The organism is Staphylococcus sp. FSL W8-0774, from assembly GCF_038006785.1.
GTDB lineage: Bacteria > Bacillota > Bacilli > Staphylococcales > Staphylococcaceae > Staphylococcus > Staphylococcus pasteuri.
The window spans coordinates 288358-346028 of sequence record NZ_JBBOVW010000001.1 but is presented as its reverse complement, the minus strand read 5'-3'; the positions used below and the strand labels follow the sequence as shown (position 1 = coordinate 346028).

Annotated in this window: 53 protein-coding genes and 2 pseudogenes (1 of these 55 running past the window's edge); 17 read left to right on the top strand and 38 right to left on the bottom strand. The window is 31.7% G+C overall.

From position 1 onward, the window contains the following. Positions 1-46 precede the first annotated feature (46 nt). A pseudogene (locus NSQ15_RS01525) lies at positions 47-992 on the top strand (LLM class oxidoreductase). Positions 993-1004: 12 nt separating this feature from the next. Beyond that, positions 1005-1241 (top strand): DUF896 domain-containing protein, encoded by a 237-nt coding sequence (locus NSQ15_RS01520; protein WP_017636600.1) that lies wholly within the window; start codon positions 1005-1007, stop codon positions 1239-1241. Positions 1242-1294: 53 nt separating this feature from the next. On the opposite strand, the gene NSQ15_RS01515 is transcribed toward NSQ15_RS01520, so the two are convergent. Genes NSQ15_RS01515 through NSQ15_RS01505 form a run of 3 tightly spaced genes read right to left on the bottom strand, consistent with a single transcriptional unit; the run spans position 1295 to position 2857 of the window. Continuing rightward, entirely contained in the window at positions 1295-1672 is a 378-nt protein-coding gene (locus NSQ15_RS01515; protein WP_119622981.1) for a VOC family protein, read from the bottom strand. Between the two features lie 49 nt (positions 1673-1721). Continuing rightward, complete coding sequence (locus NSQ15_RS01510) at positions 1722-2537, bottom strand: NmrA/HSCARG family protein (RefSeq protein ID WP_154835415.1); 816 nt, start codon at positions 2535-2537, stop codon at positions 1722-1724. A 17-nt stretch (positions 2538-2554) separates the two neighbouring features. Then, a complete protein-coding gene (locus NSQ15_RS01505; RefSeq protein ID WP_017636603.1) occupies positions 2555-2857 on the bottom strand; it encodes a DUF2316 family protein in 303 nt (100 codons plus the stop codon). 126 nt (positions 2858-2983) lie between these two features. Between NSQ15_RS01505 and NSQ15_RS01500 the strand changes: the two genes are divergently transcribed. The 4 genes from NSQ15_RS01500 (at position 2984) to NSQ15_RS01485 (ending at position 6196) form a co-directional block, all read left to right on the top strand. Continuing rightward, the gene (locus NSQ15_RS01500; RefSeq protein WP_017636604.1) at positions 2984-3547 is read left to right on the top strand and encodes a TetR/AcrR family transcriptional regulator; all 564 of its coding nucleotides are present in this window, start codon (positions 2984-2986) and stop codon (positions 3545-3547) included. Continuing rightward, positions 3540-4244 (top strand): SDR family NAD(P)-dependent oxidoreductase, encoded by a 705-nt coding sequence (locus tag NSQ15_RS01495; RefSeq protein WP_108000306.1) that lies wholly within the window; start codon positions 3540-3542, stop codon positions 4242-4244. Before NSQ15_RS01500 ends, NSQ15_RS01495 begins: the two co-directional genes overlap by 8 nt. Before the next feature lie 74 nt (positions 4245-4318). Then, a complete protein-coding gene (locus NSQ15_RS01490) occupies positions 4319-5320 on the top strand; it encodes an amidohydrolase family protein (RefSeq protein ID WP_340746886.1) in 1002 nt (333 codons plus the stop codon). Between the two features lie 42 nt (positions 5321-5362). Further along, on the top strand, positions 5363-6196 hold the full coding sequence (locus NSQ15_RS01485) for an alpha/beta hydrolase (RefSeq protein WP_046466979.1): 834 nt from the start codon (positions 5363-5365) through the stop codon (positions 6194-6196). Positions 6197-6312: 116 nt separating this feature from the next. Here the strand turns inward: NSQ15_RS01485 and NSQ15_RS01480 are convergent, their stop codons facing one another. Beyond that, positions 6313-7170: a fructosamine kinase family protein gene (locus NSQ15_RS01480; protein WP_108000309.1), complete on the bottom strand. Its 858-nt coding sequence runs from the start codon at positions 7168-7170 to the stop codon at positions 6313-6315. A 237-nt stretch (positions 7171-7407) separates the two neighbouring features. Between NSQ15_RS01480 and NSQ15_RS01475 the strand changes: the two genes are divergently transcribed. Together NSQ15_RS01475 and NSQ15_RS01470 are read left to right on the top strand one after the other, a co-directional pair. Continuing rightward, on the top strand, positions 7408-8475 hold the full coding sequence (locus NSQ15_RS01475; RefSeq protein WP_108000310.1) for a quinone-dependent dihydroorotate dehydrogenase: 1068 nt from the start codon (positions 7408-7410) through the stop codon (positions 8473-8475). Between the two features lie 119 nt (positions 8476-8594). Further along, on the top strand, positions 8595-8903 hold the full coding sequence (locus tag NSQ15_RS01470) for a hypothetical protein (protein ID WP_375371830.1): 309 nt from the start codon (positions 8595-8597) through the stop codon (positions 8901-8903). 52 nt (positions 8904-8955) lie between these two features. Here the strand turns inward: NSQ15_RS01470 and NSQ15_RS01465 are convergent, their stop codons facing one another. After that, on the bottom strand, positions 8956-9642 hold the full coding sequence (locus NSQ15_RS01465) for an epoxyqueuosine reductase QueH (protein WP_390321687.1): 687 nt from the start codon (positions 9640-9642) through the stop codon (positions 8956-8958). Between the two features lie 146 nt (positions 9643-9788). Continuing rightward, positions 9789-10289 (bottom strand): DUF3278 domain-containing protein, encoded by a 501-nt coding sequence (locus NSQ15_RS01460; RefSeq protein ID WP_017636612.1) that lies wholly within the window; start codon positions 10287-10289, stop codon positions 9789-9791. 163 nt (positions 10290-10452) lie between these two features. Here NSQ15_RS01460 and NSQ15_RS01455 point away from each other — a divergent pair, with 163 nt between their 5' ends. Next, complete coding sequence (locus NSQ15_RS01455; protein ID WP_017636613.1) at positions 10453-10902, top strand: VOC family protein; 450 nt, start codon at positions 10453-10455, stop codon at positions 10900-10902. Positions 10903-11405: 503 nt separating this feature from the next. Here NSQ15_RS01455 and NSQ15_RS01450 read toward each other — a convergent pair. Next, the gene (locus tag NSQ15_RS01450) at positions 11406-11993 is read right to left on the bottom strand and encodes a TetR/AcrR family transcriptional regulator (protein WP_340746885.1); all 588 of its coding nucleotides are present in this window, start codon (positions 11991-11993) and stop codon (positions 11406-11408) included. 146 nt (positions 11994-12139) lie between these two features. On the opposite strand from NSQ15_RS01450, the gene NSQ15_RS01445 reads away from it, so the two are divergent. Further along, complete coding sequence (locus tag NSQ15_RS01445; RefSeq protein WP_154835423.1) at positions 12140-13822, top strand: CocE/NonD family hydrolase; 1683 nt, start codon at positions 12140-12142, stop codon at positions 13820-13822. 74 nt (positions 13823-13896) lie between these two features. Here NSQ15_RS01445 and NSQ15_RS01440 read toward each other — a convergent pair whose 3' ends face one another. The 7 genes from NSQ15_RS01440 to panB form a co-directional block, all read right to left on the bottom strand. Beyond that, positions 13897-15252: a zinc ribbon domain-containing protein gene (locus NSQ15_RS01440; RefSeq protein ID WP_154874017.1), complete on the bottom strand. Its 1356-nt coding sequence runs from the start codon at positions 15250-15252 to the stop codon at positions 13897-13899. Then, positions 15252-16337 (bottom strand): zinc ribbon domain-containing protein, encoded by a 1086-nt coding sequence (locus NSQ15_RS01435; protein ID WP_154835425.1) that lies wholly within the window; start codon positions 16335-16337, stop codon positions 15252-15254. The genes NSQ15_RS01440 and NSQ15_RS01435 overlap by 1 nt, the downstream gene beginning before the upstream one ends. A gap of 344 nt (positions 16338-16681) precedes the next feature. Then, positions 16682-17695, bottom strand: coding sequence for a TcaA second domain-containing protein (locus tag NSQ15_RS01430; protein WP_340746884.1), 1014 nt, complete (start codon positions 17693-17695; stop codon positions 16682-16684). Positions 17696-17753: 58 nt separating this feature from the next. Then, entirely contained in the window at positions 17754-18695 is a 942-nt protein-coding gene (locus tag NSQ15_RS01425) for a zinc ribbon domain-containing protein (protein WP_124760367.1), read from the bottom strand. A 160-nt stretch (positions 18696-18855) separates the two neighbouring features. Continuing rightward, the gene (gene panD, locus NSQ15_RS01420) at positions 18856-19239 is read right to left on the bottom strand and encodes an aspartate 1-decarboxylase (protein WP_070453069.1); all 384 of its coding nucleotides are present in this window, start codon (positions 19237-19239) and stop codon (positions 18856-18858) included. A 1-nt stretch (position 19240) separates the two neighbouring features. Further along, complete coding sequence (panC, locus tag NSQ15_RS01415; protein WP_117239229.1) at positions 19241-20092, bottom strand: pantoate--beta-alanine ligase; 852 nt, start codon at positions 20090-20092, stop codon at positions 19241-19243. After that, positions 20085-20903, bottom strand: coding sequence for a 3-methyl-2-oxobutanoate hydroxymethyltransferase (gene panB / locus NSQ15_RS01410; RefSeq protein WP_117239228.1), 819 nt, complete (start codon positions 20901-20903; stop codon positions 20085-20087). The genes panC and panB overlap by 8 nt, the downstream gene beginning before the upstream one ends. Positions 20904-20979: 76 nt before the next feature. Here panB and NSQ15_RS01405 point away from each other — a divergent pair, with 76 nt between their 5' ends. Then, positions 20980-21858 (top strand): oxidoreductase, encoded by an 879-nt coding sequence (locus NSQ15_RS01405; RefSeq protein ID WP_037555593.1) that lies wholly within the window; start codon positions 20980-20982, stop codon positions 21856-21858. 63 nt (positions 21859-21921) lie between these two features. Here the strand turns inward: NSQ15_RS01405 and budA are convergent, their stop codons facing one another. The 5 genes from budA to NSQ15_RS01380 form a co-directional block, all read right to left on the bottom strand. After that, positions 21922-22626: an acetolactate decarboxylase gene (budA, locus tag NSQ15_RS01400; protein WP_154874011.1), complete on the bottom strand. Its 705-nt coding sequence runs from the start codon at positions 22624-22626 to the stop codon at positions 21922-21924. A 34-nt stretch (positions 22627-22660) separates the two neighbouring features. Then, a complete protein-coding gene (gene alsS, locus NSQ15_RS01395) occupies positions 22661-24325 on the bottom strand; it encodes an acetolactate synthase AlsS (protein WP_070453060.1) in 1665 nt (554 codons plus the stop codon). Between the two features lie 110 nt (positions 24326-24435). Then, positions 24436-25389 carry an L-lactate dehydrogenase gene (locus tag NSQ15_RS01390; RefSeq protein ID WP_017636626.1) on the bottom strand — a complete coding sequence of 318 codons (954 nt, stop codon included), beginning with the start codon at positions 25387-25389 and terminating at the stop codon, positions 24436-24438. 346 nt (positions 25390-25735) lie between these two features. Continuing rightward, entirely contained in the window at positions 25736-26617 is an 882-nt protein-coding gene (cidR, locus tag NSQ15_RS01385) for a cidABC operon transcriptional activator CidR (RefSeq protein ID WP_017636627.1), read from the bottom strand. 31 nt (positions 26618-26648) lie between these two features. Beyond that, on the bottom strand, positions 26649-27335 hold the full coding sequence (locus NSQ15_RS01380; protein WP_017636628.1) for a YoaK family protein: 687 nt from the start codon (positions 27333-27335) through the stop codon (positions 26649-26651). A 332-nt stretch (positions 27336-27667) separates the two neighbouring features. On the opposite strand from NSQ15_RS01380, the gene NSQ15_RS01375 reads away from it, so the two are divergent. Further along, positions 27668-29122 carry an APC family permease gene (locus NSQ15_RS01375; protein ID WP_070453056.1) on the top strand — a complete coding sequence of 485 codons (1455 nt, stop codon included), beginning with the start codon at positions 27668-27670 and terminating at the stop codon, positions 29120-29122. A gap of 73 nt (positions 29123-29195) precedes the next feature. Here the strand turns inward: NSQ15_RS01375 and NSQ15_RS01370 are convergent. Then, positions 29196-30533, bottom strand: a pseudogene (locus NSQ15_RS01370) (aspartate aminotransferase family protein). A 263-nt stretch (positions 30534-30796) separates the two neighbouring features. Here NSQ15_RS01370 and NSQ15_RS01365 point away from each other — a divergent pair. After that, complete coding sequence (locus tag NSQ15_RS01365) at positions 30797-31228, top strand: hypothetical protein (RefSeq protein ID WP_072291833.1); 432 nt, start codon at positions 30797-30799, stop codon at positions 31226-31228. A gap of 57 nt (positions 31229-31285) precedes the next feature. Here NSQ15_RS01365 and NSQ15_RS01360 read toward each other — a convergent pair whose 3' ends face one another. After that, positions 31286-32218 carry a hypothetical protein gene (locus NSQ15_RS01360; protein WP_017636631.1) on the bottom strand — a complete coding sequence of 311 codons (933 nt, stop codon included), beginning with the start codon at positions 32216-32218 and terminating at the stop codon, positions 31286-31288. 304 nt (positions 32219-32522) lie between these two features. Here NSQ15_RS01360 and NSQ15_RS01355 point away from each other — a divergent pair, with 304 nt between their 5' ends. Together NSQ15_RS01355 and NSQ15_RS01350 are read left to right on the top strand one after the other, a co-directional pair. Continuing rightward, positions 32523-33080 (top strand): cell surface protein, encoded by a 558-nt coding sequence (locus tag NSQ15_RS01355; protein ID WP_124760365.1) that lies wholly within the window; start codon positions 32523-32525, stop codon positions 33078-33080. 214 nt (positions 33081-33294) lie between these two features. Beyond that, positions 33295-34656 carry an FAD-dependent oxidoreductase gene (locus NSQ15_RS01350; protein ID WP_029055944.1) on the top strand — a complete coding sequence of 454 codons (1362 nt, stop codon included), beginning with the start codon at positions 33295-33297 and terminating at the stop codon, positions 34654-34656. A 64-nt stretch (positions 34657-34720) separates the two neighbouring features. Here the strand turns inward: NSQ15_RS01350 and NSQ15_RS01345 are convergent, their stop codons facing one another. Together NSQ15_RS01345 and NSQ15_RS01340 are read right to left on the bottom strand one after the other, a co-directional pair. Next, positions 34721-35938 (bottom strand): putative glycoside hydrolase, encoded by a 1218-nt coding sequence (locus NSQ15_RS01345; RefSeq protein ID WP_029055943.1) that lies wholly within the window; start codon positions 35936-35938, stop codon positions 34721-34723. Between the two features lie 157 nt (positions 35939-36095). Next, complete coding sequence (locus NSQ15_RS01340) at positions 36096-36554, bottom strand: topology modulation protein (RefSeq protein WP_029055942.1); 459 nt, start codon at positions 36552-36554, stop codon at positions 36096-36098. 155 nt (positions 36555-36709) lie between these two features. Here NSQ15_RS01340 and NSQ15_RS01335 point away from each other — a divergent pair, with 155 nt between their 5' ends. After that, positions 36710-37600, top strand: a complete 891-nt coding sequence (locus NSQ15_RS01335; RefSeq protein ID WP_017636636.1) for a fructose bisphosphate aldolase — start codon at positions 36710-36712, stop codon at positions 37598-37600. A gap of 58 nt (positions 37601-37658) precedes the next feature. Here the strand turns inward: NSQ15_RS01335 and NSQ15_RS01330 are convergent, their stop codons facing one another. The 14 genes from NSQ15_RS01330 to betB all read right to left on the bottom strand — a co-directional run bounded on the left by NSQ15_RS01330 (position 37659) and on the right by betB (position 56288). After that, complete coding sequence (locus NSQ15_RS01330; RefSeq protein ID WP_154874007.1) at positions 37659-38237, bottom strand: PadR family transcriptional regulator; 579 nt, start codon at positions 38235-38237, stop codon at positions 37659-37661. A 114-nt stretch (positions 38238-38351) separates the two neighbouring features. After that, entirely contained in the window at positions 38352-40196 is a 1845-nt protein-coding gene (locus NSQ15_RS01325) for a subtype A tannase (protein WP_340746883.1), read from the bottom strand. Positions 40197-40329: 133 nt separating this feature from the next. Next, complete coding sequence (locus NSQ15_RS01320) at positions 40330-41211, bottom strand: LysR family transcriptional regulator (protein WP_124760359.1); 882 nt, start codon at positions 41209-41211, stop codon at positions 40330-40332. A gap of 164 nt (positions 41212-41375) precedes the next feature. After that, positions 41376-41699 (bottom strand): YciI family protein, encoded by a 324-nt coding sequence (locus NSQ15_RS01315; protein ID WP_070453035.1) that lies wholly within the window; start codon positions 41697-41699, stop codon positions 41376-41378. Positions 41700-41730: 31 nt separating this feature from the next. Then, positions 41731-43170, bottom strand: a complete 1440-nt coding sequence (locus tag NSQ15_RS01310; RefSeq protein ID WP_124760357.1) for a 6-phospho-beta-glucosidase — start codon at positions 43168-43170, stop codon at positions 41731-41733. A gap of 127 nt (positions 43171-43297) precedes the next feature. Further along, on the bottom strand, positions 43298-44791 hold the full coding sequence (gene lqo / locus NSQ15_RS01305) for an L-lactate dehydrogenase (quinone) (protein ID WP_017636644.1): 1494 nt from the start codon (positions 44789-44791) through the stop codon (positions 43298-43300). Positions 44792-45047: 256 nt separating this feature from the next. Further along, complete coding sequence (locus NSQ15_RS01300; RefSeq protein WP_249663708.1) at positions 45048-45893, bottom strand: pyruvate, water dikinase regulatory protein; 846 nt, start codon at positions 45891-45893, stop codon at positions 45048-45050. Beyond that, positions 45874-48504, bottom strand: coding sequence for a pyruvate, phosphate dikinase (gene ppdK, locus NSQ15_RS01295; protein WP_340746882.1), 2631 nt, complete (start codon positions 48502-48504; stop codon positions 45874-45876). Before ppdK ends, NSQ15_RS01300 begins: the two co-directional genes overlap by 20 nt. Positions 48505-48745: 241 nt before the next feature. Continuing rightward, positions 48746-50335 carry an acyl-CoA synthetase MbcS gene (mbcS, locus tag NSQ15_RS01290; protein WP_070453027.1) on the bottom strand — a complete coding sequence of 530 codons (1590 nt, stop codon included), beginning with the start codon at positions 50333-50335 and terminating at the stop codon, positions 48746-48748. A gap of 173 nt (positions 50336-50508) precedes the next feature. Further along, positions 50509-50982, bottom strand: coding sequence for an antibiotic biosynthesis monooxygenase family protein (locus NSQ15_RS01285; protein WP_017636648.1), 474 nt, complete (start codon positions 50980-50982; stop codon positions 50509-50511). 31 nt (positions 50983-51013) lie between these two features. Beyond that, entirely contained in the window at positions 51014-51223 is a 210-nt protein-coding gene (locus NSQ15_RS01280) for a YozE family protein (RefSeq protein ID WP_017636649.1), read from the bottom strand. Between the two features lie 388 nt (positions 51224-51611). Then, on the bottom strand, positions 51612-52787 hold the full coding sequence (locus NSQ15_RS01275) for an amidohydrolase (protein ID WP_340746881.1): 1176 nt from the start codon (positions 52785-52787) through the stop codon (positions 51612-51614). 156 nt (positions 52788-52943) lie between these two features. Continuing rightward, on the bottom strand, positions 52944-54653 hold the full coding sequence (gene betA / locus NSQ15_RS01270) for a choline dehydrogenase (protein ID WP_017636651.1): 1710 nt from the start codon (positions 54651-54653) through the stop codon (positions 52944-52946). 144 nt (positions 54654-54797) lie between these two features. Beyond that, positions 54798-56288 (bottom strand): betaine-aldehyde dehydrogenase, encoded by a 1491-nt coding sequence (gene betB, locus NSQ15_RS01265; protein ID WP_124760353.1) that lies wholly within the window; start codon positions 56286-56288, stop codon positions 54798-54800. Positions 56289-56671: 383 nt separating this feature from the next. Here betB and cudC point away from each other — a divergent pair, with 383 nt between their 5' ends. Then, on the top strand, positions 56672-57229 hold the full coding sequence (gene cudC, locus NSQ15_RS01260) for a choline uptake/conversion transcriptional regulator CudC (protein WP_154873993.1): 558 nt from the start codon (positions 56672-56674) through the stop codon (positions 57227-57229). A 366-nt stretch (positions 57230-57595) separates the two neighbouring features. On the opposite strand, the gene NSQ15_RS01255 is transcribed toward cudC, so the two are convergent. Beyond that, positions 57596-57671 carry the 3' end of a BCCT family transporter gene (locus tag NSQ15_RS01255; RefSeq protein WP_017636654.1) on the bottom strand. 1547 nt of this gene lie beyond the right edge of the window, so 76 of the gene's 1623 nt are visible here — the last part of the coding sequence; its start codon lies off the right edge, out of view; the stop codon is at positions 57596-57598.

Here is a 57671-nt window from a genome sequence, read left to right as displayed (position 1 = left end):
TATAGATAATATGTGTTGTTAAACTGAAAAGATTGGAGGGTATGATATGACAACAATAGAGGATCACGAGGGATTTAAGCGGACATTCAAAGATAAGCATTTAACTTTAGGATTATCTATTCCGTTCGATCAGCCAAAACAGAAACAAATTAATATCGATGAACAAGTTGAATTAGCTCAATTAGCTGAAGAGTTGGATTACTCAAGCCTATTTGTAAGGGACAATCCGTTATATAGCAAATATTTAGGTAACGTAACCGAGAATTACGACCCATTTGTATTTTTAACTTACTTAGCTGCCCATACTTCCAAAATATCTCTTGGCACAGCAAGTATTGTTGCTACATTACGTCATCCCCTCCATTTAGCTAAGGCAGCTACATCTCTCGATATTTTATCCCACGAAAGACTATTATTAGGTATGGCTACAGGTGATCGATCGTTTGAATTTCCAGCTTTTAAAGTGAATGAAGATGAACTAGCAGAACGATATCGTACATCTATTAAATCACTACGACAGTTATGGCAATCAAATGCGCCTGACATTTCAAATGCTATGTTTGAACTAATTGAAGATTCTGGTTTACAGGTTTTACCTAAACATAAAGCTATTCCAATGTTTGGTACTGGATACTCAAAACAATCTATAGAATGGCTTAAACAAAATATGGATGGTTGGATTTTTTTATGCTCAACATTTTCAAGATCAAAAGCAACTGGTAGAACAATGGCATAAAGATAATGAAATTTTTAAACCTTTCATAAATATATTGTTCGTCGATTTATCTAGTAATCCTAATGAGACAGTCAAACCTATTAAAGGCGGCTATCGAACAGGTAGAAAAATGTTAATTGAAATTTTAAAAGCATACGAAACAATAGGTACAAACCATATAATATTACGATTTATCAATAAAGACAGACAACTAAAAGATATCATCAATGAAGTTGGAACGTATATAGTACCCTACTTTCCAACTCACCAAATTTAGGAGGAATTAATAATGGAAATTTTAAACAGAATAAATGAATTAGCAAATAAAGAAAAAGTACAAACATTGAGTGTAGAAGAAAAACAAGAACAACAAGCGCTTAGACAAGATTATTTAAAAATGATCAGAGGACAAGTGTTAAATACATTTTCAACTATGAAAGTCGTTGATCCACTTGGTCAAGATGTAACACCAGACAAAGTTTATGATTTGCGAAAAGAATATGGCAACATTCAAGAAAATGAATAACTAAATTTAAAAAGGCACTCAGTCTCCAAATGGAAACTAAGTGCCTTTGTTATTTAACAAACTAAAAAATTGAATTTATGGCCATCTGGATCAGCAAACATTGCACCATAATAACCTTGCTTAACACAAGGTTTTTCTAAAATAGTACCTCCTGCTGATTCGACGCTTTCGATAAGTTGGTCTACTTCTTCATTCGTATTAACACCTAACGAAATAATTGTTTCATTCGCATTAGAAGTTACCGTATCTTTAGTAACCGCTTCAAAGTGATTATTTTTAATTAAAATAACAATCGTATTGCCTATTTTAATCCCTACCATTTTATCTAACATCTCTGGGTTATGATTAATTTCAAAACCTAAAGCTCGGTAAAATGCTTCACTTCTATTCAAATCTTTCACATGCAAATTAAACCACATTGATTTAATCATAAATTCGGCTCCTTTAATTGGTTAATTTAAATCGCAACAATATTTCTACTTAAAATTGTACATGTTCAATCCACTGTGCTAGAGATAGTTTATCAGGGTTAATTTGATTCATTAATTCAAAATCAACCACATATCCTTTATCTTCTAACCAACTTCTTTCAGCTGTACCACTCACAAATTCACCTTTAATTTCTGTAGGTAGACCAGTGACAGTTGCAAATGTTTTAACCACTTCATTTAAAGTTAATTCATCTGACGCAATTTCGATGGCTTGATGATTATATTGTTCTGGTTTTTTAAATAAATTAGCTGCAACTTTCGCAATATCAAGTGAAGAAATCATTGCGAATTTAACTTCTGGATTGATAAACTCAGGTATTGTTATTTGTTGGTCTTCTTTCTTAGCAATTCTAAGGAAGTTATCCATAAAGAATGATGGTTTAATAATTGAAAAGTTTAATGATGATGTTTTCAGTTCATTTTCTATTTCAGCTAACGCTTCAAAATGGGGTCCTGTTCTATCTCTATTAACACCGCCTGCTGTACTATACACAACATACTCAATATGTTGTTTTTCAGCTAATTTAATAATCATTTTTCCTTGTCTTAATTCTTCCTCAATATCATCTTTAATGATTGGTTGAACACTATATAATCCATATTGTTCTTCCATTGCTTCTTCTAAGCTTTGTTGATTACTCAAATCACCTTCAAAAATTTCAAGTTGATCACTTTCAATAGAAGTTAATTTATCATTATGTTTATTACGAGTTAAAGCACGTACATGCCAACCATCAGTTAATAATTGTCTTACAACTGCATTACCTTGTTTACCTGTAGCTCCAATAACTAGAATACTTTTCATTTATTTTCTCTCCTTTATTACTGTTGTAAAAACCAATAATCTTCCTTCTCACCTTTTAAATAAGTGTATTCTTTAGGTGATTTACCCATATGCCATATATTTTCATTCATTAAATCTCTTATATCCCATACTAAATGAATAAATTGATGTAAATGATTTCCAAACAATTTGTTTGGTGCTTTCATCTGTAATACATGAGATACCTCATTAATTGAAATATTCATTTCATCTGCTATATTTTTCAAACTCAAAGTCGTTTCATCAAAATGCTCTTGTAATTCTCTAGCTGTAATTTGTCTTTGTTCTTTATTTAATGACATCTACATCACTCTTCCCTTTTATTAAAACATCTACATCTCTTTTATTTGTCTTTTTATATGATAGGCTTTATAATAAACGGATAGTTGTCCGTTTGTCAACAAACTTATTTTAAGAAGGTGATGTATTTGCGTAAAGACGCCCTAGAAAATCGACAGCGTATTGAGAAAAAAGCAATTGAACTCTTTAACCAACATGGCGTTCAAGAAGTAAGTATGAATCGTATCGCAAAAGACTTAAATATTGGAATGGGAACATTGTATCGTCATTTCAAAGATAAAAGTGCATTATGTGCAACTATCATTGCACATGACTTTACTGACATTATCAACGAAATGTATGAAGTTAAAAACAAGAACAGTGATAAACAACTGATTTTCAGTGATTCACTAGACATCTTTTTAACATTTAAATCTAATAATAGTGAGTTATTACATTGTATTGAAGACACAACAGATAAAAATGACTTTTACAATAGCGACATTTATTTACAATTATTTAAGTTTTATTATGAAGTTCTTGGCAATAATACAAGTACACCATGGACAACATTTAAAGTAGATATGTTACTTAAATCTTTATCTACCAATTCTTTTGAATTACAAAAAGAAAAGCGCGGTCTTTCAAACGAATCAATTAGAGACTATTTAATCAAACTATATATTACAGACGAGGTGGCAACAAATGGCTAAAATTACATTAATTACAGGTGGAAATAAAGGACTAGGCTTTGAAACAGCTAAATCACTTATCGACCAAGGTCATAAAGTATATATCGGTTCACGTGATGAATCCCGTGGACAAGAAGCAGCACAACAAATTGGCGCTCAACTTGTTCAATTAGATGTCACTGATGATACATCAGTTAAAAAAGCATTCGATTATATCAAAGAACAGGAAGGCCGTTTAGATGTATTAGTAAATAATGCAGGTATCTCTGGTCAATTTGCTAAACCTGCTGATATTACAGTTGAAGATATGAACAAAGTTTATCAAACAAATGTCTTTGGTATTGTCAGAATGATGAATACATTTGTACCATTATTAGAACAATCTGAACAACCAGTTGTCGTTAATGTCACAAGTGGTCTTGGTTCATTTGGTATGGTCACTAATCCAAATACTCAAGAATATCATGTTAATTCATTAGCATATTGTTCATCTAAATCTGCAGTAACTATGTTAACTGTTCAATATGCTAAAGGTTTACCAAATATGCAAATCAATGCTGCAGATCCTGGTTCTACTAATACTGACTTAGTTGGCGATTTTAGTAACAATGCTAAACCAGCAACAGAAGGTATTAAACCAATTGTAGAGTTAGCAACAATTGATGCGGATGGACCAACTGGCACATTTATTAATGCTGATGGCAAAATGCCTTGGTAAACTTTTGAAAGTTAGAACTAAAAACTTTATAACAAAAGATGTAAATAACATACATTCTATTGGAGGATTTTATAATGAAAAGTATTACTTTTGAAGAACACTATGTCATCGATGAGATTCAAAAAGAAACAATGAAAGCAGCATCTGCTGATCCTAATGGCGTACCAATGAAAACAATGCTTGAAGGTTTAGAACAAAAATCTGGCTTTACTGATGCGGATGAAATTAAATACCATGATAAACGTATCAAATTTATGGATGAACAAAATGTTCAAATGCAAGTTTTATCATATGGTAACGGCGCACCTTCTAACTTAGAAGGGCAAAGAGCTATCGATCTTTGTAAACAAGCTAATGATACATTAGTTGAATATGTTAAAGAATATCCAGACCGTTTTGTTGGTTTTGCTACATTACCTATTAACGAACCTGAAGCAGCTGTTGAAGAATTTAAACGTTGCATCAATGAATTAGGTTTCAAAGGTGCACTTATTATGGGACGCCCTAAAGACGGCTTCTTAGATCAAGACAAATATGATGGCATTTTTGCAACGGCTGAAGCTTTAAATGTACCAATTTACTTACATCCAGCACCTGTTAATAGCGATGTATATCAAGCATATTATAAAGGTAATTATCCAGAAGTAACTGCTGCAACATTTGCTTGTTTCGGTTATGGTTGGCATATTGATGTAGGTATCCATGCTATTCATCTTGTACTATCTGGTGTTTTCGATCGTTACCCTAACTTAAATATGATTATTGGACACTGGGGAGAATTCGTTCCATTCTTCTTAGAACGTATGGACGACACTTTATTTGCAGATCATTTACAACACCCAGTTAGTCATTATTTCAAAAATAACTTTTATGTAACACCAAGTGGTATGTTAACTAAACCTCAATTTGATTTAGTTAAAAAAGAAATGGGCATCGACCGTATCCTTTATGCTGCTGACTATCCATATATCGAACCTGAACGTTTAGGCGTATTTTTAGATGAATTAGGTTTAACTGACGAAGAAAAAGAGAAAGTAAGTTATACAAATGGAGCTAAGTTATTAGGATTAGAATAATATTCCAATAATCATTGTTAATAATAAATGGAGGTATTTTATATGAATACTATAGAACTAAAAGGTGCTAAATTACGCTATCATCAAATCGGACAAGGACCTGTATTAATTTTCATTCCAGGAGCTAATGGTACTGGTGATATCTTTATGCCACTTGCACAACAACTTAAAGATCATTTTACAGTTGTAGCAGTCGATCGTCGTGACTATGGTGAAAGTGAATTAACAGAGCCACTACCTGAATCAGCTGCTAACCCAGATGATGATTATCGTGTAAAACGTGATGCTAAAGATATTGCAGAACTTGCACAATCATTAAGTGATGAGCCAGTATATGTATTAGGTTCAAGCTCTGGTTCAATCGTTGCTATGCACGTATTAAAAGATTATCCAGAAATCGTTAAACAAATTGCTTTCCATGAACCACCTATCAACACATTCTTACCTGATAGTAAATATTGGAAAGACAAAAATGATGATATCGTAAACAAAGTATTAACTGAAGGTTTAGAAGTTGGTATGAAAGACTTTGCTGAATCATTAAAAATTGCACCTATTGATGCTAAAATGATGACTGCTCAACCTGAATCAGAAGAAGCTAAAAAAGAGCAATATCAACGTTCAATGTTCTGGGTAGAATACGAGATTCGTCAATATACACATTCTGATATTACTTTAGATGATTTCAAAAAACATGAAGATAAAATTACTTTATTAAATGGTACTGACTCTAAAGGTTCATTCCCACAAGATGTGAACTTCTATATCAATGAACAAATTGATTTACCAATTGTTGATATTCCAGGCGGCCACTTAGGTTATGTTCAAAAACCTGAGGGCTTTGCAGAAGTATTATTAAAAATGTGGAATAACTAAAATCATTTTTAAACTAAAGACAATATCTAGTTATAAAATGTTATGTTTTTATACGTAGCGTTGAATATATAGAGAAACACGCGTTGAGATTTACCTTCTCAACGCGTGTTTTTTCTTTATCCTAATATTGTTTCCATGGAGCGATTAACACTACCTTCATACATACCGCCAAATTTTAATAAATGAATCATAAGTAAATATAATCTATAAAACTCTAAACGCTCATATGCGCCTTTAGCTAATGGATAATGCTTTTCATATTCATCATAAAATTCTTGTGTAAACCCACCAAATACTGTCGTAATACCTAAATCAAATTCACGATCGCCATAAAATGGTGCTGGGTCAAATAAAGCTGGTTGACCATCCGTTAAGAACATATAATTGCCACCCCATAAATCACCGTGCAATAATGATGGCTTGCTTTGGTGATTGTCTAAGGCGTTGACCATTACTTCTCTGACCTGTTCATATACTTTATTATCTTCTTTATTCCATAATCCTTTGCGCAATAATTCATCTCTAATGTGATCCATACGTTGTTCTATAAATAATTCTTTCCATGAATTTGTCCATGTATTTTCAAATGAAATATCGCCACCTTCATGAGGTAATCGAAAACCAAATTGACCGTCTTCTTGTTGTTGGCTATGCATTTTAGCAACTAATTGACCTAATTCTCTTTGGCTTCCACCAGTACCTTCTTCTAAATAGCTTAATAATAAATAAGCATCGTCATTAATTTCCCCGCTTGCGATAACTTTCGGTGCAGTAATGCCAGCATTTTCAAATTCATTAAGACCTGCAATCTCCGCAGCATAAAAAGATTCATTTCTATTTCGTTGAACTAATAAGAAAAATGTGTCATCTTGCTGTGTAGTAACTTTGAATGCTTCGTTAACATCCCCACCACTTACAGGCGTAATATCTTTAATATAATCTAGAGGTAATTGTTCTTTCCAATCTATTGCCATTATCTCACCTTCCATTTATCTGTAATACTTCTTATATTTCCTAAATATATCACTTTTAATCTTTAAGTATGTCACCTATGTGAATGAATCATTATTTAGAAGTTCGACTATTTTTTAAATTTTTATAATTTAACTAGGAAATTTAATATGAAAGTGCTAGTCTATTAAAAGGAAAAGTTTCAAATATATTAAATTGAGGATAGTAAGCCTCAAATATAATGAACTAGGAGCGTTAATATGTATAAACTAATCAAACCATTATTATTCAAAATCGAACCTGAAAAAGCACACGGATTAACAATTGATGCACTAAAAATCGCACAAAAACAGTCATATGTATTACCTATTATGAAAAAATTATTCGACTATCAAAACCCAATTCTTTCACAAAATATCCATGGTATCACATTTGAAAATCCTATTGGACTTGCCGCTGGTTATGATAAATCTTGTGAAGTACCTAAAGCTTTAGAAAACCTTGGATTTGGTGCATTAGAATTAGGTGGTATCACGCCAAAACCACAACCTGGTAATCCTCAACCTCGTATGTATAGATTATTAGAAGACGATGCTTTAATTAACCGTATGGGCTTTAATAATATTGGAATGAATAAAGCACTTAGTAACTTACGACGTCATGCTTATCATACGCCAATCGGTCTTAACGTTGGTGTAAATAAAATGACTTCTTATGATAACCGTTACCAAGATTACATTAAAGTTATAGATACATTTAAAAATGACGTGGATTTCTTCACTGTGAATATTAGTTCTCCAAATACTGAGAACTTACAAAATTTTCATGACAAAGATGAATTTTCAATGTTATGTAGTGCTTTAGAAACATTCAAAGCACAAAATGAAATTAATGTACCTATATTCTTAAAACTTACTTCTGACATGGATGAAAATGGATTAAAATCACTCTTACCAACTATTAAAGAACATTTTGACGGTGTTATTCTTGCGAATACGACACGTCAACGTGATGGTTTAACATCAGCTAATCGTGTTGAAGATGGTGGGTTAAGTGGTCGTCCATTATTTGAACGTAACTTAAAATTAGTTAAATTAGCATACCAAGAAACTAATGGAGAATTACTAATTATTGGTACTGGTGGCATCTTTAGTTCTGAAGACGCAATTAAAATGATACGTAATGGAGCTTCATTACTACAAATTTATTCATCTCTTGTAATAGAAGGTCCAGGTCTAACTAAGAAAATAAATAAAGAAATCGCTCAGTATTTAAAACAAAATGATTATCAAAATATTAGTGATATTATTGGATTAGATGCAAAGTAGCGTACTAATAATTCAGTTAATAGTATAATATCTTTACTTTGTATAGGTCTTTTATATAGGATATAAATTAAAGTAATCATAGATAGTTATAAATTAAAACTTACTCAATGTTATGTGTCATGAATATGGGAGGCATTCTTAAAGTGCGAGAAGAAACAAAAGAAAAAGATATGAATCATTCAACGCAACAAGATAATATCGATAACAATAGCAAGGCTGAAAGTAACGAAGAAGATGAACGTAAAGGGCTACATGGTTATCGCAAAACAGATCTTGATTTAGAAATTGAACGCGAATTACAAGAAATGATGGAAAATGATGACAAAGAAGTAAAGAAAGAAAATAAACGCTTTAAACTATTCTCTTTCCTTGCTATGTTAGTTATCGCCATTATGGCAATTATACGTTTCATTCATAAAATGATTTAACTTTATTAGAATACCCAGAGTTAAGGCTCTCGCCTTTTAACTCTGGGTATTTTTAAAATTGTTGTAAAAATGCACTTGCATCTTTATTGATTTGTTTAAAGTCAATACCTTGTTTCATTGCTGCAAAGACACATCCACAATAACATTGTCTAAATATATTATAGTCATTACACATTTCTATAGAACGTTCATAACCTTTGTTTTTCTTGAAATCACTAGGTAGGTATTTAACGTTATATACATTTTGCACATCCATCCCTAATTGATTAATTAATTGTGCATTCTTTTTAGGAGATAATGTAATCGCACTACCAAAATAATCATAACCATATTTAATAGCTGCTTCTGCTACTAATTCAAGTCTCATTTCAAAACAAGCAGTACATCTTAGACCACCTTCAGGCTCCTCAGTTAACCCTTTAGCCTTAGCCATTTTCATAAATTCATATGGTTTATATTCAGCTTCAATATACTTCACATTTGAACCTGTCTTTTTATTGAAATCTTGAACAAACATTTCTTGTACTTTGGCACGTCTTAAGTATTCATTTTTAGGGTGAATATTGGGATTAGCAAAATAAATAGCGATATCAGCATATTGTGTTAAAAATTCTAAAGTATATGTGCTACATGGCGCACAACAGCTATGTAATAAAATTTTAGGGCGCTCGTTTTCCCTTTCCCATTGTTGAATCATTTTCCTTAACACTTTGTCATAGTTTACCTTTTGATTTTTCATTTTTTTCAAAATGTCGCCCGCTTCAATCAAAAGAAAACACTCCCTTCATTATTTATTATATAATTTATGAATATTATACAATAAATCGATAATGAAAGAGTGTTCTCAGAGAAATTACTTTTATTTTATTTAATTCAATATTAAGTTTAATATTCTTTCATGATTTTATTTACTTGATAAACATACATAAATCCACCAAATACAATACCCGCAATAATGGCAGTAATAATTTCCATACCCCATTGAATACTTGTATGCTGTAAATATTTTATGATTAAACCTAAGAGAAACATAGCACTTCCGAAGTAAAGCATCAAAATCACACTTTTAATTCGATATTTATTCACTAATTTTTTATATTCTTCTGGTGAATAAACTTTATCTTTATTTAGTTCATCAGATTTTGTTTTATATAACAATACGCCATTAATTATAAAAAAGAAAATGAATAGTAATATTGTATTTAATGAAATTGTTTGATGATACGCATCAATGATTAGGTTAGACAGTAACAAAATAGGCATACCAATATAGGTAATTATAAATGTAGTGGCCAATTTTTGATTTAAAAGCGTTCTCTCCCTTTCATCTTTTTCAGTTGATGTATTAGTAATCCAATTTAATAACTTTTCATTCAACTGACTCATATGAATACCCCTTTCAACTAGTAATTTCAGTATATGTCTAATATATATGACACATGTATTAATGTCAAATATAAATGACATTAATACTTAATTGTATTCATTTAACATAGAACATTGTATGATGTTGTTAGCAATATAATATAAAAGACTAAGGAGCAGATTTATGACTCAATTATCACCATATTTAGCATTTCCAAACACTAAAGAAGCTTTAAAATATTACGAAGAAGTATTTGGTGCAACAAATATTAAACGTTTAGAAGTCGGAGAAGATCAAGCGGAACATTTTGGAATGACAAAAGAACAAGCTAAAGAAGCAACTATGCATGCAGAATTTGAAATTGTTGGTGTGAAAATTTTAGGTGCAGATTCATTCGAACGTATTCAACCAATCAATAACGGCATTTCATTATTAATTGATTTTGACGTTAATGATAAAGAAGAAACTGAAAAAGTAGAAGCTTTCTACGATAAAATTAAAGACCATGAGACTATCAATATTGAACTACCATTATCAGAACAATTTTGGGGCGGTAAAATGGGCGTCTTCAATGATAAATATGGCGTAAGATGGATGTTACATGGTCAAGATTATAATGCAACGAATCAGTAAATAGGTAATAATAAACAGGCTGGAACATAAATCCCAAAATAATAGCACTAAGGTGATTTATTTTAATCATCTTAGTGCTTTCTTTATACCCAATACTTCGTATTGTATGGCTCTCTTTCCCAGGGTACAGTTTCAGCCAGAAATACAGCACAGATAAATCTGTGAGTATTTCTAAGGTCTTCAACTAGCACTGTTCCCTCGGGAGTCTCGCCATAAATACTACGTATTTATATGTAATTTTACTTTAAAATATTTAAAAAATAAGGCACTTTCGTATAATTTAATAAGCATCACTAAACTAAATTAATGGAATCCTTATGTATAAAGATTAATCGATTTAGAGTAAACTCCAAAGTAGATGCTTTATCAAAATCTTTATTTGTACAATTTCATAATCAGTGTTTAAAACAAAATCTCATAGATAAAAAGGTAATTTCTATATTATTTCAATAGAAGTTACCTTTTTTCTCTTGTTCAAGAACTTTATGTCTCTGCCTCATTTATTATTTCTCTCGTTGTATTATTGTAGCTGGGCCGTTATTGACAATATCATAAAAATATTGAATCAATTCTTCTTTCGATATACGGTTAGGATCCTCTACCCAATGACGTATAAATGAAAGCCCCGCTCCAGATACATAACTCATAAAATAAGAAAATGGTATGTTACCAATTTTATTATTGTCGTTTTTAAAAAGATTTAAATGTCCTGTGATAAGTTCATATAGCTTCTCATGCAAATTGGAATCCTTACCAATATTAAACATAAGTTGATAAAACGACATATTCTCTTCTATATTACCAATTAAAAACTCCATAATAGTACGTATATTATCAGCTGATATTGCTTTATTACTATATACGTCATTTTCTTCAATAAATACTTTAATTTCATTAACCTGCTCATCTTCCATTTGTTCTAATAAATCATATTTATCTATGTAATGCGTATAAAATGTACTACGATTGACGTCTGCTAAATCAGAAATTTGTTGAACTGTAATTTGTTCTAATTCCTGTTTATGCAATAAATCGATAAATGCTTGTCTAATTGCTTGCTGTGATTTTCTAACGCGTCGATCTTGCGGCATAATGTCACATCCTTTATCTCTATACAACAAGTATACGTTGTTTGTTGGTTATTACACAAATTAAGGACATTGATGATTGGAATTCTGATTATTACCTCTTATCATGAAGGTGTAAAGAAAAAGAAATCATGTAAAGGATGATTTATATGACAAGCAATTTATTAGGAAATCCAAAATTAACTGTTACAGATGTTAACGATGTTAAAGAAGGTTTAAATCATATTGTTGTAGATAGTGTACAATTTGGTAATCAAGAAATGATTATGGAAAAAGATGTTACTGTTGAAATGAAAGATGGCGAAAATTTATATGTGAATATTTTCCGTCCTAACAAAGAAGGTCAATTCCCAGTAGTGATGTCTGCAGATACGTATGGTAAAGATAACAAACCAAAAATAACTAATATGGGTGCTAATTGGCCAACATTAGGCGCTATACCTACTTCAAGCTTCACGCCTGAAGAATCACCAGATCCAGGTTTCTGGGTCCCTCAAGATTATGTTGTTATCAAAGTTGCATTGCGAGGTAGTTCAAAATCAAATGGTGTCTTATCTCCATGGTCAAAACGTGAAGCAGAAGATTACTATGAAGTGATTGAATGGGCTGCACAACAAGAATGGAGTAATGGTAATATCGGAACTAATGGTGTTTCATATCTTGCAGTTACACAATGGTGGGTTGCGTCATTAAATCCTCCTCATTTAAAAGCTATGATTCCATGGGAAGGTTTAAACGATATGTATCGTGAAGTTGCTTTCCACTGTGGTATTCCAGATACAGGATTCTATCGTTTCTGGATTCAAGGAATCTTTGCGAGATGGACAGATAATCCAAATATTGAAGATTTAATTCAAGCTCAAAAAGACCATCCATTATTTGATGATTTCTGGAAACAACGCCAAGCACCACTTCATCAAATCAAAACACCTATCTTAGCTTGTGCAAGTTGGTCAACTCAAGGTTTACACAATCGTGGTTCATTTGAAGGATTTAAACAAGCAAGCTCAGAAGACAAATGGCTATATATCCATGGTCGTAAAGAGTGGGAAAGTTATTATGCTAGAGAAAATCTTGAACGTCAAAAAGCGTTCTTCGATTATTACCTAAAAGAAGAAGATAATGATTGGAAAGACACACCAACTGTCACTTATGAAGTAAGAGACCAATTCTATAGAGGTGAATTCAAAACAGCAACATCATTCCCATTACCAAATACTGAATATACTCCTCTATATTTAAATGCTAATGAATTAACATTAAATCAAAATACTGTCTCTGAAGAAAATACAACTAGTTATGATTCTGAAAATGAACAAGACGAAGTACGCTTCAGTTATACATTTGATAAAGATACAGAATTAGTAGGTAATATGAACTTAAAATTATGGGTAAGTACAGATGATACAGACGATATGGATTTATTTGCAGGTATTAAAAAATTAGATCGTCGTGGTAATGAAGTGCACTTCCCTGACTTTAACCATATTGAAGATGGTCAAGTTGCAACTGGTTGGTTACGTGCTTCACATCGCGAATTAGATCAAGAAAAATCAACCATTGCTCAACCTTGGCATACACATGAACAAGAATTAAAACTTAATAATGGTGAAGTCGTTCCTGTAGAAATTGAACTTCTACCTTCAGGTACATTATTTAAACAAGGCGAAACACTAGAAGTTGTCGTCAAAGGAAGCGAAGTAGTAAAAGGTAATAGTACACCAGGTATGAGTACACGTTATGAACATAACGAAACAGTAAATAAAGGACATCATCATATTCACACTGGCGGACAATACGATTCTCAACTAATCATTCCCATAACAAAATAAATATATTAAAATGACCACTCAAAAGGATTGCTCCTTTTGGGTGGTCATTTATTATTAATTATTTTCTGGAACTTTTAGTATCCAGAACCTACTTTTTCTCCGTCTTCATCATATTCAGTTACATAACCGTCATCTGAATCTACAGTATATGAACCTGCTAAATCACCATCTTTATCTTCAAATGAGAATCCCCATTTGCCATCATCTGTTTTTTCAGGTTCTTTGTACGTATATTCATCTGTATCTAATGTATGTCCTTCATATGACTCAACTTTGTCGATAACGTTATCACGAGTTACTTCTTCTGAATCACTGTCGCTGTCATCATCATCGTCTGATTCCATTTTCTTATCGTAATAATCATCTATAGCGTCTTCATCAAATTTGACTGTTACGTCTGATACGCCATTATCTTCTTCACTAGCACTTGAAACATTTACAGAACTTGATTTAAATGTTTCACCTTCTAAAGTACCTTGTGCATATACGATGACATCTTCGTCAGGATCATAAGGACCAAATGTATCAGATTCATCGCCTTCATTTTTATCGTTCACATAGATGTTAATATCATCTAACATTGAACCACCTTCAGTAGTTACGTTGAATCGCTTTTGTCTAAATGATTCTTTCGCAATACCGTCTTCCTCACTCATAGTAATGTTAATCGCACCATCGAATGTTTTACCTTCCATTTTCTTAGAGGCCTTTAAATTATAATCTCCAATTGGGAACGTGCCCATTGGTTTACTTTCAGCTTCATCAACAGAAAGATGATGTTTTTCCCCATTAAATTTATAAGTAATATCACCGGTATCAGTAGGTTCAATATATACCTTTTTTTGTGGAATATTGAATTTATAGTTATTAAAGAATAAATATTTTTTGCCGTCTTTTTCAATATTTAATACATTATCATCGTCTGTATTAACAGATAAACTATGATATTTACCGTGCTCAACTTCTTTCGTATTACTTTCAATTTGGTTTGCTACGTTAGTTAAGTTGCCTTCAGCCTTGAGGTAATTTAAATAAGCACGTGCTTCTTGTTCACTCAATTTATTATCTGCTGAAGTCACTTGTTTAGCTAGACCTTTTGCATCATCTTTCTTAACTGCATGTGCGATTTGGTCTGCTTGTTTTTCAGGTGAAAATTGATGTTTTAAAATCGCAAAGATAGCAATTAACATTGCTAAAACAACTGCAACTATAACAATGATTAATATTGTTTTTTTCTTACTTTTCTTCGGTTGTGGTTCATATTGTTGATACATAGGTGCATTATTATAACCTTGGTTAGGTTGTTGTGAATGAGTATGATTGTGAGAATTTTGTTGTGAATTCTGAGATGCGTTAACTGGTGCCCCACAATTAGTACAAATTTTAACGTCTTGGCGTAAGGGTTTACCGCAATTACTACAATATTTCATTAATAACCACTACCTCCACCGAATAAGTTATTAAAGAATGAATCTCTTGTTTCATCAAATGATTCTAAAATACTTGAAAGTGTTACTTCTCCGAAAATTCTCATCAAGATAAAAATAACAATTAAGTAAATAACAATACCATAAAAACTTGAAAATCTAGTGAAGTTAATACCACTATATTTCGCAATTAAATATACACCAGAAGCTACAAGTATAACGAAAGATAACATTAAGACAACCATGCCAAATGTGTATGCTTCCATAACTAATAGAATGATAGATACAAGTAACATTGCAACTGTGACACTATTAATTAATATGAAATCAGAAAATACCTTTTTAAATGGTATCGCTTGAACTACAACTAATCTTGTCATTCCGAATATTGTACCTACAATTGCAGCTAAAAGAATAATTAAGCTAATAATAATAGAGAACACGATTTTGGATTCTGAAGTAAATAAAGATACTTCTTCTGGAATAGCTAAGAAAAGAATGATTGCAAGTACGATTAATCCAATTGCTAATAGTGAACCTAATAATTTAAAACTGAATGTATGAGTACTTTTAATCTCTCTATCAGGATCTACAAAAGCACTTTTGAAGAAACCTTTACTTTCTTGAGTCACTTCTTTAGCTTGTTCACTAAACTGATTTGTTTGTTGTTGATACTGATGTGGTTGTTGTTGGTACTGTTGATTTTGATTATAGTTTTGATATTGATTCTGGTATTGGTTCTGATTTGGATTTTGATTTTGATTCTGGTTTGGGTTTTGATTTTGGTATTGCTGTTGTGTGTTGTTAGGTTGTGAGTGTTGGTATTGATTGTGATTTGCGTGAGTTTCTGCAGATGCATTACTTTGATTCATTGATTGTGATTGTTCATGTGAGGCATTGCTAGTAGAATTCATTGTGCTATTATGAGTTGATTGAGTGGCCTGTTGTTTATTTGAGTGAGAATCAGCTTGTTTAATATCGTCCTCTGCTGATGTAACTGCATTAGATTGACGATTAACTTTTGTGCCGCATTCTCCACAAAATACATCATCTTGTTCGATTTGATGACCACAATTAGGGCATTTCATAATGGTACCTCCAGTATTTTATTGTTTATCTTTGCAAATTATAACATTTTATTTATGTTGTTTTCTATGAAATTTCAAATATTTTTAAAAAACTTTAATAAAGTTTGTTATATTTTTAGATATATCAAATACCTTAATAGATATTTTTACTAAAAAAATATTTTTTAATAGATAGTAAGTAATTGGTGATACAATTATTACTAATATAAAAAGCGTTTTATTTTTTAATTTAAAGTCACACAAAAATACGATGTATTGTAAATAAAAAAGCTAGTAAACGAGTTTTGATAAACTCATTTACTAGCCATTTTTCTAAAAGATATGTCCCAGGTTCTTAATTGTTATTATTTATTTTTATGTATTTTCTTATTTAGTTGATGATCAGATTGACTAAATACTTCTGCTTCATTAAATGTAAGAACAACATTAACAGGGCTTTCATCACTATTAATAGATGGTACATTCACTTCATTTGATTTAAATGCTTGGTTCCCTACATAACCTACACCATAAACAAGCAAGTCATCTTCTCCACTAAAAGGTCCATAAGTAATATAGTCTTTTAATCTACCAACATTTTTATCATTAATAACTAAATCCATTTTATTAAACATATAACTATTTTTAGTTGTTACTTTAAATCGTTTTTCACTAAAATCTTCTTTAGCTAAAGTGCCATATTTTTTCAAACTAAAAATGATATTACCGTCATATGTACGATTTCCGATTTTTTTAGTCGCGTCTAATTTATATTCACCTAAAGGTACAGCATTTAAACTAACGATATGACCTTTTACTAAACGTACATCATACTTTTTATTATTTAAACGATATGTCAAATTACCATTATCCTTAGCATCTAATGTAAAGTTAAATCGTGGTATTTCAAATTGAAAGTTTTTAAACAAACCGAATAAATGAATCTGTTGATGTATCGTTAAGATTGTCACTCCTTCTAATTCAACATCTTGTGTTTTACCTTTATTTTGTTTTAAATGATATGCTGCCGATGTTAATTGATGTAAGAATTTTTTATTACCACCAAATGAATTGATCAAAGATACATATGCCTTAGCTTCTTCATTTGTTAATTGTTGATTATTGGATATTACTAATTCAATCAATTGGTCCGTATTTTTATGATCGATTGCATCTGAAAATAATTGAACCTTTTTATCTAGTGCGTTTTCTAATCTATAGAAAGATAAAATACTAATTAATATGATCGTCATCATACAAAGTACCAGTATTATAAGTGACAATGGTTTTTTAGGTTTGCGAAATCGATACCTTTTAGACGCATGAGAAGCATGAATTTGATGCGAATATCTTTCTGTATATTTTTTTGTAGCTAACATAGAATGATAACATCTTGTGCAGTAATCATTATTAATATACATAGGTTTCTTGCATTGTTTACAGTAAGCCATTAAAACCACTATCCCATAATTTCATAAGATAATCGTTGATTAATTGTTCTATAATCATATGACCTAATAAATAAACTAAAATTGTCATTACCAATTGATAGATAATGATACTATATATGCTTGCGATTTTTGTACTATACATAACACTATATTTAGCCAAAATATATGACGGTGAAATGATATATAACAAAACACTAGCAACAACTAAGATAATGATAGCTAATTTTGTTACGCCTAGTATAGCTAATATCAATCCTATTAATAATGTTATGACTGAAAACGTATTAACGACAATGAAATCAGACACGACCTTGTGAAGTTGGACTTTCGTATTTAAACTTATTTTCAAAACACTATACAACACGCCAATTGATAAAGTTGTACTACCTAACATTATCATCAATATATAGAAAGTTATCTTTAAAGGTGAGCTGCTTGTCATAAATAAAAATAAATCTGAAGATAAAATGATTATTAGTAAAGTACTCAACAACGTTCCTATACATACTAATGATAATAAAAAACGATAATTAAATGTGACTTGATTCTCAAAAATATCATCCACAGATTTAAATACATGGGTGAAGAATTTTTTACCTTCAATTTGTAAATCTTTAAAGAAATTTTCCATCGATGACATATTATCATCTGTTATTTCTTCAACAAATGAGTCATTTTCTTCAAGTGTAGATCGCTTTCTCGTTGTTTGATGAACCGATGTCGTCTTTTTATATAATTGACGTTCATTATTAACATCATCTTTTTTCTGAGATTGCTTTGAAGTACTTTGAAGTTGTTGGTCCTCTGTCATTGTAGATGCTGTTGGAACGTTTTGAGTCGCTTCATCTGGTTTAATTATTTCTGCACCACATTGAACACAAAATCGATCTTCTGGTTGATGATTCTGACCACAATTAAGACATTTCATGAATTTTTAATTCCTCCACTATAACTATTTAGATAGATTATATTACATTTCAACACCCTATTCTATATTATTTTTATTTTATTTATTAATATTTAAAAAGTCCTAACAATAAATTATACTAATTTGTTAGGACTTGCATTTATATATTTAATTATCACTGTTATAAAACAATTGTGTTTTCTTTTTCATGTATCATTTCAATGATGTCATTATGTTCATTCAATACAGCTACTTTTGGTGCATGATGCTTAATTTCTTCTTCATTTAATTGAGCATAAGTCATAATTATAACTACATCATCTATTTCAACTAAGCGAGCTGCAGCACCATTCAAGCAAATCTTACCAGTACCTCTTTCACCAGCAATGACATAAGTTTCAAAGCGCGCACCGTTATTATTATTTACGATTGCAACCTTTTCATTTGGTAATATATCAACCGCTTCTAAAATATCTGAGTCAATAGTGATACTTCCAACATAGTTTAAGTTAGCTTCTGTCACCCTTGCTCTATGAATTTTAGAATTCATCATTGTTCTTATCAACTTATTCAGCTCCAATTATTATATTATCTATCAAACGTGCTTTTGAAAATTTAACAGCTAATGAAATAAAGATTTGACCTTCAATTTTAGTTTGTTCTTCTAACTCTGGATAACTATAGATAGCCACTTCATCTACTTGACCACTTGTGTAATCAAGTAAATATTGAGTAATTTCATCTATAATAACTGAACTATTGCGTTCTCCATTATTATATAATTCACGTGCTAATTTCAAACTCTTACTTAAATGAACCGCTTCTTGTCTTTCCTCTACTGTTAAGTAAACATTTCTTGAACTTTTTGCTAATCCATCTTTTTCTCGAACAATATCCACACCTATAATTTCAATTGGCTGATTAAAATCTTTGACCATTTTTTCTACGATTGCCAGTTGTTGCGCATCCTTTTTACCAAAGTAAGCATAATCTGGACTTACAATATTAAATAATTTATTAACTACAGTTACAACACCTTCGAAATGTCCCGGACGTTGTGCACCTTCAAGTACATGTGCTAATTTACCAATTTTAAGTGTTACACCTAGTTCATCAGGATACATTTCTTCTACACTTGGATAAAACACATAATCGACATCAATTTGTTCTATCATTTCAACATCTTTATCAATTTGGCGAGGATATGCATCAAAATCTTCATTAGGTCCAAATTGTAGCGGATTAACAAAAATACTCACTACAGTTACATCATTAAATTCTGATGATAATTCCATCATTTTCAAATGACCTTCGTGTAAAGCACCCATAGTAGGTACAAAACCTATCGTTTGTCCGTGTGTCTTATATTCTTTAGAAATATTTTGCATTTCACTTACCGTTGTTATCACTTTAGTCATTGTTATTTACCTCACTCATAATTTTTTTCTTATACGTGTGTGTTTCAGAGGGAAATGCGCCTGATTTAACTTCTTCATTGTACTGTTTTAAACCATTAATACCAATTGAAAAGTCACTATATTGCTTAACAAATTTTGCATGACGTTCAACACCATAGTTGAGCATGTCATGATAAACCAATACTTGCCCATCAGTGTCTTTTCCTGCACCGATACCTATGACTGGAATCGACAATTTTTCACTAATTACTCGGGCAAGATCACTAGGTATTGCTTCAAGAACTAGCGCAACTGCACCCGATTCTTCCATAAGGCAAGCATCTTCAATTAATTGTAATGCTGCTTCTTTAGTACTACCTTGTAATTTGTATCCTGTTACGCCTACACTTTGTGGTGTTAAACCTAAATGTGCTACAACCGGAATACCCATTCTAGTCGCTTTTTTTATAAATGTTGCTAAATGTGCACCTTCCGCTTTAATCGCATTTGCGTTCGTTTGTTGGTATAAATCTAAAGCATGTTGTAAATCCAGCTCATCACTGATACCAACCGTACCAATTGGCATATCTACGACTACAAACGTGTCTGGCGCTCCACGACGTACGGCTTTTGCGTGGTGTATCATATCATCTATTGTAACTTGAACTGTACTTTCGTAACCTAACACAGTCATCCCTAAGGAATCTCCCACTAGTATCATATCTATATTTGCTTCTTGTGCTTGTTTTGCACTAGGAAAATCATAAGCAGTAACCATTGAAATTTTGTTACCTGTTTGTTTCATTTCAATTAACTGAGCTAAAGTTTTCAATTCAATTCATCCTCAATTTCCTATATTATTAGCAATAGTATAATGAATCTAATCAAGAAAGGAAAGCATAAATATTATGACAATTGGTGTTATTGGTCCTGGAGCTGTTGGAACGACTATAGCTATTGAATTACAAAAGAAATATCCTGACACTTTATTAATTGGTAAAAAAAGACAAGAATTACATTATTTCCCAGAAAATGAAAAAGAAGCAATCACAATGTCTGTTACACCTTATCAAAATATAATTCAACCTCTTGATGTACTATTCATTGCCGTTAAAACATACCAACTAGATTCTGTACTTTCAAAATTATCTTCAATCATACATGAAAATACATTAATTATCCTTGCTCAAAATGGATATGGATATCTAGAGAAAATTCCTTATGAACATGCATATCAAGCTGTAGTCTATATCAGTGGTCAGAAAAACAATAATAATATCGTGCATTATAGAGACTATTGTCTTCATTTGAAAGATACAACAAGAACACGACAATTACAAAAGTTAACTAACAAAACTAAAATTAAAATAATACTTGAAGATAATATTGAACAAAAAATATGGTATAAACTATTAGTCAATTTAGGAATTAATTCAATAACAGCAGTAGGTCGAGATACAGCTAAAATTTTGCATTCAGCTCATATTAAACATATTTGTAGAGAAATTATTTCAGAGGGTATTACAGTAGCAAATGCTGAGGGAATCACTTTTGATGAAAGCACGCTAAACTCTATTATGACAATATATGAAGGTTATCCTGATCAAATGGGAACAAGTATGTATTACGATATCATGTCTAATCGGCCTTTAGAAATGGAAGCAATACAGGGCTATATATACAATAAGGCACGACAACATCAATTACATACGCCTTATTTAGATACTATTTATTCATTTTTATCTAGCTATCAACAACGTATTATTCAAAATTCAAGTTCACAATAATTTATTTTTATAGACAAACAAAAAAACTGAGACGTTATTGATCACGCCTCAGTTTTACTATAATTATTCAGCTTCTCTTATTTCATCTGCAATATCTTTATAATCAATATCAGCATTTGTAAATGTTTCATCATATGATGGGAAATGTTGTTCAAATGTTTCGAAGTTTTGTATTTCAACTTTAACGTCTTCGACTTCAAAGTCTAATACGTGACCACCAAAGTTACGATCATCGTTAGCAAAATGAACATGGAAACCTGCTGAACCTACACCATGGAATAATTCTGGTGTAAAGAAACCAACTACAGAACCTTTGATATTCGTTTCAGTTTGTTCAGGTTGTCTACGTGCTGAATCAATTAAACGAGTATACGGTGGTTCTTGACCTGGCATCATACGTACATGCATCTTTTTGAATACTCCAGAAATTTTTACTGCTGAGAATAAATTTTCACTAAGCATTTTTTCTTTCACTTCATCAAAGACCGCTTCAGATGATTTATGTTTAGTTTGATAAGTCGTATCTGCTGTGAATTTTGCTACTGTAGCATAAGGTGTTAATTCATCGCCTTTTAATTCAACAAATTCTTTATGTTCATTAGCATGATAAGCTTTACCATCAATAAATATTACTTCCCCATTAGAACCAGTAAGTGTTGCTATTCCTAAATCACCATGTTCTAATAGTTCATTAATTGATGCAGTCCCTTTTAGTAATCCTGCCATCAATGTTCCTAATGTACCGTGTTGGTATAAGACATTAGTCATAAACAATTTCACTCCTAATTCGTGTTCATCTTTATTAGTTAAATGCGTCAGGTAACATGTTTGTAGAAAGCTTCATGTTATCTTTATAGTTAACTGGAATATCAATCAATACTGGACCATCAGTGTCATATCCTTCTTTGATAGCTGCTTCTAGTTCTTCTTGGTTAGTGACACGTATTCCTTTAGCACCAAATGCTTCGGCATATTTTACATAGTCAACTGAACCAAAATCTACACCTGATGAACGTTCATATTTCATTTCTTCTTGGAATTCGACCATATTATATTTACCATCATTCCAAATTAATTGAATGATATTTAAATTTTTACGCACGGCTGTTTCTAAATCTTGTGCTGAGAATAAGAAACCACCATCTCCAGCAACTGAAACAACTTGTGTATTTGGTCTTACAAGTGCAGCTGAAATAGCCCAAGGTAAAGCAACACCTAATGTTTGCATACCATTACTGAATAGTAAATGTCTTGGATTATAGCTTCTGAACTTACGAGCCATCCATATATAGTGACTACCTACGTCCACTGTCACAGTTGTATCATCAGTCAGCATTTTTTGCATTGATTCGATAATTTCGATTGGATGTAACACACCGTCTTCATGTGTTGCTTTAATACCAGTTTCTTCAATAATATGCGCTCTTAATTTTTCTAATTCATCTAAATGTTGTTGATTAATAAATGGTTCATCAACTTTGTTAGAAATGATTTCAATTGTTCCTGCAATATTACCAATTAATTCTTTCATTGGTTGCATATAATTAGTAATTTCTGCTGGAATTTCATCAATATTGATAATTTTAGTATCTAATTCTTTATTCCAGTTACTTGCTTCATATTCAATTGGATCATAACCTATTGTAACTACTAAATCACTTTTACGAAGTAATTCATCACCAACTTGGTTACGGAACAATCCTACACGACCAAAGAAATGATTTTCTAATTCACGACTAATCACGCCAGCACCTTGGAACGTTTCTACAACTGGTAAATTGGTTTTTTCAACTAATTTACGAATTGCGTTCGTTTCGTTAGCACTTGAACTTCTCATACCAGCAAGTAAAACAGGGAATTCAGCATTTTTAATCTTTTCAATCACATCATTAATATCTTGTTCACTTGGAATACCTAGACTAGGTTTTTCACAATGTGCGATTGCTTTAGATTGAACTGGTGCTGAAATGACATCTTGCGGAATACTAATAAAGCTTGCACCATTTTTACCTGATGTCGCTGTTCTCATTGCGTTTGTCATAACTTCTGATAAAGATTCAGGATCTTGAACTTCTTCACTATATTTTGTTGAATATTTTAATAAAGCAGCATTGTCGATACTTTGATGTGTTAAACGAAGTAAGTCATTACGTTTAACTTGTCCTCCTAATGCTAATACGGGATCTCCTTCAGATGTTGCTGTTAATAATCCAGTAGTCAAGTTACTCACTCCTGGACCACTTGTAACAAGTGCGACACCTGGTTTACCAGTTAATCGTCCTATACCTTGTGCCATCATTGCCGCGTTTTGCTCGTGACGCGTTACAATAAGTTCTGGTCCGTCGTCTTCCAATACATTGAATAAATAATCAATTTTTGCACCTGGAATACCAAATACGTACTCAATACCATTATTTTTAAAAGTATCAATTACCATATCGGCTGCAGTATATTGTTTGTCTGCCATGCTATTCATTTCCTTCCATTTTTCACATATTTATTTTATCGTGACGATAACATCAGTGTGAAAATGATTCCCCATTACTTGATAAAATATTTAAAGTATATTCTGATAGATTAATCTAAAAGATGTTTCACTGAATCATAAGTTGTTTCTAATGCTTCAACAGATTGTTTGAATAATTCTTTTTCATGATCGCTTAAAGGTGTTTCATAAACCTTGCTTGCACCATTTTCATTGATTAAAGTTGGTACACCAACATATACACCATTAAATCCATATTCACCATTCAATTGTGAAGATACAGTTAATACATTGTTTTCATTATTTAATAATGCTTTTGAAATTCTTAATAATGCTAGTGCAATACCATAATAAGTTGAACCTTTAGCTTGAATGATTTCATAAGCAGCATCTCTTGTTTGTTCATAAATTTCTTGTGCTTTAGCTTCGCTACCAGTTTGTTCTTTAAGTGTGTCATAAACTGAAATACCAGCAATGTTGGCTTTTGACCATACAGCTAATTCAGAATCACCGTGTTCACCAATAATTGAAGCGTGGACACTTGCAGGTGCTACATTCAATTCTTTACTAATTAAATATCTAAGTCTTGAAGAGTCTAATACTGTACCTGAACCGATAACGCGTTCAGCTGGTAATCCAGTTAACTCTTTAACATAACGAGTTAAGATATCTACTGGATTTGCAGCGATTAAGAAGTAACCATCAAAACCACTATCCATAATACTAGTTACAATATCTTTCATGATTTTTGTGTTTTTCTCTACTAATTGTAAACGTGTTTCACCTGGTTTTTGTGGTGCTCCAGCTGTAATTACAACTAAATCTGCATCATTACAATCACTATATTCTCCAGCTTTAACGACAACTGGTGAATCACTATGAAGTGCGCCGTGGTTTAAGTCTTGAACGTCAGCATTAACTTTATCTTTAGCAATATCGATAATTACGAATTCATCTGCAACACCTTGAGTTACCATTGCAAATGCATAACTAGATCCTACTGAGCCATCTCCAACTAAAACAACTTTTTTACCAAATTTTTTCATATCGAAAAACTCCTTCATTTTTGATGAGACTGAATACAAAGCATATGTTATCGCCTCATACATATATTTAATTACATATAATCCACTTTCATTTTAAATATACTTTATTAATATTTGTGTGTAAACATACAAGGGTTCAAATGATGTTAACGTCACTAATTTGTTGGTTTTAAGTTCCCTACGCACTTAATTATAGTAGTTTGTTAAGTATTAATAAAATACATAATTTCGATTAATAACATTCCAAAAAGGAATAGGTTTGATATAGAAAAAAGTAATAGAAAAAATACTTCAATGTACATGTCCATTAAAGTATTTTTTACTGTTCTGATATTAAATTAAATGTCTATTTCGTTCTTAAGTCTTTTATAAATTGAATCCATTCACGTGTTACAAAATTAAGATATGCATCTCTTCTCCAAATTAAACCTAGATGCCATGATAAATCTGCATTTTCTAATTGTAATGCTTTTACATTATCTCCCATTAAACGAACTAAACTCTCTGGTACCACGCTAATTCCGATACCTTGACTAATCATATTCGCTATAAAACTAATTTGAGATATATTAGCTACAGTCTTAGGATAAAATCCTAGTCGCTTACAGTTTTCAATAATTTGATCTTTAAGATAATAATCATCATGGAACAATACAAATTCTTCCTCTTTAAGTTCAGCTAAATCGACTTTTTCTTGTTGTGCTAGTGAATGATTTTTACTAACCACTAACAATAACTCTTCATTATATAGTGAAACTGAATGAAATAATGATGCATCGACAGGTAACGTCGTAATTCCAATATCTACTTCATCTGTTTCTGTGAGGTTCTCAACTATTTTACCTCCACCTTCCATGACTTCATAAGTCACTTTCGGATATAACTGGTGAAATTGATTCAAACTATCAGTAAATAATTGAACATTCATCATTGGTGACAAGGCTATTCTAATATGTCCTTTTTGCACATTCATGACATCATTCATCTCTAATGATAGTTTTTCAAATAACGCTAAAAATTCTAAACTGTTATCATAAAATGTCTGACCAATATCTGTCAGTTTGATTTGCTTTTGAGAACGATCGAATAATGTTATATCGTATTCATTTTCTATACTTTTGATTGCTTTACTTATCGTTGACTGTGCGATATATAGATGTTCTGATGCTTGTGTCATACCACCACGTCTGACTGTTTCAACAAAGTATTTGATTTGTTTTATTTCCATAGCTTTTACCTCTTAAATTAAAGTTTAGTAGTTATTCAGCTGTATGTTCTCTTCTATAAATTAATGAACTGTAAAATATAAAAATGACTATCAATATTGTTGCCGCAACTAATATGGCATAAGTTCCTAAAAATAGTTGAACTTCTGCTGAGACGATGGCACCAATAATAAAGCTTAATACTATTCTAATGTAAAGTTGAGCCTTTCTCAATTGAGCCTTATCCCTATTTAACATATACTCACTCAATGCAATGACACCATTCTTAATGTTTCCTGTAGAGAAGGTATTATTATATCCTTCACCCTCAATTTTACTAAAAGATGTTGTAAGCATTGCCATACCAAATGCTAGTGGAGGGAGAATATATAAATTTGAAACAGAAGTAGGTAAAAACCCGACAATAATACAACTTAATGTGATAGGCACTAAAGATACTAATCTCCAATATCGTGTTGCCATTTGATGATGGATTAAAGAGACGAACATGACACCAACCATAAATGAAATGACTGACGAAATTTTTAACATTCCTCCATTTAAATCACTATGTGATAACTCTGACGCAAGAAATATAATATTTCCTGTTTGTCCGGCTGCCAGTGTGCCACCTCTAGTTAAGAAGGTATATGCATCAATGTATCCGCCTACAAAGGTAAGAAGTACGGCAATTTCTTTACTTTGATATATATTCTCTCTAATAAATTTTTCTAAAGCCACATTTATCGCCTCTATTTTTTTACTTTTAAAATATTAAAACGTGATAATCTTTATTTTATTGATAAGTTCAATATAACTCTATTGTAAAGAATAAATTGTAAAAAGCTAAAATATAGTTCACATTTATTAAAAAAATACTTTTTATAGAGTTATTTTCTGTTATAATCAAGTTTATCCTTTTATATTTGAATATTTTGTCAACAATATCCTCCAATTAAAACGGAAAGTTTTAATTTTTCAGAATTTTTAGACAAAATATGAACGATTTATGCTATTATATAAATTATTAAAATGACAGTTAAATATAACTCATTTATTTACGGAGGTTTAGTATGTCTAGTTTTTTTAAACGTTTAACACAAAAAGAAGATCCTTCCATCTATCAAAGTAAAGATGGTCATTTAAAAAGAACTTTACGTGTTCGTGATTTTCTTGCATTAGGTGTGGGTACTATCGTTTCCACATCAATATTTACATTACCTGGGGTAGTAGCTGCGGAACATGCAGGTCCAGCAGTAGCTCTATCATTTTTATTAGCAGCTATTGTAGCCGGATTAGTTGCATTTACATATGCAGAAATGGCCTCTACAATGCCCTTTGCTGGTTCTGCTTATTCATGGATCAATGTCTTATTTGGTGAATTCTTTGGTTGGGTTGCAGGATGGGCCTTATTAGCAGAATACTTCATTGCCGTTGCATTCGTTGCATCTGGTTTCTCGGCCAATTTAAGGGGTCTAATTAAGCCTCTCGGTATAGAATTACCTAAAGCATTATCGAATCCATTAGGTAGTAATGGCGGTGTCATTGATATTGTCTCTGCCATTGTTATTATTTTAACTGCATTACTTTTATCAAGAGGTATGAGTGAAGCTGCTCGTATGGAAAATATTTTAGTAATTTTAAAAGTATTAGCTATCATATTATTTGTAATTGTAGGTTTAACTGCCCTTAACTTTAGCAATTATGTTCCATTTATTCCTGAACATAAAGTAACTGATGCAGGTGATTTCGGTGGTTGGCAAGGTATTTATGCTGGCGTATCTATGATTTTCTTAGCATATATTGGATTTGATTCAATCGCTGCTAACTCTGCAGAAGCGGTTAACCCTTCTAAAACAATGCCTAGAGGTATTTTAGGTTCTTTAGTCATTGCTGTCATATTATTTGTAGCGGTAGCATTAGTATTAGTAGGTATGTTCCATTACAGTCAGTACGCTGATAATGCTGAGCCTGTAGGTTGGGCATTACGTGAAAGTGGTCATGGTATTATTGCAGCTATAGTACAAGCTATCTCAGTTATTGGTATGTTTACTGCTTTAATTGGAATGATGTTAGCAGGTTCAAGATTGCTATATTCATTTGGACGTGATGGTTTGTTACCTGCTTGGTTAGGAAAACTTAACAACAAACATTTACCAAATAGATCCTTAGTTATTTTAACAATCGTCGCCGTTATTATTGGATCAATGTTCCCATTTGCTTTCTTAGCACAATTAATTTCAGCTGGAACATTAATAGCATTTATGTTTGTTTCGTTAGCAATGTATCAACTTAGAAAACGTGAAGGTAAAGACTTACCTGTTCCATCGTTTAAGTTACCATTGTATCCAGTATTACCAGCAGTAACTTTTATCCTTGTTCTATTAGTATTCTGGGGATTAAGTTTTGAAGCTAAATTATATACATTAATTTGGTTTATTGTTGGTATAATCATTTATCTATTTTATGGAATGAGACATTCTAAAAAAGACCGTGACGATGCATATCACTCACCTAAAAAATCTTAAAAACAAAAAAAGAGTTCCACGAAGTTTAATTCACTTTGTGGAACTCTCTTTTTTTAGATATTTTCACTATAGATTACCAACCTTGGCCCTCTATTTCATATTGATTTAATTCTCCATTATTTAATGCTTTTATCGCATTTTCAATTGTAGTTAAAGCATAATCTAACTGTTCATATGTGATAACCAATGGAGGTTGGAACCTTAATACGTTACCTGCAACTGCGATAATAACTATGCCTTTATCAAAGCAATAGTTACAAATCTTTAATGCAGCTTCTGGATCACGTGTCTTTTCTATAGAATTAGATACGACATCAATACCTATTGATAATCCTATACCTCTTACATCTCCGATACAGTCGTAATCTTTTACCCATCGATCCATTGTTTGACGCACATATTTACCCTTTTCAGTGCTTGCTTCAAGTAAATGTTCTTCCTCTATCATTTCAAGGGTCGCCAATGCCGCTTCGCAACTAACAGGATTAGCACCCGTAGTAAATAAATGAGCCGGAGCTTCTAGTGTCTCCATAATTTCCTTACGGCCAACAATAGCTGACATAGGTAATCCACCAGCTAATGATTTGCCAAATGTAATTAAATCAGGTGTAAAATCAAAGTGTTCAACTGAACTCCATGTACCTGTGCGACCTAATCCCTGTTGAATATCATCTACAGCAATGAGTATGCCATGTTCTCTACAAATACTTTCTAAAGCTTTGAAATAACCTGGCACTGGCTCTAATAAACCTCCATCGCCTTGAATCGTTTCTAAAACAATACAAGCGACTTCTTCAGCTGGGACATACTTATCAAACATTTCTCGAAGTGGTGCTAAATATTCATCTACAGTATTTGAAGCGGGTTGTTCAAATAAACCTCTATAATTATCAGGAAATGGAATATGGTAAAAACCATTCAATAACGGTCCATAACTTTTTCTCATATTCAAACTAATCGCTGACATGGATAAAGCCCCAAACGTTGAGCCATGATAGGCATTAGTAAAACTAATAATATATGGTCGACCAGTATATGCTCGGGCAAATTTGATAATGCCATCATTAGCATCTGATCCTGTTAAACCGAATGTCACTCTTTTTTCGTAGTCACCTGGTGTAATATCACATAATTTTTTAGACAAACGAATCAATGGTTCATGATACATATAAGCAGGTGTGTAATGTACGAATTTGTCGACTTGTTTTTTAATTGCATCTGTTACTTTTTTTGGTGCATGCCCTACATTTTGTGAACTTGCACTAGCTAATAAATCAATGTATTCTTAGCCATCAACATCAACTAATGTTGCACCATAGCCATGATCAATGGCTAAAGGATAATATTTGATTCTTCCAGATTTAGCAAAATATTGCTCATCTTCTTTTATTAAGTCGTGCGCTTTACTCATAATCAAATCATCCTTCCATGATTGAACTTCACTTCATTACTGTTAATTAATTAGATAAAATAATATTCATTATTCCTCAGTTATAAAATGATTTCGATTTGATGATAGTACTCAATATACTAATATTTTTCAGATTTGTAAATATTTTCCGAAAATTCTAACTAAAAATAATCATAACTACTATTTATACTGAAATATTTGTGTATAAATAGTAGTAAATAGGGAAATCATTACTATCAAATAACTGTTAGGATGTGTTATTTATTTTAAAAATTTTATACCATTTTTTAAGTGCTATAATCATTTCCTTTATCTTATTAATAAGTAATGTCGTTATAGACTTATTTTTACAACATACGCACTTAACTCAATTGTTACTTAATATAGATTTTTTAACTAATCCTCAAAATGTACCAACTTGGATGGAGATAATTATTCACCTATTTATTGGTATTAGCATTTATATTGTTTTTGTGATTTTGTATTATATTTCTAAACATTTTTATCATTTAGCTTATCTACCATTAATGATTATATTTGTAATTATGTACCCTTTACTTATTAGTATTGCTCAAAGATCATTTTTCACATTTAGTTGGTTAGAATACATGTGGTGGATGATTGCACATATTATTTTCACTTTATTAATGTATATCAGTATCAGTTTCATTAGTAGGAACAATAAATATAGATAAAGCAAAAAGGTCGACGCAAATTCATGCATCGACCTTTTTTAGCTTATTTAACTTTTTCTATTCTTCGTCACCATTTTCATCATATTTAGTAACATTACCATCTTCGTCAACAATATATGATCCTGCTAGGTCACCGTCTTTATCAGTGAATGAGAAGCCCCACTCTCCATCACTATTCTTTTCTGGTTCTTTATATGTGTATGTGTCAGTATCTAATTTGTGACCTTCATAATCTTCAACTTTATCTATCACGTTATCACGCGTTACAGTTGTGTCTTCAGAATCTGAAGAACTATCACTATCATCAGAATCGTCTGATTCACTAAAATCTTGATTTTCATCAATAGGTTCTCCAAAACCTTTAACTTCTTCAGATGACATGTATTTTAACATTTTATCAATTTCGGATTGACTCGCATCATATAATTTAACTGTTTTCGCTTCATCTATAATTCTTTGTGTTTCTCTATCGGAATAACTAGGTGTAACCCATTCTTTTCCTTGGAAATGTGATGGAACATTATAAAGTGTGATTGTGCCATCATTGTTATTTTTATATACAACCTGACCTGCTGCATTAACACTCGGTAATAATACTTGAGTACCTTCTGGTAAACGAGCAGAATTTTTAGGCATGTATGGATTAACGAGCCCATTTGACGCATCTCCATGTTGGATTTCTAAATCTTCAAATTGGCTTTCTTTAGAACCTCTATAACTATCTAGCGCAGTTAACCAAACTTTAGCATAATATTCTTCAGAGTTTGTATCTTCTTGTTGTGATTTTGAATGATTTGAAGATGAATTATTTGAACTACTACTAGATTGTGAAGATTGATTGTTATTCGATTTATTATCACTGTTACTATTACTCTCACTAGTTGAGTCATCAGATACTTTAGAACTTCCTTTGTCATTGTCATTATTTCCAAAACTGCACCCTGCTAAAAGTAAAGATGCTGTTAATAAAGCCCCTGCTACCTTTTTCATTAAACAATCCCCTTTGTTATTTTTGTATATACATTACATTATAATTTTATTATAAACTACATTATTTCAAAAACATATATCCATTTACACAATAGTTGTAATTTACATAACTTTAACAATAGTATTGTTTTCAACATCAATTTAAATCGTTGTAGTCCCATCTGTATGAATTATTAAGTTCTTTAACATAACTTAAAGTTTAAGTGTTGATTACTTTAAATTAGCTTATTTATAAAAAATGGGTGGTACACTATTGATGTAAGAAATATTAAATCATTCACTAATTGGAAATGGGGTTTTCATTATGAAGAAACGCTCTATACTAGTAACAACTGTTTTAGCAACTGCTGTTCTCTTTTCAACATCATTTGCTAGTGAAGCTAAAGCTGAGGAAGTCACAACAAACAATGCCGTCCAAGTGGCAAAACAGGCTATGACAAATAGTGGTGGTAATCCCGACTTGCAAAACTTTAATCAAGTTAAAGATAAAGGACAATATTTCATCATTGGTATAAACAATAAATCTGGTGTTGGCGTTGGAACATATAAAGTATATAAAAATGGTGAAGTTGAATATAAAAGTGGTAACTTTGGAGAATATAGTACTTTAAATTCAAAAGATAATTATACTGCACAAGGTATTAGTTCAAAATCCTATAACGAAAAAGAACATGCTAAACAAGAAAATACATCTGTAGACAGTACAAAAGAGTTAAATGCTTACTATGTTGGTCATGTAAAATCAGATGAACTACCTGAATCTGGCCAAAAAGATATATTACCTAATGAAGCATTAGCTGGTCTGTCACTTGTTGCAGGTACAATACTTATTAGCCAAAGACAATTAAGAAAAACCTCATAAATTCAATATATATATGTAGAGAGTTATCGTTTTTAAAATGATAGCTCTCTATTTTTTATATAATTTCTCATTTAAATAGTGACGAATTTTTGAAAAATGCCTACTATTTTAGAACAACCTGAATAAAAAAACTATGTCGTGGTATATATTATCTGTAGACAAATTCAATATATAAACGCTTATATATATAAATACATTAGGAGGTAATGTAATAATGAAATATGTAATTGTAGGTACATCCCATGCAGGTTACGAAGTTATTCAAACTATTTTAAAAGAAGATAAAAATGCAGAAATAGAAGTATTCGAAAGTGGTGACAAACCTTCATTCCTTTCTTGTGGTATTCAAAGCTATTTAGAAGATGTATCACCTTCTTTAGATTCTTTACACTATGCAAACGAACAATCATACAAAGACCAAGGTGTTAATATTCATGTTAATAGTACTGTAACGGATTTAGATACAGATAATAAAACAGTTACAGTTGAAAAAGATGGCAATAGTTCAGAAGTATCTTATGATAAATTATTCTTAAGTCCCGGTGGTAAAGCCGTTGCACCACCTTTTGATGGTATAGATAAATATAACAACGTACTATTTATGCGTGGTCGCGAATGGGCAGATCAAATTAAAAAACGCATGCCTAATGCTAAAAAAGCTGTTGTAGTTGGTGGCGGCTATATCGGTATTGAAGCAGCAGAGGCATTTGCTAAAGCAGGTATTGAAACAAAAGTTATCGATGTTGCTGAACGTATTTTAAATACCTATTTAGATTCTGAGTTCACTGATATTTTAGAACAAAATAGTAAAGAACATAACTTAGAATTTATTGGCGGCGAATCAGTAAAAGCTTTAGAAGGCGACAATGAAGGTAATGTAAATAAAGTAGTAACTGATAAAAATGAATATGAAGCGGATACAGTATTAATAGCTGTAGGTGTTGCACCCGCTACTGAATGGTTAGACGGCAAAATTAAACTAGGTAATAAAGGTATTATCGAAATTAATCATAAACAAGAAACTTCAGCTAAAGATGTTTATGCTGGTGGCGATGCTACATTAGTACCATTTGCACCTATTGAAGAAGACCGTTATATTGCATTAGCTACTAATTCAAGACGTCAAGGTGTGACTGCTGCTAAAAATATGTTAGGTCATGACGTAGAAATGCCACGTGTCTCTGGTACTTCAGGATTACAATTATTTGATTATAAATTTGGTCAAACTGGTGTTCATGGAACTGAAAAAGACAGCTATGATGGTAATTTAGGTGAAAAATATGTCAAAGAACTTATTAGACCTAAATTCATGCAAGATGAAACAGACATTCACATGAAAGTGATATTTGATGAAGATAGTCATAGAATTCTAGGTGCTCAATTAATGTCTAAAGAAGACGTCACAGAAGCAATTAATACTATTTCTATTGCAATCTCTGCTGGTTATACTTTAGAACAATTAGCAGTACAAGACTTCTTCTTCCAACCAGATTATGACCGTCCTTGGAACTATTTAAACGTATTAGCTCAACAAGCATTAAATGATACGTTCGGTAGCGATCAAATGTTATTCTAATTCAATATTATTGATTGTAAAACACCTCTTGTGGTTAATTGGCCACAAGAGGTGTTTTTAATTTCTACTTATTTTGTTTATCCTTTTGATAATCTTTATCTTGGTTTTCACCTTTTTTAGGATTAAAGTTAGCGCCTTCAGTATAGTCATTACCTGCATTCCATAATAAGAATTCATTCACACCATTGTCTTTTAAAGCTTGGACTTGATCAGATAATGCTTGTGCATCATATTCTTTATAATTTCCCTCTCCTAAATAAGAAGCAGTAAAGTCTTGAATCCAAGGTCTTGAAATTGGCTTTTTCTTACCTAATTCATCTAAAATACTATTTTCCTTTTGAATATATCTATTTACTGTTTTATATGGTTCTGTATCTGGCGCTTCTAATCCGAAATCGCCTGGACTCCAATGGGACGGATAAATCATTGAAGAAATAGCGTCAACATTTTTAGAGATTTTAGGGAAACTTTGTCCAATTCCTGGCGCATTTTTTACTAGTGCAGAATAACCAAAAACATCTGCAGATATTTTAACTTTATACGGTTTTAATTCTTTATGTGCATATTCTAAGTAATTTGTGACCGTATCTACACGTTGGTCACCTTTACTTAATTTACTGTTTTTATAATCGCCTTTATCATAATCTAATTGATCTGCTTCATTTTCAAAACCTTCAGGGAATCTAACATAATCATATTGAATATCTTGGAATCCGGCTTTTGCGGCTGCTTTTGAAATGTTTACATTATATTTCCAAACATCTTTGACAAATGGGTTAACAAAACTTTCTCCTTTGCCATTTTGCCAAACTGAGCCGTCCTTTTCTTTAAATGACCACTCTGGGTGTTCTTTAGCTAATTTAGTATCTTTAAATGTGACTATACGAGCAATGGGATAAATATCATTATCTTTCAATTTTTTCAATAATGGTTTTGCTTCTGCAATATCCATCGTATTTTTATCTATCAATTTATTACCTGTATTAAATTTCATAGTGACATTACCTTCGTCATCTTTAACATCGATAACCATTGCATTTAATTTTGCATCTTTTACATATTTAATCAATTGATCTATTTTCTCACCTTGTGTTGAATTACTCGTAACATAGATACCTTTAACACCATCTTTAGGGTATGCTACTTTATTCTTTTGGTTTGCTGTTTGTTCTGATTTATTAGTATCTTTATTATCATTGTTGCCATTATTGCTACCATTACTACAACCTGCGATAATTATTGAACTTGCTGCTAATGTCACCCATAATTTTTTATGATTCATCCCTAAACCCCTTATGTGTATTAAAAAAGATTTCTTAACCATTTTATGTTTTTAAACAATATATTAAATTAAAGAAAACTTTTCTTAATTATATATTAGCACATTGCATCATTTAATTTGTATTTTACATACATAAATTATCGGAAATAATTGTTGGTTATTTAATAATCCATAATTTCTCTGGATATTGACGTTTAATCGCTTTTATTTTTTCGTGATTTTCTTTAGGAAAGTCCCATATGTACTTTAGAAATTCTATACTCATTGTTTTAGGATTCGCACCGACATTTTTATTGGTTACAACGTGTTTGATATATCTTTTAACTGCTCTCAACATACACTTTAATCGTGTTTCTTGTAACCAAATTATTGTATCAGCCTTACACACTCTCATTTCTAAAGTATCTGTATAGTTTCCATCAATAATCCATTTATTTAACATTATTATTTTCTGAATTTCACTAATAAATTGTTGTTGGCTTATAGTTGAAATTGAATTTTTCCAAAATATGTCATCTAAATGATAAAGTGGTAAATTCATTTGATGGCTAAGTAGATTGCTTAAAGTTGATTTACCAGTTCCTGGACTACCAATGATTAGTATTCTTCTACACATCATCCCCACCACCTTTACGAACATTATTATAAGTCGATTTTTTGACTTTATACTATTATAGTGTAATTTTCTTGAAATTTATAAGTTGAATCGCTTGAGAATCAGATTAATTTTTATCATACTGTAGATGAAAGTTAAGTTAAGGAGTGGAAAGTATGAATAAAGAACAATTAGAAAAAATGAAGAACGGTAAAGGCTTTATTGCAGCATTAGACCAAAGTGGTGGTAGTACACCTAAAGCTTTAAAAGAATATGGTATTAATGAAGATGAATATAGCAATGATGATGAAATGTTCAAACTTGTTCATGATATGCGTACACGCGTTGTAACTTCACCATCATTCTCAGCTGATAAAATTTTAGGTGCGATTCTTTTCGAACAAACTATGGATCGTGAAGTTGAAGGTAAATATACTGGAGACTATTTAGCTGATAAAGGTGTTGTTCCTTTCTTAAAAGTAGATAAAGGTTTAGCTGAAGAACAAAACGGTGTTCAATTAATGAAACCAATTGACGATTTAGACGACACTTTAGATCGTGCTAATGAACGTCATATTTTCGGTACTAAAATGCGTTCAAACATTTTAGAATTAAATGAACAAGGTATCAAAGATGTTGTTGAACAACAATTTGAATTCGCTAAAAAAATTATCGCTAAAGGTTTAGTTCCAATTATTGAACCTGAAGTAAATATCAACGCTAAAGATAAAGCAGAAATTGAAAATGTCTTAAAAGATGAACTTAAAAAAGGTTTAGACAATTTAGACAGCGATCAATTAGTTATGCTTAAATTAACTATCCCAACTCAACCTAACTTATATAAAGAATTAGCTCAACATCCAAATGTTGTACGTGTTGTAGTATTATCAGGCGGTTACAGCAGAGATGAAGCTAATAAATTATTAAAAGACAACGAAGATCTTATCGCAAGCTTCTCTCGTGCATTAGCTAGTGACTTAAGAGCTAGTCAATCACAAGAAGAATTCGATAAAGCATTAGGTGACGCAGTAGATTCAATCTATGATGCTTCAGTTAATAAAAACTAATATATTAATATAGAAAAGACACGTGATTAAATCACGTGTCTTTTTTTATTCTTATCTATTATTTAGTTAGTTGTTCTAATTTTTCTTTAGTTTCTTTAATAATCGCATCAAATTTTTCTTTTTTCTCGTTATCATTCATTGCTTGTTGTGATGCTTCCATAAATAATTTAAACACTTCATGTAGTTGTTTACGTGCTGCTTTCATTCCTTCAAAATCAGCATTTTTAAATTGTTCCATTCGTTTCTTAAAGTCTTCATTTTCAGGATTTTCTTCTAAAAATTGAGTACCTTCATCAGTAATAGAATATACTTTTTTATTTCCTTCTTTCTGAATAGATACAAAATCTCTATCTTCTAACATTTGTAATATTGGATATACTGAACCTGGGCTAGGTGCATAGAATCCATTGAATCTTCCTTCTAAATCTTTAATAATTTGATACCCGTGTCTTGGTTCTTCTTGTAACATTTGTAAAATGACATATTGAAGATTTCCTTTTTTAAAAAATCTATCTTTGCCATTCATTTTTCTAAAGCCACCAAACTGTCCTGGTCCTCTACCAGGTCCTCCATTCATACCAAATCCTTCAAATCTTCTCATATGACCGTTCATTCTATTTTCATTTCTATTAAACATATTAATCACCTTTCTCTATTTCGATATATCAGTATCATAAACGATATATCGTTATTTTTTAGTATAAATTAAAACCTGAAACATCTATTTGACGTTTCAGGTTCAATTGTCACTTTATTTTTTATTATTTTTTTCTACCCATTTGATAAAATTAGTATCGCTATTTCCTGAAGTTTCTGCCATTGTATGGCCTTGATCCCATACAGTTTTGAAATCAACATTTTTATTTCCAACATACTGTTTTAAAGCTAATGACAGATTTGTTTCAGTATTTAATGCTGTATCGCCTTGTTGAATTCCCGTTCTGATTCTCCAATGTTTCGCAACATTTGATTTTCCATATCCTTTATAATAATTAGATAAATAGTACATCGGATTATACATATTCATACGTGTTTCTACAGATTGGTTAAGTTTATCTTTTTGTTTTAAGTCATCATTATAATTATCTACATATTTATTTTTCCAGCCACTCATTTTTGAATATTTACTTTGATTTTGTTTTAACAATTTAGCCGTTGTTTTATCAAAATGTAGTTTTGTATGATTACCATTTGTGCCAAATACATTATTTTCTGCTTGACTACGTTTTAAATCATCAAATGCTGGTACTGATTTAGATGGTGTTTTATAATATTTGGCAAAGTCTTTAAGACTAGTGATATGCGCTTTCTTAGTTTTCTTATTATAAGTGATCCATTTACCTTTTTTATTCAGATCTTTAAGATAAGCATCCATAGTTTTATATGTTTTGTTATTTGATTGAGAGCCCATTTTTGGCATAGCACCTTTACCTTTTGGCTTTTGACCATTAGATGGTGCCTTACTTTGACCCATTCCAGCTTGTTGATTATCTGTTTTCTTATAAGGAAACTTAGTATTATTTAAAAAGTCAGTAGCTGATTCTTCAACTTCTTTTTTTAGATATTTTGCATATGAACCTTCAGTATAATAACATTGTTTAGATTTATTAAGTGATAATTTTTGTCCATTAGTAGTTAAATTTAATTTGTTGATATATGATCCATATGATTGAGCTAAATCATTAGATAATGCTTTTTGGAATGTTTTGTTTTTTCTACTATTGCTGTTTGTATATTGCCCCATTTGCCATTCATATGCTGCATCTGCTTCATCTAAATTTGTAATAGGACACCAAGACATTACACCGTCAATTTTATCGCTAATATATTTCCCTTTTTTATCAGTCATTGCTGCGCCAATTTTTTTCAAATATTTATAATATGTTTTACTATCTCCAGATGCTCCTGCAATAGCACTTTGTGCGCCACCACCACTGTGACCAAATGTGTAGACTTTTTCACTATTACCAGGTAATTCATTAGAATTAAATCTATAATAACGAATAGCCGCTTTCAAATCAGTAACTCCCCATGGAGCTCCATACTCATATGATTTATTAGATGAACTACTGGAACTATTTCCGATATTCATACTACGTCCTCTTAATCCAGCCTCTACATATATAAATCCGGCTTTCATATATTTTGAAATATTACTATATTTATATGAAGTTGGTGCACTTTGTTCAGCATAACCCGGTGTATTAACCGGATACACTAATGGTGCATTTTTAGCTGAATAACCATTTACTTTGTTTTCATTATTTACAGTAACAGTATATGTACCATCTTTATTTTTCTTACCTTTAAAATACGCAGCAGGAACATATATACCTAATTTTTCAACATTTTTAGCTTGAGGATGACTTACATAACTTATATTTAATTGATAATACACTTTATTTTTACTATCATATTTCCATTTTGTATTATCAATCTTTAATTTAGAGGATGCTTGTTTATAATCTTTAATTTTAGTATTTGAAACATTCACACCTTTTGTATGAGTTTTACTTTGATTATTATCGTGATGACCTGACTCACATCCAGTTAGCAATAAACTAGCTGTTAACATTAGGGCTAGGGCTTTTTTCATATAAGTTTCCTCCTTTAATTAATATAATTTTAATCATAGCGAGGAAACTAAGCACTATCAATTCGATTTTAGAGGTGTTTGTATTCTGAATTAGAAACGTATATTAAGTCGTTGGTCTCTTGACTTACCTTCTTTAATTTTTTGAATTTTGACGGGCAATAGACATAAAGTTCTCTAATTCTTTTGAATCTGGGCAGTCATGATGTAACTTACAATTAATATAAGAATCAATTTCCGGCTTCAATGGAATTAACTTGTAAGATTCATTTAAATAAAAACGGGCTTGATGCTCCATTATCAATGCAATACCTTCATTAATATTAACCATTTCTAATAAATTCTCCATTCGAGGAGCAGTAAATGAAATAATTGGATAAAATTGTTCTTTCTCACAACATTTGAGGAAGGCTTGGTGTTCTACTGTAAAATCAGGTGGCAAATAAAGTTGTTCATCTTTTAACATTTCTAATGATATTTCATCTTGGTTAGCTAAAGGATGTGTATTCTTAACAATTGCACAAAGTTGTTCTTTCATATATACAAAACTATTATTACTTTTGGCCGGAGAAAGTTCTCTAATAAAACTAATATCAAGTTTTTGTTGATCAATAGCTTGTTTTAATTCTATCTCCGAGCCTTCTGTAATTTTAAATCTAACCTTAGGATATAATTTCACACATTGAGATACCAATTCCGTAATACCATATTCAATCATCAAACGAGAAGCGCCCATATTTATTGTTACTATATCATCTACATCTTTTAATGAAAGATGTTTCTTTAATTCCTCTTCATTTTGACAAATTTGTTTAGCATAATGAAGAAATAGACTACCAGATTCAGTTAATTCTATCTTCTTATTAGTCCTATCAATTAAACGATGTCCTATATCATTTTCCAAAGCAGTCATATGTTTTGATAATGTTGACTGTGCTATAAACAATTCTTGTGAAGCCTTAAGATAATTCTCATATTTTGCAAGAAGTATAAATTCTTTTAAATGATTTATATCCATGAATAACAACTCCTTCAATTCGATATCTTTCAATAAATTATAAAGATATAATTGTGGTTTAATAATTATGAAAAATTATATACCTTATTAAAAAAAGATGGAACTAAAATAATTACAAATTCTAATTATTGTATAGTTCCATCTTCTATAATGTTATATATTTTTTAGTTGTCTTGATTTGTTGGAGGTGTTATATAGATATTTCCAGGATTTCCAAACATTGGTGTCCATTTTTCGATAGTATAATCTGATACTAATCCTTGTTTCCAAAATGGATCAGCTTTCAACAATGCCATTAATTGTGCTTCATTGTCTGCTTTGAGTACCAGATAAGCTTCTTTTTGATAATCATCATTATTTTCAATAGGTCCTGAAAGTAATAAATCTCCTGATTCAACAAGTTGATATAGATATATTGCATGATCTCTCACATGTTGTTTCCAATGTTCTATATCGGTGTGTACAAATTTTACTAAATAATAGGCCATCTTGCGTCTCCTTTAGTTTGTCATTATATTTCTATAAATCCTCACCATTGGTTTCAATCACGTGTTTGTACCAATCAAATGAATCTTTCTTAGTACGATCAAGTGTACCATTACCTTCATTATCTCGATCAACATGTATTAAACCATAACGTTTTTTCATTTCTCCTGTTGTAAATGAAATGATATCAATAATACCCCAAGGTGTATAACCCATTAAATCTACGCCATCTTGATCAACCGCTTCAATTGAGGCTTGGATATGTTCTTTTAAATAATTGATACGATAATCATCATGTATTTCTCCATTTTTATCAAACTCATCCACAGCACCAAAACCATTTTCTACAATGAATAATGGAATTTGATAACGATTGTATAATACATTCAATGTAAATCTAAGTCCTACTGGATCAATTGCCCAACCCCAATCGCTTGTTTGAATGTAAGGATTTTCAACTGAATTAGGTAGTCCTCCATTAATGATATTATCTTCAACACTTGTTTCACTATCAGATTTAACAACAGTAGACATATAATAGCTAAATCCAATATAATCTACAGTACCTTCACGTAAAATTTGATCATCACCTTCTACCCAACCAATATCCATATTCTCACGTTCGAACATTTTTGTAGCATAACCTGGGTAATAACCTCTTACTTGAACATCTGGGAAGAAGAATCTTAATCTACCAGCAATTTCTGCTTCCATCATATCTTTAGGGTTGCAGCTATATGGATAAATTGGAACGTGAGAAATCATAGCACCAATTTCAAATTCAGGGTTAATTTCTTTACCAATTTTAACAGCTTTAGCGCTAGCAATAAGTTCATTATGTGCAACTTGATATAGCACTTCTTCTTTATTATCATCTTCTGAAAGTAATACTCCAGAATTCGTCCATAGGAAAATTGGATTATTTAAATCCATTTGGTTATTAATTTCATTAAAAGTCATCCAATATTTAACTTTATTTTTATAACGTTTAAATACAGTTTCTGCAAAATGAGCAAAGAAATCTGCTACTTTTCTATTTTTAAAACCACCATATTCTCTAGCTAAATGAAGTGGCATTTCAAAATGAGATAATGTAATAATTGGTTGAATATCGTATTTTAGTAATTCATCAAATAAATCATCATAGAATTTCAAACCTTCTTCATTAGGTTCTACTTCATCGCCATTAGGGAATATTCTTGTCCACGCAATAGAGGTACGAAGACATTTCAGTCCCATTTCACTAAATAATTTCACATCTTCTTTATAACGATGATAAAAATCGATACCTTCATGATTTGGATAATATTTATTAGGATCAACATCTTGTGTAATTTCACGTGCTTTACCATGTTCGCCAGCTGTCATGACATCAATAACACTAAGACCTTTTCCACCTTGATCATATCCCCCTTCAAATTGATTGGCTGCTAACGCGCCTCCCCATAGAAAATCTTTTGGTAATTTAGACATTTGTAAAACCTCATTTCTCTATTTATTGGTTTTATTATAACAATTTATTTTTCAAATTTTCGATAAAATAAACAAAAAACTCAACCAAAGTGTTCGTTCAACTTTGGTTGAGTTATTCTATCTATTACTATTCGTAATAACCTAATTTTAGATCTTTTGAAGTTTGTTTACGGATTTTTCTCATTAATTGTTCATCTTCAATTAATGATTCACCGTATGAAGGAATCATTTTTTTGATTAATGGTTTCCATTCATCAGCATATTCAGCAAAGTTCTTTTCAAGTACTTCTAATGCTACTGATACTGAAGTTGATGCCCCTGGTGATTCACCTAATAATGCAATTACTGAGTGATCTTCAGAGTTTACTACTTCTGTACCAAATTGGATATAACCTTTACCGTGTTCTTTAGTATCTTTGATTACTTGAACACGTTTACCTGCTGTATAAACTTGCCAATCTTCATCACGTGCTTCTGGATAGAACGTACGTAAGTGGTTCATACAACCTTCTTTAGTCATAATCACTTGGTCGAATGAATATTTAATTAATGGTAAGTTTTTAACAGCAGATGCTAATAATGTTGTAATATTGTATGGTTTAACTGATTTGAATAAATCTAAGTTTGAACCGTTTTTAAGGAATTTAGGACCTACATTCGCAAATGGTCCAAATAACAATGTTCTTTCACCATCAATATAACGTGTATCTAAGTGAGGTACAGTCATTGGTGGTGTGCCTGGTGGTTCTTTACCATAAACTTTGGCATCGTGTTGTTTAATCACTTCTGGATTTGTACAAGCGATAAATTGTCCACTAATTGGGAACCCACCTAAATGTTTACTTTCAGGGATACCAGTTTTTTGTAATAGTGGAATTGCTCCGCCACCGGCACCAATAAATACATAGTCAGTTTCTTGTTCAAAAACTTCACCAGTGTTACGATTTTTTATTTTAACTGACCATTTACCATTAGATAAACGTTCAAAATCAATGATTTCATGATTATAATGAACATCTACATTGTCAGTTTCTTGAAGGTGTTGAGCCATTTTACGAGTTAATTCACCGTAGTTAACATCTGTACCTTCATTAATTTTACTTGCTGCCATGTAGCTACCATCATCTTGACGGCCTTTCATCATTAATGGAATCCACTTTCTCATTACATCAATATCTTCTGTGTATTCGATATTATCGAACATTGGGAAAGCTTTCATTTTTTCATAACGGTCTTTTAAGAACTTAACGTTATTTTTACCTCTTACAAAGCTAATATGAGGTAATGGGTTAATGAATGCACGTGGATCTTCAATGTTTCCAGTTTTAACTAAATGACCCCAAAATTGTTTAGAAATCTCAAATTGTTCGTTGATTTCTTTTGCTTTTTCAATATCAATTGAACCATCAGGTTGTTGAACAGTATAGTTCAATTCACAAAGTGCGGCGTGACCTGTACCAGCATTGTTACGTTCATTAGAACTTTCAATACCAGGACGGTCTAAACGTTCATATAAATGAATATTCCAGTCTGGCGCAATTTCTTTTAGCATTGAACCGAATGTTGTACTAAGTACACCGGCACCAATTAAAATTACGTCTTTTTTGTCAGACTTTGCCATTTTGTTCACCTCTCCAATATAATAAATACTTACACCAGTCCACTAAAACTGTATTTTCAATCAAAGCTCAATACAATTTTTCTAACAATCCATCTCGCAAACTAGTCTTCTATTATTATGTTAAATCAAGCTATCGGAAAAGTAAATTATTATTCTTTATAATAATAGAAATTGGTTTTGTTTATGATTATATTTTATTCACAAAAGCATGCAAATCTATATATTACTTTACTTCATTTCATAATAGTTTTAACTTTTAGTCTTTCTGTTGTAAAAACCTTTCGATATAAAATGCCGATTCTTCTATCGATTTGTATTCTGTATTAATCACAATAGCATTTAATTTATTAAATATTTCTTCAGCGTAGGACAGTTCCTTCTTAATTCTTTCTAAACTATTGTAAGTTGATGTTTTAGAAATACCTAAAGCTTCTGCACGATTTTTTCTAATATTGGCAATATAATTAGGGCTTGCTGTTAATCCAAATACTTTTAAATTTTTATGTTGAAATACACTTTCAGGAATTGTAACTTCAGGTACTAATGGTATATTAGCAATTTTGTAACCTTTATTAGCTAAATACATACTTAACGGTGTTTTAGACGTTCTAGAAACTCCGACAATTAATGCGTCCGCTTCTCCAATATCAGTAAAATGTTTACCGTCATCGTACTTCACAGAATACTCTATAGCTTCAATTCTATTAAAGTATTCTGTATTCATCTTACGTAACGCGCCACTTTCCATTAAAGGCGTAGATGTCGTATGTTTTTCAATCATCGTAATTAACTCTGACATATAGTCTATATATGATAATTGATGTTCGTTCGCGTATTGATGTCCTAATGCATTAAATGATTCATTAACTAATGTTGTAACAACAATGGCATTTTTTTCACGTGCCAATTCTAATACGTTAAGAAACTCCATCTCATCTTTAATATAAGGAAATTTCTTAATTTCTATTTGTGTTAAATCTGGAAATTGAGTTAGCGTTGCATGAATCATTCGCTGAGCTGTTTCCCCTATTGAATCAGAAACAATATAAATCGTTAATTCTTGTTCATTATGTTCTTTCACCTTATCTCTCACTTTCTTCATCTTGACTCTGAGCTGTAGCTAAGATTGCCCCAGGCACGCGGAATGGAGAACATGAAACATAATCAATAGATAACTGATTAAAACGATGAATTGATTTAGCATCGCCACCTAATTCTCCACAAACTCCAATTTTAATAGACGGATTGACTTGTTTAGCATTTGTTACGGCTAAGTTAATCAATTGACCTACACCATCATTATCTAATGTTTGGAATGGATCAAGCTGTAATATGTTATTTTCAGTATACACGTTTATAAATTTACCTGCATCATCTCTTGAGAAACCATATGTCAATTGTGTTAAATCGTTAGTTCCAAAGCTAAAGAAATCACAATGTTGTGCTAATTGGCCAGCAATCAGGCATGCTCTTGGTGTTTCAATCATTGTGCCAATTAAATATGGTACTTTGCTATTCGTTTCATTCTCTAAATCATTGATTGTTGTAATTAATTGTTTTTTTAGTGTCGTAAATTCCTCTACTGTAGAAACTAGTGGAATCATAATCTCAGGTTGGGATTCTATTCCTTGTTGTTGAAGGTTAAATACACTACTCATAATTGCTTCTACTTGCATCTCATATAATTCAGGATAAGTGACTGCCAAACGACATCCTCTATGACCTAACATAGGATTGACTTCATTCAAATCATTGATTCTTCTTTTTAAGTAATCAGTTGAGACATCTAATTGTTTGGCTACAATTTGAATATCTTCTTCTGAAGCTGGTAAAAATTCATGTAATGGTGGATCGAGTAAACGTACAATTGTTGGACGGCCATCCGATAATTTAAAAATAGATTCAAAATCTTCTATTTGATATGTTTTAATTTTGTTTAATGCTTCAACACGTTCTTCATAATTTGACGCTAAAATAAATCTTCGCATTTCTACTAGTCGTTCAGCTCCAAAGAACATGTGCTCTGTTCTTACTAAACCAATACCTTTAGCATTAAATTCATACCCAGATTTAATATCTTGAGGAGTTTCAGCATTCATGCGTACTTGTAATCTAGCCGTTTCTTCAGACCACTGCATAAACTGTTCAAATTCATCACTATGTTCTGCACTTACTGTTTCAATTTCCCCTAGATATAAATCACCTGCACTACCATCTACGGATACAATATCTCCTTCACGTAAAACATCTCCATTAGGATAATTTACAGTTTTATTCACTGTATCTATCTCTACATCAGAACATCCAGTAACACAACATTTTCCCATACCTCTTGCAACGACTGCTGCATGAGATGTCATTCCACCATGAGTTGTTACTATAGCTTCACTAGCTACCATTCCTTCTATATCCTCTGGAGATGTTTCAGGTCTCATTAAAATCACCTTATTACCACTTTCTGCTTGTTCTTTAGCTTCCTCCGCAGAAAATACGAGTTGACCAGTAGCAGCCCCTGGACTGGCTGGAAGTCCCATTTTAGAAATTACAGTTGCCTGCTTTAATGATTCTTCTTTAAAGTTTGGATGTAAAAGTGTTTCAATTGATTTAACATCTACTTGAGTTACAGCTTCTTCTTTAGATATAAGACCTTCATTAACTAAATCAACTGCAACTTTTATTGCTGCTCGTGCTGTACGTTTACCATTACGTGTTTGAAGTAAGTATAGTAGTCCATTTTCAATAGTAAATTCAATATCTTGTAAGTCTTTATAATGTGTTTCTAATTGCTTTGTTACTTCGACAAAATTTTTATGTACATCAGGCATTTGATCTTTTAATGTATTAATATCTTGTGGCGTACGTATACCTGCCACTACATCTTCACCTTGTGCGTTTAATAAGTACTCACCGAACAATTTATTTTCTCCAGTAACTGGATTCCTAGTAAACGCCACACCAGTACCGCTTTGTTCTCCACTATTACCAAACACCATTTCCTGTATATTTACAGCTGTACCTATGTCATGAGGAATATCATTCAAATCTCTATAGACACGTGCACGATCATTGTCCCAAGATTTAAATACTGCTTCAATTGCTTCTTTTAATTGCTTATAAGGATCTTGAGGAAATGGTTTACTACCATACTCCATATAAATATCTTTATACTTTTCACATATATGTTTTAATCCATCGGCAGTAATATCTGCATCTGACTCAAATTGATGTTCCTTCTTATAGTTATCAAAATATGTATCAAATCGATTCATCGGTACGCCGTATACAACGTCACCAAACATTTGTAGTAAACGACGATAACAATCATATGCAAATCTGGCGTCATTAGTTTTATTTGCAAGTTTTTCAACGTTTTCGTCATTTAATCCTAAATTTAAAATCGTATCCATCATCCCAGGCATCGATATTTTTGCACCACTACGCACTGATACAAGTAATAAGTCTTCTTGTGATGAAAATGACTTACCTGTTCGATTTGAAAATGCGTTTAAATGTTCTTGTAATTGTGATGTCACATTATCAGATAATTGACCACCTTGTTTCAAATAGTCAATACAAGCTGCAGTTGTAATTGTAAAACCATCTGGAACTGGTAATCCTAACCGTTTCATTTCAGATAAATTCGCACCTTTACCTCCAAGTAAATCTTTCATAGTCTTATTACCTTCATCAAATGCATAAATTAATTTTTCCATAAATAAGCACCTCTCTCAATATGTCATACTAATCATTTTAGAGTATGTCATATTGAGTTAAAAAAGACAAGATTTATATGTAAACGTTTTCTATTAGTTACTAATTTTGTCATAATTTGGTTATAAAACATTCTCAAATTGGAACAGTTTAATTATTAATATTATTTTGGTTAAATGTGTCATACTAATAACTATTAAAAAAAGACACCACTTTAATTAAAGCGGTGTCTAATATACTTATTTATTCATGTTGTTGATTATATTTTTCAATTTCTGCATCTCTTAATTCTACACGTCTAATTTTACCTGAATTAGTTTTAGGTAAATCTTCTACAAATTCAATAGAACGAGGATACTTGTATGGTGCAACTTCATTTTTCGTAAATGTTTGAAGTTCTTTAATTAATTCTTCAGTTCCTTCATATCCATTTTGCAGAATAATAAATGCTTTTACAATATTACCTCTCAATTCATGAGGGCTTGCAACGACAGCACATTCTTTGACAGCTGGGTGATTTGTTAAAGCATCTTCAACTTCAAATGGTCCAATCGTATAGCCAGAGCTAATGATAATGTCATCTTTACGACCTTCAAACCAGAAATAACCATCTTCATCTTGATGTGCTAAATCTCCAGTAACATAGTAATCGCCTAATCTTGCTGAAGCAGTTCGTTCTGGTTCTTTATAGTAACCTTTAAACAGTGCAGGTAAGTCTAATGGGACTGCAATATTACCTTTAACATTGGCTTCTACTTCATTACCATCGTCATCAATAATTGTTGTATAACTTCCTGGTATAGATTTACCCATTGCTCCAGGTCGAGGTGCTGTATCTTTCAGGAATCCAATTAATAATGTACTTTCTGTTTGACCATATCCATCTCTAACAATAATATCAAAATATTTTTTAAACTGTTCTACAACTTCTCTATTTAATGGTTCACCTGCAGAAACTGCACTATGCAAATGTTCTAAATTATATTCATCAAGATTTTGTAGTTTAGCCATCATACGATACTCTGTAGGTGTACAGCATAGGACGTTAATTTGATAATCTTGTAATAATTCTAGATATGTTTCTGGTTTAAAACGACCATTATAAACAAATGCTGTTGCTCCAGAACCTAAAGTTGATAAGAAAGGACTCCATACCCATTTTTGCCATCCAGGTGCAGCAGTTGCCCAAACTAAATCATCTTCTTTAATACATAACCAATGTTTAGGTGCCATTTGTAGGTGGGCATAACCCCAACCATGTGAATGAGTAACTGCTTTTGGGTTTCCTGTAGTGCCTGATGTATAAGATAATATAGCAACATCTTCACGAGATGTGTCTGCTGCTTCAAGTTCATCACTAACACTTGCTTTTTCTTCCTCAATCGAAATCCAATCTTCGTGTGTATCACCAACGATAAATTTAGTAAGGCTTTGATATTCTTTTAATCCTTCAAATTCCTTAATAAATTTTCCAAATGAAATAACCGCATCAATTTCTCCATGACTTACACGATATTGTAAGTCTTTTGTACGTAACATTTCAGAACTTGGAATAATGGCAATACCTAATTTTAAAGCTGCAATGTATAATTCATAGGTAGCAATAGCTCTTGGCATCATAATTAAAACTTTGTCACCATATTTCAAACCATGCTTTTTAAATATATTACCTACTTTATTAGCATTTTTTATTAATTCCTGATAAGTCACTTCTATATGATCATGTTCTGAATCACGATAAATGATTGCTTTTTTAGATGCGTCTGAAGCATATTGTTCGATTGCAGATGTAATATTGTATTTTTCTGGTGCTAGTAAATCAGTTTTTTCCATTATATTACTCCCTTTCCTTAACATTCACTATTATATTATCAAATGTATAATCTCATTGATATATTTTACTCTTTAGTATCTATCTACTAAACTAAAATGATCTTTTATAATAAAAAAAGGACGGATCCGAAATAGCATTTACATAAAATGATTTCTATCCGCCCTTCTATGATTTAAAATATATCTTCATAATCTAGCATTTGTTTTTTCAAATCTTCTAATTCTATTCTAATGTTATATGACAAATCACGATTCACAATTTGATTATCAACGCCTTGTTTAGTACCTCGTTTACGATGTGTTTGTGCGTATTCTGATGAATTTTGCCAGTCATAAAACGCTTGTCTCGATTCCCATAATGTAACAATAATATAATGTCTATGATTTGTTCGAGGTTTAAGGAAGCGCAATGCTTTAAACCCTGGTACATCTTGAAGGTGTTTTTGACGTGATAAGAATTTATCTTCAAATTGGTCTTCTTTATCTTCATTTACAAATAAATGATTGAGCACACAAAATGTATCATTTGATAATTGATTAATTGATTCTAAAATATCATAATATTGTGCATCATTATTTTTCTCAATCATAAATTCATCATTAGATTCATTCATTTTATACGTTTTATAATAATCATTTAGTAACATATTAGTTCCTTCATTCTAATTCATTTTACGTTTAAATATTTTGTTCATATATTGAAAGTGATCTTTTAACTATTTCTAGTATTTCATCATCTAAATTTGTTATTTGTTTAAAATAATTTAAAATATTCTTCGCTAATTTTTCTTCTTTTGGAAATTGTACATCTTTATCAACCCAAGCGGCTAGTTCTCCTAGAGGTGTTTGGTCTCCAGTAAATCCTTGTATAAACTCATAAAACGTCACTAAATCACCTCTTCTTACTTAATATATTAATGATATCACGAATTAGTAAATAAAACACCAATCAAAATTAAATAGTCTAATATATTTTTCTATTTGCAAAATAATGACGAAATTAATTAGTTCGTTTTTATATCATAAATTTCTCTTTAATACATTAGTTATTGATGTCTCGTTCATCAGTTTGCTTAATGATTTAAACAACGTTAAATATAAGTTTAAACATGGGTTTGATAAGTTAAAATATTAAAACTTATAAGCGCAATAGTCATATGTATGAGTAGCCCGCCAGTACTAATAGCAACATAGCACATAAGAGTGCTGTTAGACTGACGGGCATACTTATTATTTTAATTTACATATTTTAATCTGTAATTTATAGTCATCTATCTTAATTTAAATAGTCTAATACAACAGTACCTACTGCTTCAGCAGCAACTAACATAGATGATTCACTAATATTAAATTTAGGGTGATGGTGTGGATATACTTCGCCATCTTCTGGTGCTGCTCCTGAATAAATAAATGTACTTGGTAGTTCTACTGCATAAAATGCAAAGTCTTCAGAAGGTGGTTGTGCTTCACATTCTTCTACACCTTGAATATCTGTTCCTTCTGCATTTTTAATTGTTTCAGCTACATAAGATGTGAATTCTGGATTGTTATATAATGCAGGGTAATCTTTGTTAAATTCGAAATCACATTTTACGCCAAATGAAGCTTCTAATCCTTCAACAAGATGTGTTAATTCTTTTTGAATTGTATCTTTTGTATCATCCGTAAGCGCACGCACGTCACCTTCGATTTCAATAGTATCTTTGATTACATTAAATTGACCTTTACCATCGAAAGAACCAATTGTAACGACACCAGTTTCAAATGGACTTAAACGTCTAGATACAACTGTTTGTGCAGTTGTTACAAAGTTAGATCCTGCCACAATTGCATCATTTGCCATGTGAGGTGATGAACCGTGACCGCCTCTACCATGAACTGTTAATTTAAAGTAAGCACGACCTGTTTGTACAAATTCTGGTTTGTAAAAAATTTTTCCAGCTTCCATCGTACTCATAACGTGAACACCTAATACATGGTCAACGCCATCAAGCACACCATCTTTAATCATACCTTGCGCGCCACCTGGAGTCATTTCTTCAGCTGGTTGGTGAATGACAATCACTTTACCGCTAAATTGGTCTTTCATTTCAATTAATGTTTCGGCTAAAATAAGCATGTAAGCTGTATGTGCATCATGTCCACACGCATGCATAACACCATCATTTTTAGATGCAAATGATAATCCTGTTTCTTCTTTAATAGGTAGGGCATCAAAATCTGCACGAATTGCTAATGTTTTGCCAGGTTTACCACTATCGATAGTTACTTTGACACCATTTGGTCCCACATTTGTTTCCAATTTACAATCTTTATCTTTATAAAAGTCAGCAATATATTTTGGTGTTTCTTCTTCATGGAAGGATAATTCTGGATGTTGGTGAAGATGTCTTCTAATTTCTATCATTCGATCTTCTTTTTCGCGTAATTTTTCAACTAAAGTATTACTCATAAAATCCTCTCCTTTATCTATACATCTACATTATAATATGTTATTCCCGTTTATTGTTGCGTCACACTTTTATTGACTAAAAATGACATAAATTTAGAAAAAAATCACTCCAATATGAGCATTGTCATATTGAAGTGATTGAAATCATATAATTAATTAGTGTTTATAAAATGGATCGTTTTCTTTAGCGCCTGCCATTTCATCATGTACACCATGTTTATAATAATCTACATATTGAGGTTCTAAAGGTTTTCTACCTCGAATAATATCTGCAGCTTTTTCAGCTAACATAAGTACTGGTGCATGGATATTACCGTTAGTTGTTCTAGGCATAGCAGAAGCATCTACGACACGTAAATTTTCCATACCATGTACTTTCATAGTAAGTGGATCAACAACTGCCATTGGATCTGATGCTGGTCCCATTTTAGCACTACATGATGGATGTAATGCAGTTTCTCCGTCTTTACGCACCCAATCTAAAATTTCTTCATCTGTTTGTACAGAAGGTCCAGGTGAAATTTCTCCTGCATTAAATGGATCCATCGCTTTTTGAGATAAGATATTTCTTGCAACTCGAATAGCTTCTACCCATTCACGTTCGTCTTCTTTAGTTGAAAGATAATTAAATACTATACTTGGCTTTTCAAATGGATCTTTAGATTTAATTTTTAAGCTACCGCGTGAATTAGAGTACATAGGTCCAACGTGTACTTGATAACCGTGCGCTACTGGTGCTTTTTGACCATCATAGCGAACTGCGATTGGCAAGAAGTGGAACATTAAGTTAGGATAGTCTACTTCGTTATTTGAACGTACAAATCCTCCACCTTCAAAATGGTTAGAAGCTGCTGCACCTTTTCGAGCAAAAATCCATTGCAATCCAATAAATGGCATACGTTTTACATCTAAACTAGGTTGTAAAGATACCGGTTCTTTACATTCATGTTGGATATACACTTCTAAATGATCTTCGAAGTTCTCCCCAACACCAGGTAAATGAACTCTAGGTTCAATACCTTTAGATTTTAAGAATTCTGAATCACCAATTCCAGATAATTGTAGCAATTGTGGTGTATTAAATGCGCCACCTGATAAAATAACTTCTTTGGCATTGATTGTTCTTTCTTTGCCGTTTTTCTTATAAGTCACACCTGTAGCTCTTCTACCATCAAAGTTAATTTTTGTTACGAATGCTCTTGTTTCTACATCTAAATTTTTACGTCTCATTGCAGGTCGTAAATATGCTCTTGATGCAGACATACGGCGTCCGTGATGAACTTGGCTATCAAATGGTCCGAAACCTTCTTGTCGGAATCCGTTTACGTCTGGTGTTTTATGATATCCTGCTTCAACCCCAGCATCAAAGAATGATTTGAATAATGGATTCGTTGCAGGACCTCGTTTTAATTTAATTGGTCCATCATGACCTCTGTATTTATCATAAGGCGCTGATCCATATGCTGTTTCTAACTTTTTAAAGTATGGTAAGCAATGTGCGAAATCCCAAGTTTCCATACCTTCTGGTTCTGCCCAACCTTCATAATCCATTGGGTTACCTCTTTGGAAGATCATTCCGTTAATTGAACTTGAACCACCTAACACTTTACCTCGTGCATGGTCAACTTTACGTCCCATGTGCGGTTCTTCTTCAGTTTGATAAATCCAATCATATAAAGGATTTCCTGAAGGGAACATTAATGCTGCTGGCATTTGAATAAATAAATCCCAGAAATAGTCACTGCGTCCCGCTTCTAATACTAATACATTTTTATCTTTATCTTCACTTAGTCGTGCACCTAAAACTGAACCTGCACTACCTCCGCCAATGATAATATAATCATATGAATCGTGTTTTCTACTCATCACAAATAACCTCCGAAATTAATTTTTTTAGTTTTTATATTCATCTCTTTCATAGTTATCTTGAATCGTTCTTACATATGTAAGAGGCCGAATGACCTATTAAGTAATAGCGCATCATTCAAACCTCTGAATAATTGTTATGTTTTATTTACTAAAGAAGTTAACTGGTTCTGGGTTTGTATTAGTTAAGATATGTTTAGTAGATAAATACTCTTCTAGGCCTTCTTTACCAAGTTCTCTACCAATACCTGATTGTTTATATCCACCCCATGGTGCTTGTGCAAAGTAAGGATGGAAATCGTTAATCCAAACTGTACCTAATTTCAATTTATTAGCTACACGTTGTGCTTTACCAATATCTTTACTAAATACAGCGCCTGCTAATCCATATATTGAATCGTTAGCTAAACGAATTGCTTCTGCTTCATCTGCAAATCCTTCAACAGTAACAACTGGTCCAAATACTTCTTCTTGCACTATACGCATAGATGTATCGCAATCTGTAATTACCGTAGGCTCGAAGAATAATCCATCTTGTAAATCTTCTCTTTCAGGACGTTTGCCACCTATAGCAATTGTTGCACCTTCATCTTTTGCAATTTGCATATAATTTTCAATTTTATCTCTATGTTCTTGAGAAATAACTGGTCCCATTTCAGTATCATCATCAAAGCCATTACCTAGTTTAATTTTACTAACGCGATCTATAAGTGCTTTTTCAAATTTTTCTTTGATATCGTTGTGAACTAAAATTCTAGAACCCGCTGAGCATACTTGACCAGCGTGGAAGTAACCACCATTTAATGCTTGGTCTACTGCTAATTCAAAGTCAGCATCATCAAAAATAACATTAGGGTTCTTACCACCAAGTTCTAACGCTACATTCGTTACGTGGTCTGCAGCCTGTTTCATGATATGTTTACCTGTTTTAATGCCACCTGTAAATGACACTAAATCTACTTCTTCGTGACCTGACATGACGTCACCAATTTCAGCACCTGAACCTAATACTAAGTTAATTGTACCTTTAGGAAATCCTACTTCTTCCATTAGTTCAAAGACACGAATTGTTGTTAAAGGCGTAATTTCACTTGGTTTCATTACTAATGAGCAACCTGTTGCTAAAGCCGGTGCGATTTTCCAAGATGCTTGTAATAAAGGATAATTCCATGGTGTGATTTGAGTCACTACGCCTACTGGTTCTTTAACAACTTTACTTTCTGAATTTGGAATTGGCGTATTGATAATTTCTCCGCCATCTTTATCTGCTAAACCAGCAAAATATATAAATACATTATGGATGTCATCCATATCTGCATATGACTCTTCCAATGTTTTACCAGTATCTAATGTTTCTAATTTAGCTAATTCTTCACGATGTTCTTTAATTTTATCTGCAATCGCTCTGACTTTTTGACCTCTGACTTCACCTGTTTCTGAAGATAACTCGCCATCTTCAAATGATCTTCTTGCAGCTAAAATTGCTCGTTCTACATCTTCTTTTGTACCTTCAGCTACTGTAAAAATAACTTCTTGATTATATGGATTAATAATCTCTCTCGTATTTTTATTTGAGCTGTCTACCCATTCACCATCAATGTATTGGCGATTAGACAAGTTCTTTACAAGTTCCATCAAATGACCTCCGTTAAGTTTGTTAAATTTTTATTTAACGAATTTTACAGAATTATGTTAGCATAGAAATTGAAAATATGTCAATTTATCAAAAAGGTCTGGAGAATAAAGTATCACTCCTATTCTTAATAGGTTAGTGATACTTACGCATTAGCTTTAGCTAAGGTGTTCCTTTTTAATCTCAGCAGATTCGAATTGGTGAGAAACAAAGAAATGGTAAAGAACTTCTTTTCATATATTCATCAATAAATAATGATAATATATAGTCGTTTTTCATCTCTTTAAAATAAAATATATAAAATGTTGGCATATAAAAAATGAAATCATGTTAAATTTGTTGTGATACGTGGTAAAATAAAATAATTATTATTGGAGGTACACTCATGACACAATCGAATAACTACTCATCTCAAGTCGAGCAAGCCAAAGACTTGGTCATTAATTCCATTGGAGAAACTATGGATTTATATGGAATTAATCGTAGTGTCGGCAACCTTTACGGTATCATGGTGTTTGAAGGAAGTATGACACTTGATGAAATGCGACAACAACTACAAATGAGTAAACCTAGCATGAGTGCAGGGGTTAAAAAATTACAAGAATATGATATCGTCAAACAACAATTTACAAGAGGTAGTAGAAAGCAACACTTTATCGCTGAAAAAGATTTCTTCACTTTCTTCCGCAATTTCTTCACTAAAAAATGGGAAAGAGAAATTGACACTAATATGGAAGCTGTTAAAGATGCGGAAACACTTCTAAAACCGCTACTGGATAACAACGATTTAACTGATGAAGAACGTCAAGACATTAATAAAGTTAAAGCACAACTCGACCATTCAAAGGTTTATTACGAGTGGTTAGCGCAGCTTAGCGAAGCCTTAGAAACCGGTGAAATATTTAACTACTTCCCTATTCCAGAACATAATGATAATAAATAAAAATCAGCCTGAGACATAAATCAATGTCTCAGGCTACAATTATATATAGGCAGTAGTTGACTGATAAAGTAATTCTTTTTCTTTAGAAATTAGAATTACTTATGCATGAGTGTTAACTCATGTAATCCTTAGTGGAACACCTTAGCTAAAGCTAATGTGTAAGTATCACTAAACTATTAAAATAGTAGTGACACTTTATTTTTCAAATCTAGTCAACCTTGCCGGGGTGGGACAACGATAAAGAAATACTTTTTCTTTAGAAATTAGTATTTCTTACGCATGAGTTCAACTCATGTGTAAGTACTACTAACCTAATAAAATTAGGAGTAGTGCTTTATATTTCTGTCCCGCTCCCATTTTCTTATTCTATAAATTATCGTCTTGTTCTTCTTCTCTAACTTGAACAATCCTCAATGAGCGTCTTTCTATTTCTTTATGTTTT

What these genes read in the sequence shown, in the direction of transcription:
- NSQ15_RS01520 (WP_017636600.1), top strand. Translation starts at nt 1,005, where the DNA reads ATGGAAATTTTAAACAGAATAAATGAATTAGCAAATAAAGAAAAAGTA.
- NSQ15_RS01515 (WP_119622981.1), bottom strand. Translation starts at nt 1,672, where the DNA reads ATGATTAAATCAATGTGGTTTAATTTGCATGTGAAAGATTTGAATAGA.
- NSQ15_RS01510 (WP_154835415.1), bottom strand. Translation starts at nt 2,537, where the DNA reads ATGAAAAGTATTCTAGTTATTGGAGCTACAGGTAAACAAGGTAATGCA.
- NSQ15_RS01505 (WP_017636603.1), bottom strand. Translation starts at nt 2,857, where the DNA reads ATGTCATTAAATAAAGAACAAAGACAAATTACAGCTAGAGAATTACAA.
- NSQ15_RS01495 (WP_108000306.1), top strand. Translation starts at nt 3,540, where the DNA reads ATGGCTAAAATTACATTAATTACAGGTGGAAATAAAGGACTAGGCTTT.
- NSQ15_RS01490 (WP_340746886.1), top strand. Translation starts at nt 4,319, where the DNA reads ATGAAAAGTATTACTTTTGAAGAACACTATGTCATCGATGAGATTCAA.
- NSQ15_RS01485 (WP_046466979.1), top strand. Translation starts at nt 5,363, where the DNA reads ATGAATACTATAGAACTAAAAGGTGCTAAATTACGCTATCATCAAATC.
- NSQ15_RS01480 (WP_108000309.1), bottom strand. Translation starts at nt 7,170, where the DNA reads ATGGCAATAGATTGGAAAGAACAATTACCTCTAGATTATATTAAAGAT.
- NSQ15_RS01475 (WP_108000310.1), top strand. Translation starts at nt 7,408, where the DNA reads ATGTATAAACTAATCAAACCATTATTATTCAAAATCGAACCTGAAAAA.
- NSQ15_RS01470 (WP_375371830.1), top strand. Translation starts at nt 8,595, where the DNA reads ATGAATATGGGAGGCATTCTTAAAGTGCGAGAAGAAACAAAAGAAAAA.
- NSQ15_RS01465 (WP_390321687.1), bottom strand. Translation starts at nt 9,642, where the DNA reads ATGAAAAATCAAAAGGTAAACTATGACAAAGTGTTAAGGAAAATGATT.
- NSQ15_RS01460 (WP_017636612.1), bottom strand. Translation starts at nt 10,289, where the DNA reads ATGAGTCAGTTGAATGAAAAGTTATTAAATTGGATTACTAATACATCA.
- NSQ15_RS01455 (WP_017636613.1), top strand. Translation starts at nt 10,453, where the DNA reads ATGACTCAATTATCACCATATTTAGCATTTCCAAACACTAAAGAAGCT.
- NSQ15_RS01450 (WP_340746885.1), bottom strand. Translation starts at nt 11,993, where the DNA reads ATGCCGCAAGATCGACGCGTTAGAAAATCACAGCAAGCAATTAGACAA.
- NSQ15_RS01445 (WP_154835423.1), top strand. Translation starts at nt 12,140, where the DNA reads ATGACAAGCAATTTATTAGGAAATCCAAAATTAACTGTTACAGATGTT.
- NSQ15_RS01440 (WP_154874017.1), bottom strand. Translation starts at nt 15,252, where the DNA reads ATGAAATATTGTAGTAATTGCGGTAAACCCTTACGCCAAGACGTTAAA.
- NSQ15_RS01435 (WP_154835425.1), bottom strand. Translation starts at nt 16,337, where the DNA reads ATGAAATGCCCTAATTGTGGTCATCAAATCGAACAAGATGATGTATTT.
- NSQ15_RS01430 (WP_340746884.1), bottom strand. Translation starts at nt 17,695, where the DNA reads ATGTTAGCTACAAAAAAATATACAGAAAGATATTCGCATCAAATTCAT.
- NSQ15_RS01425 (WP_124760367.1), bottom strand. Translation starts at nt 18,695, where the DNA reads ATGAAATGTCTTAATTGTGGTCAGAATCATCAACCAGAAGATCGATTT.
- panC (WP_117239229.1), bottom strand. Translation starts at nt 20,092, where the DNA reads ATGACTAAAGTGATAACAACGGTAAGTGAAATGCAAAATATTTCTAAA.
- NSQ15_RS01405 (WP_037555593.1), top strand. Translation starts at nt 20,980, where the DNA reads ATGACAATTGGTGTTATTGGTCCTGGAGCTGTTGGAACGACTATAGCT.
- budA (WP_154874011.1), bottom strand. Translation starts at nt 22,626, where the DNA reads ATGACTAATGTCTTATACCAACACGGTACATTAGGAACATTGATGGCA.
- alsS (WP_070453060.1), bottom strand. Translation starts at nt 24,325, where the DNA reads ATGGCAGACAAACAATATACTGCAGCCGATATGGTAATTGATACTTTT.
- NSQ15_RS01390 (WP_017636626.1), bottom strand. Translation starts at nt 25,389, where the DNA reads ATGAAAAAATTTGGTAAAAAAGTTGTTTTAGTTGGAGATGGCTCAGTA.
- cidR (WP_017636627.1), bottom strand. Translation starts at nt 26,617, where the DNA reads ATGGAAATAAAACAAATCAAATACTTTGTTGAAACAGTCAGACGTGGT.
- NSQ15_RS01375 (WP_070453056.1), top strand. Translation starts at nt 27,668, where the DNA reads ATGTCTAGTTTTTTTAAACGTTTAACACAAAAAGAAGATCCTTCCATC.
- NSQ15_RS01360 (WP_017636631.1), bottom strand. Translation starts at nt 32,218, where the DNA reads ATGAAAAAGGTAGCAGGGGCTTTATTAACAGCATCTTTACTTTTAGCA.
- NSQ15_RS01355 (WP_124760365.1), top strand. Translation starts at nt 32,523, where the DNA reads ATGAAGAAACGCTCTATACTAGTAACAACTGTTTTAGCAACTGCTGTT.
- NSQ15_RS01350 (WP_029055944.1), top strand. Translation starts at nt 33,295, where the DNA reads ATGAAATATGTAATTGTAGGTACATCCCATGCAGGTTACGAAGTTATT.
- NSQ15_RS01345 (WP_029055943.1), bottom strand. Translation starts at nt 35,938, where the DNA reads ATGAATCATAAAAAATTATGGGTGACATTAGCAGCAAGTTCAATAATT.
- NSQ15_RS01340 (WP_029055942.1), bottom strand. Translation starts at nt 36,554, where the DNA reads ATGTGTAGAAGAATACTAATCATTGGTAGTCCAGGAACTGGTAAATCA.
- NSQ15_RS01335 (WP_017636636.1), top strand. Translation starts at nt 36,710, where the DNA reads ATGAATAAAGAACAATTAGAAAAAATGAAGAACGGTAAAGGCTTTATT.
- NSQ15_RS01330 (WP_154874007.1), bottom strand. Translation starts at nt 38,237, where the DNA reads ATGTTTAATAGAAATGAAAATAGAATGAACGGTCATATGAGAAGATTT.
- NSQ15_RS01325 (WP_340746883.1), bottom strand. Translation starts at nt 40,196, where the DNA reads ATGAAAAAAGCCCTAGCCCTAATGTTAACAGCTAGTTTATTGCTAACT.
- NSQ15_RS01320 (WP_124760359.1), bottom strand. Translation starts at nt 41,211, where the DNA reads ATGGATATAAATCATTTAAAAGAATTTATACTTCTTGCAAAATATGAG.
- NSQ15_RS01315 (WP_070453035.1), bottom strand. Translation starts at nt 41,699, where the DNA reads ATGGCCTATTATTTAGTAAAATTTGTACACACCGATATAGAACATTGG.
- NSQ15_RS01310 (WP_124760357.1), bottom strand. Translation starts at nt 43,170, where the DNA reads ATGTCTAAATTACCAAAAGATTTTCTATGGGGAGGCGCGTTAGCAGCC.
- lqo (WP_017636644.1), bottom strand. Translation starts at nt 44,791, where the DNA reads ATGGCAAAGTCTGACAAAAAAGACGTAATTTTAATTGGTGCCGGTGTA.
- NSQ15_RS01300 (WP_249663708.1), bottom strand. Translation starts at nt 45,893, where the DNA reads ATGAAGAAAGTGAGAGATAAGGTGAAAGAACATAATGAACAAGAATTA.
- ppdK (WP_340746882.1), bottom strand. Translation starts at nt 48,504, where the DNA reads ATGGAAAAATTAATTTATGCATTTGATGAAGGTAATAAGACTATGAAA.
- mbcS (WP_070453027.1), bottom strand. Translation starts at nt 50,335, where the DNA reads ATGGAAAAAACTGATTTACTAGCACCAGAAAAATACAATATTACATCT.
- NSQ15_RS01285 (WP_017636648.1), bottom strand. Translation starts at nt 50,982, where the DNA reads ATGTTACTAAATGATTATTATAAAACGTATAAAATGAATGAATCTAAT.
- NSQ15_RS01275 (WP_340746881.1), bottom strand. Translation starts at nt 52,787, where the DNA reads ATGAGTAATACTTTAGTTGAAAAATTACGCGAAAAAGAAGATCGAATG.
- betA (WP_017636651.1), bottom strand. Translation starts at nt 54,653, where the DNA reads ATGAGTAGAAAACACGATTCATATGATTATATTATCATTGGCGGAGGT.
- betB (WP_124760353.1), bottom strand. Translation starts at nt 56,288, where the DNA reads ATGGAACTTGTAAAGAACTTGTCTAATCGCCAATACATTGATGGTGAA.
- cudC (WP_154873993.1), top strand. Translation starts at nt 56,672, where the DNA reads ATGACACAATCGAATAACTACTCATCTCAAGTCGAGCAAGCCAAAGAC.